This window comes from Gilliamella sp. B14384G10, assembly GCF_016101685.1.
Classification (GTDB): Bacteria; Pseudomonadota; Gammaproteobacteria; order Enterobacterales; family Orbaceae; genus Gilliamella; species Gilliamella apis_A.
This window is the reverse complement of the sequence record NZ_JACFQA010000007.1, coordinates 1-57,671: the sequence shown is the minus strand read 5'-3', so window position 1 is coordinate 57,671 and position 57,671 is coordinate 1. Positions and strand designations below refer to the sequence as shown.

At 35.3% G+C, this 57,671-nt stretch carries 55 protein-coding genes, 1 tRNA gene and 1 other RNA gene (1 of these 57 running past the window's edge); 21 read left to right on the top strand and 36 right to left on the bottom strand.

The window, feature by feature from the left end:
* A protein-coding gene (deoR, locus tag H3T54_RS11320) for a DNA-binding transcriptional repressor DeoR (protein WP_198222580.1) crosses the window boundary here: on the top strand, window positions 1-530 show its 3' portion. 232 nt of this gene lie to the left of the window's left edge; only the last 530 of its 762 coding nucleotides appear in the window; its start codon lies off the left edge, out of view; the stop codon is at window positions 528-530.
* A 1-nt stretch (window position 531) separates the two neighbouring features.
* Window positions 532-1,710 carry a 1-deoxy-D-xylulose-5-phosphate reductoisomerase gene (gene ispC, locus H3T54_RS11315; protein ID WP_198222578.1) on the top strand — a complete coding sequence of 393 codons (1,179 nt, stop codon included), beginning with the start codon at window positions 532-534 and terminating at the stop codon, window positions 1,708-1,710.
* Window positions 1,711-1,754: 44 nt separating this feature from the next.
* Here the strand turns inward: ispC and bioB are convergent, their stop codons facing one another.
* From bioB to H3T54_RS11300, 3 genes are all read right to left on the bottom strand, one after another.
* Window positions 1,755-2,798 carry a biotin synthase BioB gene (bioB, locus tag H3T54_RS11310; RefSeq protein ID WP_198222576.1) on the bottom strand — a complete coding sequence of 348 codons (1,044 nt, stop codon included), beginning with the start codon at window positions 2,796-2,798 and terminating at the stop codon, window positions 1,755-1,757.
* Between the two features lie 298 nt (window positions 2,799-3,096).
* On the bottom strand, window positions 3,097-3,660 hold the full coding sequence (locus H3T54_RS11305) for a sugar O-acetyltransferase (RefSeq protein ID WP_370527385.1): 564 nt from the start codon (window positions 3,658-3,660) through the stop codon (window positions 3,097-3,099).
* A complete protein-coding gene (locus H3T54_RS11300; protein ID WP_198222572.1) occupies window positions 3,661-4,620 on the bottom strand; it encodes an aminoimidazole riboside kinase in 960 nt (319 codons plus the stop codon). It abuts the gene before it with no gap.
* A gap of 291 nt (window positions 4,621-4,911) precedes the next feature.
* On the opposite strand from H3T54_RS11300, the gene H3T54_RS11295 reads away from it, so the two are divergent.
* Entirely contained in the window at window positions 4,912-6,381 is a 1,470-nt protein-coding gene (locus H3T54_RS11295; RefSeq protein WP_198222571.1) for a glycoside hydrolase family 32 protein, read from the top strand.
* Window positions 6,382-6,421: 40 nt separating this feature from the next.
* On the opposite strand, the gene H3T54_RS11290 is transcribed toward H3T54_RS11295, so the two are convergent.
* Window positions 6,422-7,426 carry a LacI family DNA-binding transcriptional regulator gene (locus H3T54_RS11290; RefSeq protein ID WP_110448728.1) on the bottom strand — a complete coding sequence of 335 codons (1,005 nt, stop codon included), beginning with the start codon at window positions 7,424-7,426 and terminating at the stop codon, window positions 6,422-6,424.
* 204 nt (window positions 7,427-7,630) lie between these two features.
* Between H3T54_RS11290 and H3T54_RS11285 the strand changes: the two genes are divergently transcribed.
* Together H3T54_RS11285 and cysE are read left to right on the top strand one after the other, a co-directional pair.
* Complete coding sequence (locus tag H3T54_RS11285) at window positions 7,631-8,863, top strand: oligosaccharide MFS transporter (protein ID WP_198223332.1); 1,233 nt, start codon at window positions 7,631-7,633, stop codon at window positions 8,861-8,863.
* 183 nt (window positions 8,864-9,046) lie between these two features.
* Window positions 9,047-9,808, top strand: coding sequence for a serine O-acetyltransferase (cysE, locus tag H3T54_RS11280; protein ID WP_065579143.1), 762 nt, complete (start codon window positions 9,047-9,049; stop codon window positions 9,806-9,808).
* A gap of 58 nt (window positions 9,809-9,866) precedes the next feature.
* Here cysE and H3T54_RS11275 read toward each other — a convergent pair whose 3' ends face one another.
* The 6 genes from H3T54_RS11275 to H3T54_RS11250 all read right to left on the bottom strand — a co-directional run bounded on the left by H3T54_RS11275 (window position 9,867) and on the right by H3T54_RS11250 (window position 16,385).
* On the bottom strand, window positions 9,867-10,703 hold the full coding sequence (locus H3T54_RS11275) for a mechanosensitive ion channel domain-containing protein (protein WP_198222569.1): 837 nt from the start codon (window positions 10,701-10,703) through the stop codon (window positions 9,867-9,869).
* Between the two features lie 60 nt (window positions 10,704-10,763).
* Complete coding sequence (slmA, locus tag H3T54_RS11270) at window positions 10,764-11,351, bottom strand: nucleoid occlusion factor SlmA (protein ID WP_258334384.1); 588 nt, start codon at window positions 11,349-11,351, stop codon at window positions 10,764-10,766.
* 2 nt (window positions 11,352-11,353) lie between these two features.
* Window positions 11,354-11,812 (bottom strand): dUTP diphosphatase, encoded by a 459-nt coding sequence (dut, locus tag H3T54_RS11265; protein ID WP_198201580.1) that lies wholly within the window; start codon window positions 11,810-11,812, stop codon window positions 11,354-11,356.
* Window positions 11,796-13,025, bottom strand: coding sequence for a bifunctional phosphopantothenoylcysteine decarboxylase/phosphopantothenate--cysteine ligase CoaBC (coaBC, locus tag H3T54_RS11260; protein WP_110448733.1), 1,230 nt, complete (start codon window positions 13,023-13,025; stop codon window positions 11,796-11,798). Before coaBC ends, dut begins: the two co-directional genes overlap by 17 nt.
* 50 nt (window positions 13,026-13,075) lie before the next feature.
* Window positions 13,076-14,737 (bottom strand): DNA repair protein RecN, encoded by a 1,662-nt coding sequence (gene recN / locus H3T54_RS11255; RefSeq protein ID WP_110448734.1) that lies wholly within the window; start codon window positions 14,735-14,737, stop codon window positions 13,076-13,078.
* Window positions 14,738-15,032: 295 nt separating this feature from the next.
* Complete coding sequence (locus H3T54_RS11250; RefSeq protein ID WP_110448735.1) at window positions 15,033-16,385, bottom strand: Nramp family divalent metal transporter; 1,353 nt, start codon at window positions 16,383-16,385, stop codon at window positions 15,033-15,035.
* 356 nt (window positions 16,386-16,741) lie between these two features.
* Between H3T54_RS11250 and H3T54_RS11245 the strand changes: the two genes are divergently transcribed.
* Window positions 16,742-17,293, top strand: a complete 552-nt coding sequence (locus tag H3T54_RS11245) for a DUF1440 domain-containing protein (protein WP_198222567.1) — start codon at window positions 16,742-16,744, stop codon at window positions 17,291-17,293.
* A 74-nt stretch (window positions 17,294-17,367) separates the two neighbouring features.
* On the opposite strand, the gene H3T54_RS11240 is transcribed toward H3T54_RS11245, so the two are convergent.
* Complete coding sequence (locus tag H3T54_RS11240) at window positions 17,368-17,724, bottom strand: hypothetical protein (protein ID WP_198201577.1); 357 nt, start codon at window positions 17,722-17,724, stop codon at window positions 17,368-17,370.
* Window positions 17,725-17,939: 215 nt separating this feature from the next.
* Between H3T54_RS11240 and metE the strand changes: the two genes are divergently transcribed.
* Window positions 17,940-20,213, top strand: a complete 2,274-nt coding sequence (gene metE, locus H3T54_RS11235; protein ID WP_198222565.1) for a 5-methyltetrahydropteroyltriglutamate--homocysteine S-methyltransferase — start codon at window positions 17,940-17,942, stop codon at window positions 20,211-20,213.
* A 109-nt stretch (window positions 20,214-20,322) separates the two neighbouring features.
* The gene (gene metF / locus H3T54_RS11230) at window positions 20,323-21,198 is read left to right on the top strand and encodes a methylenetetrahydrofolate reductase [NAD(P)H] (RefSeq protein ID WP_065579112.1); all 876 of its coding nucleotides are present in this window, start codon (window positions 20,323-20,325) and stop codon (window positions 21,196-21,198) included.
* A gap of 41 nt (window positions 21,199-21,239) precedes the next feature.
* Here the strand turns inward: metF and H3T54_RS11225 are convergent.
* Window positions 21,240-21,316 (bottom strand) — tRNA-Met (locus tag H3T54_RS11225).
* A gap of 219 nt (window positions 21,317-21,535) precedes the next feature.
* Between H3T54_RS11225 and H3T54_RS11220 the strand changes: the two genes are divergently transcribed.
* Window positions 21,536-21,955, top strand: coding sequence for a GFA family protein (locus H3T54_RS11220; RefSeq protein ID WP_025316813.1), 420 nt, complete (start codon window positions 21,536-21,538; stop codon window positions 21,953-21,955).
* Window positions 21,956-22,015: 60 nt separating this feature from the next.
* On the opposite strand, the gene carB is transcribed toward H3T54_RS11220, so the two are convergent.
* The gene (gene carB, locus H3T54_RS11215; protein ID WP_198222563.1) at window positions 22,016-25,231 is read right to left on the bottom strand and encodes a carbamoyl-phosphate synthase large subunit; all 3,216 of its coding nucleotides are present in this window, start codon (window positions 25,229-25,231) and stop codon (window positions 22,016-22,018) included.
* Window position 25,232: 1 nt separating this feature from the next.
* Window positions 25,233-26,393 (bottom strand): glutamine-hydrolyzing carbamoyl-phosphate synthase small subunit, encoded by a 1,161-nt coding sequence (gene carA, locus H3T54_RS11210; RefSeq protein ID WP_198222560.1) that lies wholly within the window; start codon window positions 26,391-26,393, stop codon window positions 25,233-25,235.
* A gap of 269 nt (window positions 26,394-26,662) precedes the next feature.
* Here carA and argF point away from each other — a divergent pair, with 269 nt between their 5' ends.
* Both argF and H3T54_RS11200 read left to right on the top strand, forming a co-directional pair.
* Window positions 26,663-27,670, top strand: coding sequence for an ornithine carbamoyltransferase (gene argF / locus H3T54_RS11205; protein WP_086363536.1), 1,008 nt, complete (start codon window positions 26,663-26,665; stop codon window positions 27,668-27,670).
* A gap of 102 nt (window positions 27,671-27,772) precedes the next feature.
* Complete coding sequence (locus tag H3T54_RS11200) at window positions 27,773-28,270, top strand: phosphatidylglycerophosphatase A (protein WP_198201571.1); 498 nt, start codon at window positions 27,773-27,775, stop codon at window positions 28,268-28,270.
* Window positions 28,271-28,334: 64 nt separating this feature from the next.
* Here the strand turns inward: H3T54_RS11200 and nadK are convergent, their stop codons facing one another.
* Window positions 28,335-29,213: an NAD(+) kinase gene (gene nadK, locus H3T54_RS11195; protein WP_086358329.1), complete on the bottom strand. Its 879-nt coding sequence runs from the start codon at window positions 29,211-29,213 to the stop codon at window positions 28,335-28,337.
* A gap of 154 nt (window positions 29,214-29,367) precedes the next feature.
* On the opposite strand from nadK, the gene grpE reads away from it, so the two are divergent.
* On the top strand, window positions 29,368-29,952 hold the full coding sequence (gene grpE, locus H3T54_RS11190) for a nucleotide exchange factor GrpE (protein WP_086363534.1): 585 nt from the start codon (window positions 29,368-29,370) through the stop codon (window positions 29,950-29,952).
* A gap of 47 nt (window positions 29,953-29,999) precedes the next feature.
* Here grpE and def read toward each other — a convergent pair whose 3' ends face one another.
* On the bottom strand, window positions 30,000-30,512 hold the full coding sequence (gene def, locus H3T54_RS11185; RefSeq protein WP_110448742.1) for a peptide deformylase: 513 nt from the start codon (window positions 30,510-30,512) through the stop codon (window positions 30,000-30,002).
* A gap of 158 nt (window positions 30,513-30,670) precedes the next feature.
* Here def and dprA point away from each other — a divergent pair, with 158 nt between their 5' ends.
* Window positions 30,671-31,771, top strand: a complete 1,101-nt coding sequence (dprA, locus tag H3T54_RS11180; protein ID WP_198222558.1) for a DNA-processing protein DprA — start codon at window positions 30,671-30,673, stop codon at window positions 31,769-31,771.
* A 98-nt stretch (window positions 31,772-31,869) separates the two neighbouring features.
* Here dprA and rraA read toward each other — a convergent pair whose 3' ends face one another.
* From rraA to H3T54_RS11155, 5 genes are all read right to left on the bottom strand, one after another.
* Window positions 31,870-32,361 (bottom strand): ribonuclease E activity regulator RraA, encoded by a 492-nt coding sequence (rraA, locus tag H3T54_RS11175; protein WP_086358333.1) that lies wholly within the window; start codon window positions 32,359-32,361, stop codon window positions 31,870-31,872.
* A gap of 89 nt (window positions 32,362-32,450) precedes the next feature.
* The gene (locus H3T54_RS11170) at window positions 32,451-33,353 is read right to left on the bottom strand and encodes a 1,4-dihydroxy-2-naphthoate polyprenyltransferase (RefSeq protein ID WP_198222556.1); all 903 of its coding nucleotides are present in this window, start codon (window positions 33,351-33,353) and stop codon (window positions 32,451-32,453) included.
* Window positions 33,354-33,425: 72 nt separating this feature from the next.
* The gene (locus H3T54_RS11165; protein ID WP_198222554.1) at window positions 33,426-34,613 is read right to left on the bottom strand and encodes an ABC transporter permease; all 1,188 of its coding nucleotides are present in this window, start codon (window positions 34,611-34,613) and stop codon (window positions 33,426-33,428) included.
* A gap of 14 nt (window positions 34,614-34,627) precedes the next feature.
* Window positions 34,628-35,767: an ABC transporter permease gene (locus H3T54_RS11160; RefSeq protein WP_198222552.1), complete on the bottom strand. Its 1,140-nt coding sequence runs from the start codon at window positions 35,765-35,767 to the stop codon at window positions 34,628-34,630.
* Window positions 35,749-36,720 (bottom strand): HlyD family secretion protein, encoded by a 972-nt coding sequence (locus H3T54_RS11155; RefSeq protein ID WP_065579101.1) that lies wholly within the window; start codon window positions 36,718-36,720, stop codon window positions 35,749-35,751. The genes H3T54_RS11160 and H3T54_RS11155 overlap by 19 nt, the downstream gene beginning before the upstream one ends.
* Before the next feature lie 335 nt (window positions 36,721-37,055).
* Here H3T54_RS11155 and H3T54_RS11150 point away from each other — a divergent pair, with 335 nt between their 5' ends.
* Together H3T54_RS11150 and H3T54_RS11145 are read left to right on the top strand one after the other, a co-directional pair.
* On the top strand, window positions 37,056-38,345 hold the full coding sequence (locus H3T54_RS11150) for an NAD(P)/FAD-dependent oxidoreductase (protein ID WP_198222550.1): 1,290 nt from the start codon (window positions 37,056-37,058) through the stop codon (window positions 38,343-38,345).
* Window positions 38,346-38,441: 96 nt separating this feature from the next.
* Window positions 38,442-39,041 (top strand): YiiX family permuted papain-like enzyme, encoded by a 600-nt coding sequence (locus tag H3T54_RS11145; protein ID WP_370527384.1) that lies wholly within the window; start codon window positions 38,442-38,444, stop codon window positions 39,039-39,041.
* Here H3T54_RS11145 and rnhB read toward each other — a convergent pair.
* Genes rnhB through fabZ form a run of 4 tightly spaced genes read right to left on the bottom strand, consistent with a single transcriptional unit; the run spans window position 39,038 to window position 42,042 of the window.
* Window positions 39,038-39,628 (bottom strand): ribonuclease HII, encoded by a 591-nt coding sequence (gene rnhB, locus H3T54_RS11140; RefSeq protein WP_110448749.1) that lies wholly within the window; start codon window positions 39,626-39,628, stop codon window positions 39,038-39,040. The two genes, H3T54_RS11145 and rnhB, sit on opposite strands and share 4 nt — an antisense overlap.
* Window positions 39,622-40,776: a lipid-A-disaccharide synthase gene (lpxB, locus tag H3T54_RS11135; protein WP_110448750.1), complete on the bottom strand. Its 1,155-nt coding sequence runs from the start codon at window positions 40,774-40,776 to the stop codon at window positions 39,622-39,624. Before lpxB ends, rnhB begins: the two co-directional genes overlap by 7 nt.
* Complete coding sequence (lpxA, locus tag H3T54_RS11130; protein WP_110448751.1) at window positions 40,776-41,555, bottom strand: acyl-ACP--UDP-N-acetylglucosamine O-acyltransferase; 780 nt, start codon at window positions 41,553-41,555, stop codon at window positions 40,776-40,778. The genes lpxB and lpxA overlap by 1 nt, the downstream gene beginning before the upstream one ends.
* 40 nt (window positions 41,556-41,595) lie before the next feature.
* A complete protein-coding gene (gene fabZ / locus H3T54_RS11125; RefSeq protein WP_110448752.1) occupies window positions 41,596-42,042 on the bottom strand; it encodes a 3-hydroxyacyl-ACP dehydratase FabZ in 447 nt (148 codons plus the stop codon).
* A gap of 231 nt (window positions 42,043-42,273) precedes the next feature.
* Between fabZ and fkpA the strand changes: the two genes are divergently transcribed.
* From fkpA to tusC, 3 genes are read left to right on the top strand one after another with little or no spacing between them, the layout of a single operon-like run.
* A complete protein-coding gene (gene fkpA / locus H3T54_RS11120) occupies window positions 42,274-43,164 on the top strand; it encodes an FKBP-type peptidyl-prolyl cis-trans isomerase (RefSeq protein ID WP_198222548.1) in 891 nt (296 codons plus the stop codon).
* Between the two features lie 24 nt (window positions 43,165-43,188).
* Window positions 43,189-43,554, top strand: coding sequence for a sulfurtransferase complex subunit TusD (tusD, locus tag H3T54_RS11115; protein ID WP_198201565.1), 366 nt, complete (start codon window positions 43,189-43,191; stop codon window positions 43,552-43,554).
* A 16-nt stretch (window positions 43,555-43,570) separates the two neighbouring features.
* Window positions 43,571-43,924 (top strand): sulfurtransferase complex subunit TusC, encoded by a 354-nt coding sequence (gene tusC / locus H3T54_RS11110; RefSeq protein WP_198222546.1) that lies wholly within the window; start codon window positions 43,571-43,573, stop codon window positions 43,922-43,924.
* A gap of 171 nt (window positions 43,925-44,095) precedes the next feature.
* On the opposite strand, the gene nagE is transcribed toward tusC, so the two are convergent.
* Window positions 44,096-45,601: an N-acetylglucosamine-specific PTS transporter subunit IIBC gene (nagE, locus tag H3T54_RS11105; RefSeq protein WP_110448756.1), complete on the bottom strand. Its 1,506-nt coding sequence runs from the start codon at window positions 45,599-45,601 to the stop codon at window positions 44,096-44,098.
* Between the two features lie 246 nt (window positions 45,602-45,847).
* Here nagE and nagB point away from each other — a divergent pair, with 246 nt between their 5' ends.
* Genes nagB through H3T54_RS11090 form a run of 3 tightly spaced genes read left to right on the top strand, consistent with a single transcriptional unit; the run spans window position 45,848 to window position 49,068 of the window.
* A complete protein-coding gene (gene nagB / locus H3T54_RS11100; protein ID WP_110448757.1) occupies window positions 45,848-46,654 on the top strand; it encodes a glucosamine-6-phosphate deaminase in 807 nt (268 codons plus the stop codon).
* 11 nt (window positions 46,655-46,665) lie between these two features.
* On the top strand, window positions 46,666-47,808 hold the full coding sequence (gene nagA / locus H3T54_RS11095) for an N-acetylglucosamine-6-phosphate deacetylase (RefSeq protein ID WP_034903256.1): 1,143 nt from the start codon (window positions 46,666-46,668) through the stop codon (window positions 47,806-47,808).
* A 36-nt stretch (window positions 47,809-47,844) separates the two neighbouring features.
* Complete coding sequence (locus H3T54_RS11090) at window positions 47,845-49,068, top strand: ROK family protein (RefSeq protein ID WP_110448758.1); 1,224 nt, start codon at window positions 47,845-47,847, stop codon at window positions 49,066-49,068.
* A gap of 56 nt (window positions 49,069-49,124) precedes the next feature.
* Here the strand turns inward: H3T54_RS11090 and asd are convergent, their stop codons facing one another.
* The 10 genes from asd to H3T54_RS11040 all read right to left on the bottom strand — a co-directional run bounded on the left by asd (window position 49,125) and on the right by H3T54_RS11040 (window position 57,574).
* A complete protein-coding gene (asd, locus tag H3T54_RS11085) occupies window positions 49,125-50,228 on the bottom strand; it encodes an aspartate-semialdehyde dehydrogenase (RefSeq protein ID WP_110448759.1) in 1,104 nt (367 codons plus the stop codon).
* Window positions 50,229-50,885: 657 nt separating this feature from the next.
* Window positions 50,886-51,317, bottom strand: a complete 432-nt coding sequence (locus H3T54_RS11080) for a PTS sugar transporter subunit IIA (RefSeq protein ID WP_198222544.1) — start codon at window positions 51,315-51,317, stop codon at window positions 50,886-50,888.
* A gap of 17 nt (window positions 51,318-51,334) precedes the next feature.
* Window positions 51,335-52,333 (bottom strand): SIS domain-containing protein, encoded by a 999-nt coding sequence (locus H3T54_RS11075; RefSeq protein ID WP_065613650.1) that lies wholly within the window; start codon window positions 52,331-52,333, stop codon window positions 51,335-51,337.
* A gap of 2 nt (window positions 52,334-52,335) precedes the next feature.
* On the bottom strand, window positions 52,336-53,415 hold the full coding sequence (locus H3T54_RS11070; RefSeq protein ID WP_198222542.1) for an SIS domain-containing protein: 1,080 nt from the start codon (window positions 53,413-53,415) through the stop codon (window positions 52,336-52,338).
* Between the two features lie 16 nt (window positions 53,416-53,431).
* The gene (locus H3T54_RS11065; protein ID WP_034903235.1) at window positions 53,432-54,253 is read right to left on the bottom strand and encodes a PTS system mannose/fructose/sorbose family transporter subunit IID; all 822 of its coding nucleotides are present in this window, start codon (window positions 54,251-54,253) and stop codon (window positions 53,432-53,434) included.
* Complete coding sequence (locus H3T54_RS11060; protein ID WP_034903231.1) at window positions 54,234-55,067, bottom strand: PTS sugar transporter subunit IIC; 834 nt, start codon at window positions 55,065-55,067, stop codon at window positions 54,234-54,236. The genes H3T54_RS11065 and H3T54_RS11060 overlap by 20 nt, the downstream gene beginning before the upstream one ends.
* A 17-nt stretch (window positions 55,068-55,084) precedes the next feature.
* Window positions 55,085-55,552 (bottom strand): PTS sugar transporter subunit IIB, encoded by a 468-nt coding sequence (locus H3T54_RS11055; RefSeq protein WP_065613642.1) that lies wholly within the window; start codon window positions 55,550-55,552, stop codon window positions 55,085-55,087.
* Between the two features lie 14 nt (window positions 55,553-55,566).
* On the bottom strand, window positions 55,567-56,250 hold the full coding sequence (locus H3T54_RS11050; RefSeq protein ID WP_034903862.1) for a GntR family transcriptional regulator: 684 nt from the start codon (window positions 56,248-56,250) through the stop codon (window positions 55,567-55,569).
* The gene (locus H3T54_RS11045) at window positions 56,247-56,969 is read right to left on the bottom strand and encodes a GntR family transcriptional regulator (RefSeq protein ID WP_146208350.1); all 723 of its coding nucleotides are present in this window, start codon (window positions 56,967-56,969) and stop codon (window positions 56,247-56,249) included. The genes H3T54_RS11050 and H3T54_RS11045 overlap by 4 nt, the downstream gene beginning before the upstream one ends.
* 474 nt (window positions 56,970-57,443) lie before the next feature.
* Window positions 57,444-57,574, bottom strand: a non-coding RNA gene (locus H3T54_RS11040) — RtT sRNA.
* Between the last annotated feature and the right edge of the window lie 97 nt (window positions 57,575-57,671).

Here is a 57,671-nt window from a genome sequence, read left to right as displayed (position 1 = left end):
AAGAAAAAGCTTATATTGCAAAACTTGTTAGTCAATTTATCAATGAAAACGATACAATATTTTTTGATTGTGGTACCACCATGCCTTTTATCATTAACGCAATAGATAATGATATTGCATTTACTGCTATCTGTTATTCATTAAATAGTTTATTGGCACTACAACATAAACCTAAATGTAAGATCATTTTATGCGGTGGTCAATTCCAACCAAATAACGCTATCTTTACAAGTTTACATCAATCCAACCAGTTAAATTCTATCTGTCCGAATAAAGCCTTTATTTCAGCAGCAGGTATTGATTTGCAACAAGGGGTAACTTGTTATCATTTTGAAGAATTAGAGATGAAGCAACAAGCAATGAAAAAATCAGCGCAAAAAATCTTGATTGCCGATCATACTAAATTTAATCAAATAAAGCCGGCATTTATTAGTGAATTAACTTTGTTCGATCAGATAATTACTGATAAACTGCCCGATGAGCAATTTATCTCTTTTTTTAATGAAAATAACATAAGTTTAATTTACTAATATGAAAAATATCACAATTTTAGGCTCAACTGGTTCAATAGGTTGCAGCACTTTGGCCGTTATTCGACAAAATCGAGATTTATTTAAAGCATTTGCTTTAACTGGTGGGCAGAATGTTGGCAAAATGACGGAACAATGTTTAGAATTTAGACCAAATTATGTCGCAATGGCTGATGAACAAGCGGCACAGCAACTTAAAAAAAATCTGCTTGAGCTAAAATTAAATATTGAAGTATTACATGGTCAACAAGCTATATGCGATTTAGCAGAGCTTACCGAAGTAGATATGGTAATGGCAGCTATAGTCGGGGCAGCAGGATTAAAACCAACACTTGCCGCCATAAAGAAAGGTAAACGAATTTTATTAGCAAATAAAGAATCTTTGGTAACTTGTGGTCATTTATTTATGCAGGCAGTCAAACAGTATGGTGCACAGCTATTACCTGTTGATAGTGAACACAATGCAATCTTTCAGAGCCTACCAACAACAGTCCAACAAAATTTAGGATTTGCTAATTTAACCGATTATGGTATCACTAAAATTGTCTTAACGGGTTCTGGAGGGCCATTTAGAGATTTACCACTCAATCAATTATCTAGTGTCACACCCGAACAAGCTATTGCTCATCCTAACTGGTCAATGGGTAAGAAAATTTCTATCGATTCGGCCACCATGATGAATAAAGGACTAGAATATATTGAAGCCCGTTGGCTATTTAATGCTAGTGCTGACGAGATGGAAATTATAATTCATCCACAATCAATAATACATTCAATGGTTCGTTACCAAGATGGTAGCGTAATTGCCGAGCTCGGAATGCCTGATATGTGTACACCAATAGCCTATGCTATGTCATATCCAGATAGAATTTCCTCAACGGTCCCAGCATTAGATTTTACTAAAATTTCATCGATCACTTTTACTCAACCTGATTTTAATCGCTATCCTTGTTTAAAATTAGCGATTGATGCATTTAATCAAGGACAAGCCGCGACTACGGCACTTAATGCGGCTAATGAAATTGCTGTAGAGGCATTTCTTCAAAACAAAATCGGCTTTATGGATATTGCTAAACAGGTATCAACAGTTTTAGAAGCACTTGATTTTCCTGAACCAACCACGATTGAAGACGTATTTGCTATCGATCTATGGGCAAGACAAACCTGCGCAAAATTATAGCAATACGGCCAAAAAGTTAAGATTAATGTTCTTATATTTAAATCTTAAGAATTATCGCTAGATTGATTATTTTGCACTTGCTCACTAATTGCCTGCACAATAGCTGCCTTATGTACCTCATCGCTATAATCTTGGATCTTTTCTGGACTAATTCCTAATTTAAAAAATAAAGCATTATCTTTATCGACTTGCGGATTAGATGTAGTTAATAACTTATCACCATAAAATATTGAATTAGCACCGGCTAAAAAAGCCAGTGCTTGCATTTGCTCATTCATTTGTTCTCTTCCTGCTGACAAGCGTATATAAGATTTAGGCATCATAATACGAGCGACAGCTAGCATTCTAATAAAATCAAATGGTTCAATATCTTTTTCATTTGCTAACGGAGTACCTTTAACCTTGACTAAATTATTAATGGGAACACTTTCTGGGTGTTCGTCTAAATTGGCAAGTTGTATCAATAAATTGGCTCGATCTCTTAAAGTTTCCCCCATACCCAAAATACCACCCGAGCAAATTTTAATACCAGCTTCTCTTACATAAGCCAATGTTTGTAAACGCTCACTGTATGTACGAGTAGTAATTATTTGCTGATAAAACTCAGGTGATGTATCTAAATTATGATTATAAAAATCTAAACCAGCATCGGCTAATGCGTAAGCCTGTAGCTGGGATAATTGCCCCAGAGTCATGCAGGTTTCCATTCCCAGAGCTTTAACACCTTTTACCATCTCCAAGAGATAAGGCATATCGCGATTTGTTGGATGCTTCCAAGCAGCGCCCATACAAAAACGTGTAGCCCCAATAGTTTTGGCTGTTTTAGCTTCTTCTACTACTCTTTGTACTTCAAGTAATTTTTCTTTTTCTAAGCCAGTATCATGATGGATAGACTGAGGACAATATTTACAATCTTCAGGACAAGCACCGGTCTTTATTGATAACAGGGTAGAAACCTGTACTGTATTTGCATCAAAATATTGTCGATGTATGGTTTGTGCTTTGAAAATAAGATCATTGAAAGGTAATTGAAAAGTATCCATTACTTCAGACAATACCCAGTCATGACGAATGCCATTTAATGACATAGAAAATCCTTTTAACAATCAACATAAATCTGCATGCATCATAATACATAACCCTACATTGTCAACTATTTCAATATAAAATAGTTGACATTAAAAGAGCTATTTTGCTATACAAAAGTTTATTGAACTGAAAACAGATATCTTGCACATAAAGTTATTCATTCGCGAGTAAATTGATACAAGGCTCGAGCAACAAACTAGCTAATATTTTCTCATTTTATTAGCCATTTGTTTAGCGTATAAAGCAGGATTATCGCTTATAAATGATTGCAAAAATGCACGCTATCATTTAGTGCAATTAATGCTCTTTTAATGTTTTATGTACACGACAAGGGGTGCCCATAGCAATAACATTGCTAGGTATATCACGATCAACAATGCTTCCGGCAGCAATAACACTATTATCACCAATTGTTACACCTGGTAATACAATAACATTACCGCCAATCCAAACATTATTACCAACCGTAATCGGTTTAGCAAACTCCAATCCACTACTCCTTGTTTGGCTATCAAGTGGATGACCTGAAGTATAAAAACCACAATTGGGCGCGACAAGGACATTATCACCAAATGTTACTTTAGCTGCGTCTAATATAATACAGTTAAAATTAGCAAAAAAATCCTCGCCGATTTCAATATTATAGCCGTAATCACACTGAAAACAGGGCATTATGGTAAATTTCTGTTTCGTTTTTCCTAATAATGTCTTGAATAATCGTTGCCGTTTATCAATAGCACTTGGCGATAATTGATTTAACTGAAAACAGATATCTTGAGCATAAAGTCGTTCATTTTCAAGTTCATCGATACTAGGATCATAAAGTAGTCCTGTTAGCATTTTTTGTTTTTCTGTCATTATTTAAACCATTTGTTTAGCCATTAGCGCTGGGTTATCACTAATAAAGGATTGTAAAAATGCACTATCCGGTAATGCTGTTAATGCGCCTTTTTTAGTAGTCGCCAATGCCCCACAAGCGCTGGCTATCGTCATCATACTTTCTAACATTAATTTATCTTCCGGCATTCCCGATGAGGCAATACTACTAAGTAATCCAGCAACAAACGCATCGCCTGCGCCTGTTGTATCAAGACTATTAACATGGAAAGAGTCGAAACTAAACGTTTTACCTTGCCATAACACAATACTACCGTCTTTACCTTTAGTAATTAATTTAAGTGGTGCATTATAATGTTGTTGCAGTTTATTAAGTGCTACATGCCAATCTTGACTTTCCGTTAACCAGAATAGCTCTTCATCTGAAAGTTTAAGAATATCTGCATCGTGACAAAATTGGGTAATAATAGTACGCATTTCATTTTTATCCTGCCACATTTGTTCGCGCAAATTAATATCAAAGCTAATTAAGCCATTCTTGGCTGTCAGTTTTTCAATGGCTGTTTTTAATGTTTGTCGACAGGTTGTGCCAACTAACGCCAAAGAACAAAAATGTAAAATGTCCTGATTAAAATCCGGCAATGCTTGTTCAGATAAAAATTGATCAGCTGAAGGCGAAACAAGAAAAGTGAAACTGCGTTCGCCATTATCTCCTAAATCAACTACCACAGTACTCGTTCTATGCTCATCGTCCTTTTCAAGACTTTGACAATCAACATGATGTTCACAAAAAGTTTTTTCCATAAATTGGCCAAATGGATCATTACCGACTCGACCAATAAAAGCCGATGGTAGCCCTAACTTAGCTATCGCAATGGCAACATTCGCTGGAGCACCGCCAGCACAGGCTCGATAGTTCATTTCACCAAATGGCAATAAGTCAATAACGGCATCACCAAGAGACCATACTTTTGTATTTTTCATTTTGTCACTCATATTATTGTTAAAAAGGATTGAATGTATGTAACACGATTAATGTTATTGCACTATACTTTTCGATTAAATTAGTTAATTAATGACTAATTAATTGATATGCTGATAATCAATATTAATAATAAACTAAATCATTGATAAAAAAAATCATTGTTAACGTTAAAAATATGTGACTAGTATCACATAAATTAACGTTTATTTTATTAAAAGTTAACGTTAACAACTATTTTGAGGTAGTATGTAATTATATTAACTTAACTCAATTTGAACGAAGGTAATGTTATGAATACTGCAATTGATAAAGCAAACCAAGCTGTAGAAAAACTAGAACAACAAATAAATAAACAGTATTACCCTCATTTTCATTTAGCACCACCAGCTGGCTGGATGAACGATCCCAATGGATTAGTTTATTATAAAGGGCAATATCATGCCTTTTATCAACATCATCCTTATGATGAAAATTGGGGGCCTATGCATTGGGGTCATGCGGTAAGTGATGATCTGATTACATGGCGAAGATTACCTATTGCTATTGCACCCGATCATGATTATGACCAAAGCGGTTGTTTCTCTGGTTCAGCCGTAGATAATAATGGTGAACTGTGTTTAATTTACACTGGTCATATCTGGCTAAATGGTCAAGGTAATGATGAACATATTCGTGAAACCCAATGTCTTGCTACCAGTAAAGATGGTATTCATTTTGAAAAACATGGTACTGTGCTGACACCAAAAGAAGGGATTATGCATTTTCGTGATCCTAAAGTTTGGCAACAACAAGGAAAATGGTGGATGGTGGTTGGGCAACGAGAAGCCAATGACATTGGGCAAGTATTGCTTTATCGTTCTACTGACTTAAAAGATTGGATATTTGATCAAGTACTTATCAGTGATATTGATCCTAATGTTTATATGCTTGAATGTCCTGACTTTTTCCCATTGGGTGATAAATGGATCTTGATGTTTTCACCGCAAGGCATGCACGCTAAAGGTTATCAATATCGTAATCGATTCCAATCGGGTTATATTGTTGGCGATTGGCAACCTGGTAAACCATTTACCGTCATTAAATCATTCCAAGAGATGGATTTTGGTCATGATTTTTATGCACCACAATCATTTCTTGCCGCTGATGGTCGCCGAATTGTATTTGCATGGATGGATATGTGGGAGTCAAAAATGCCAAGTAAACACGATAAATGGATGGGGGCATTTACTTTACCACGTGAATTAATCCTCGATCGCCAAAACAAAGTTCGTAACCGACCAGTGAAAGAACTTGAAGCTTTACGAGAAAAACCGCAATCATTAACCAATATCACATTAAATAATGAATTAAAAAATACCAATATAGAGTCAATTAGTTGTGAACTTAATGTTGAAATTGATTTAGCCAATAGTAATGCCGAACGTTTTGGCTTACAACTCGCTGCCACCCCAGATGGTAAACAAGCTACATTATTGTATATTGACTTGCAATCTAATCGACTGGTTCTTGATCGAAGCCTTTCTGGACTCGATTTAAAAGGTTATCGCAGCGTGGCATTACCAAGAAACAAAAAAGTAACATTGCATATTTTTGTGGATGCATCATCAGTCGAGGTTTTCGTCAACAAAGATTTATATAGTCTTTCAAGTCGTATTTATCCAAAATTACCTGCTACACGCTTAATTAATTTATTTGCTGAAAATGGACAAGCAAGAATTAGCAAATTAGAAAGCTGGCAACTAAAATCTATTTATCAGTAATCGCTAATAAAAACCACCATAATATGGTGGTTTTTTTTCTCTAGACAGATTCTCGTGCTAAATAAGGCGATGGGATATGCGTGACATTTTTTTCGCTTAGGCCATTAATGATATGTAAGGCAGCAGCTTGTCCTATTTCGTAATGAGGTAATTGCACGGTAGTCAGTGCAGGATAAAAAAGCTCACCAGTGCCAACCATATTATCATACCCAAGAACGGCGATATCCTTTGGTATATGAAACCCTTTGCTAAGTAAAAATTGATATGCAACAAAAGCGATGCGGTCATTACCGCAGATCAATACATCAAAATCAGGTTTTTTAATACAATGTTTTGCTAAGATCTCTACCGTCATCATATACTCTAACGCAAGATTATCAGGGGATATAGACGTATGATAGCTTTTGATATCCGCTAAATCATTACCTGCATCTAGCCATGCTTGTTCAACCGCTTTACGTCTAATTTTACCGGCTAAGGTATTTTCTGATAAATAAATGCAGAGTGGTTTTTTATAGCCTTTGTTGATCACGTTTTGCATGGCTTGATACTGACCAGAATAATCATCAGGAATGTAACAAGCAAGTTGTTCTGAATCACTAATACAATTGGCTAACACTAGATTCTTACCTAATAGTTTTTCAGGTAGTTGAACTTTTCTTAATCCCATTGTGGTATAAATAATACCATTAGGCCGATAAGATAAAAGCGTATTAATCGCATGATCTGCATCTTTATCATCAAATAAATTGACGATAAATGTATTCCAACCATGTTGCTGTGCCGTTTTTTCTATTGCTTGAAGTAATTCAACTGAAAATGGTGTCGTTGCCGTTTCTAAGGCCAACACGCCAATAGCATGTGGTCCTGAATTATCACCTCGAATTTTACGTGCCGATAAGTCAGGCACATAATTTAATTCTTCAATAGCTTTCTTCACTTTTTTATAAGTTTGTTTATTTAATTTTTCAGGATTATTGATCGCTCGAGACACTGTCATTAATGAAACAGATGCCAGTTTAGCCACATCCTTTAGTGAAGCCATAGTTGGATCCTTTTACTCAGCATAAAAACAATTAATATTTAGTTAGTGTGATGATACCACAAATAAAAATGATAAAAAGTGTGAGGAAAGTAACATTTATGAAATCTGATTGTATCTATTTTATTTCAATTATGGCCATAATGTTAACATTAACATGTTAACGTTAAACCACCCAATAGAAGAGAATGAAAAATGAATATAGATATGATAAAAAATAAAAATTATTGGTTCTCATCAGGCTATCTTATTACCTTTTATGCTGCATGGTCGCTTTGGTGGTCTTTTTATGCGATTTGGCTTAAAAGCAAAATTGGATTATCCGGTGAACAACTAGGGGTTGTGTATGCAGCTAATTCGGCTGCAGCCATGTTTTTTATGATCTTTTACGGTATCATTCAAGATAAATTACAGATAGGAAAGGCGGTTGTTACTTTTCAAAGTATCATGATGATACTAATTGGCCCTTTTTTGATTTATGTTTATGAACCCCTATTAAGGCAGGATTTTATATTAGGTGTTTGTATCGGCGCACCGGTATTAAGTGCGGGCTTTATATCGGGCAGTGCTTTAATTGATTCATTTATCGAGCGGATAAGTCGTTTATGTAACTTTGAATTTGGCCCAGCAAGATTTTGGGGCTCATTTGGCTATGCTGCTGCGACTTTTGTTGCCGGTATTTCATTTGGCATTGATCCACATATTAACTTTTGGCTCGCTTCTGGCGTCGCAGCTATCTATTTCATCATTAATTTATTTTTTAAACCTACACAAAAATTATCGGTAAGCAATAACACACAGCAAATAATAGTACCGAAGCCTAACATTCCAACAATCAGTGAAATATTTTCACTTTTTGCTCTTCGTAAATTTTGGCTATTTGTTGTCTTTATTATCGGTACTTTCAGTTTTTATACCATTTATGATCAGCAGCTATTCCCGAATTTTTACACCAGCTTTTTCGAAAAAGAGGAAACCGGTTATAAAATTTATGGTTATTTAAATTCATTCCAAGTTTTTCTTGAAGCAAGTTGTATGATTATTGCACCTTATTTTATTAATAAATTGGGAGCTAAAAAATCACTATTAGTGGCGGCATTAGTGATGATTTGTCGAATAGGTTTATCAGCAAGCTTAGATAATGTCTACCTAGTCTCTTTGGTCAAACTATTTCATGCAATTGAAATTCCACTGTTTATTTTAGCTATGTTCAAATATATTGTAGCTAATTTTGATGCTAGACTTTCAGCAACACTTTATTTGGTTGGTTTTAATATTTCGTCAAATTTAGGGGTTATTGTGTTGTCAAAACCTGTGGGTAAATTATTTGATAATCATGGCTATTCATCCACTTTTTATATACTTGCTAGTATCGTGCTAATCATTTCATGCATCGCGATATTTACTTTAAGTGATAATAAACAAGCAAATAATCAATAACAATTCAATAATCGAATAAAAAAATGGGAACCGTTGGTTCCCATTTCACAAATTATCAGCGGTTTGTCTATTAAAGCTTGCGTCTATCCATTGTTTGCGAAACAATACCAAATATCATAACTAATGTTTAAATCTATATAGGTATTTGGCGTGAATACAAGCAAAAAAATTGTTAAACCAGCTATGTTGTGGCAAACAATTCGACAAGAAGCATCGAAACTGGTTGAAAGTGAACCAATGTTAGCGAGTTATTTCCATGCAACATTACTTAATCATGAAAATCTAGGTAGTGCCTTAAGTTACATTTTAGCCAATAAACTTGCCACCCAAGTTGTACCTGCAATTGAAATCCGCGAGATAGCCAGACAAGCTTATCAGGCTGATGATAATATTATCCATGCCGCCATTACCGATATTCTAGCTGTGTACGTTCGTGACCCCGCCACGAATTACTATTCAACGCCATTGCTCTATTATAAAGGTTTCCTCTCATTACAAGCTTATCGAATTGCACACTGGCTTTGGAAACAAGATCGTAAATCATTAGCAACCTTCTTACAGAGCCAAATTGCCATTGTTTTTGGTGTTGATATTCATCCGGCAGCCCAAATAGGTTGTGGTGTTATGTTTGACCATGCAACAGGTATTGTCATTGGTGAAACGGTAGTGATTGAAAATGATGTCTCTATCCTACAATCAGTTACTTTAGGAGGCACCGGTAAAGAAAATGGCGATCGTCATCCGAAAATTCGTGAAGGCGTCATGATTGGTGCCCATTCGACAATATTAGGGAATATTGAAATTGGCAAAGGCGCTAAAATTGGTGCCGGTTCAGTAGTTCTAGAGCCTGTACCAGAACATACTACGGTGGCAGGTGTGCCAGCTAAAATCGTTGGTTGTCCTGACTGTGATAAACCAGCATTAAATATGGATCAAGATATCTAACTGCAAAAAGAAATGTTGTATTCCGTTGCTAACCAACAACGGATACAATAGTTGAAAATTATGATTGAGAGTTTACATTTACATCCATAGTTGGATATGGAATGTTGATACCATTTTCAGTTAAGCCATTTTTAATATTTTCAAGTAGTTCAGCCTTTACTGGCCCATAATTGGCATTGAGAGTCCAAACTAAAACATTAAAATTCATCGATGAAGCATCCAATAAATCCAAACGGATAATTGAATCTTTACTTGTTAAGATATTATTCGTTTTATTCACTGCTTGATTTAAAACTTGATAAACCTTTTGAATATCTGAATCATAACCAACATTAACGACTAAATCTAAACGTCTTTCTGGCAAACGAGTATAGTTAATAATATTAGCACTAACCACTTGCCCATTTGGAATGACAACAACTTCATTAGTTGGTGTAACAATAGTCGTTGAAAAAATTTGAATAGAATCAATCACCCCTCTTTGGTTATTAATAACCACGGTCTCACCGACTTTGAAAGGACGAAAAATAATTAAAATCACGCCAGCAGCAAAATTTGACAAAGATCCCTGTAAGGCTAAACCGACAGCTAATCCGGCGGCACCTATCACGGCAACAATTGATGCTGTTTGGACACCTAATTGTCCCAGTACAGCAACTAAAGTCATTACAATAATGGCGTAATAGGATAAAGAACTGACAAATTTAACTACAGTTGGATCAACGTGACGATTGGTTAATATTCTTCTTAGCTGACGAGCAACAAATTTAGCAATTGTTCGGCCAATAATAAAAATAATAATAGCAAAACAAAAATGTGCTACATAACTTAATACTACCCCATCATATTTTTCTATAAAAAATAGAATCTGATTGGTTATATTTTCAAAATTCATGAAATTATCCTCTGTAATAATAACAGAAATAGTTAGAACAATAATTGTTAGTAAGTCGAGTTAAACTAACTGTTTTGCTAATAAAGCCCAACGGGTTTCAAAGTTTGTTGTAGGTAGATACTTAAAACCTGAACGAGAATAACGTGCCATCATTCCTTCGCAAAATGCAAGCAATTGACTAGCTAAAATACGTTCATCAGTAATAAAAGCAATACCTTCGCGAATTTTTCTTTCTCGTATGACTTGCTTTATCTGAGTTTCGATTCGTTCAAATAATTGACTAATTCGATCTTGTAATTGTTCTTGTTCAAACATTAAGGCATGCCCAGTCATGATACGAGTCAGGCCGGGATTTTTTTCAGAAAAGCCAAGTATTAAGGCTAAAATAAGTTGCAGTCGAGCAAAGGTATTTGGTTCATCTTGCATAATCACATTAATACGAGAAAGCAAAATATCTTCAATATAAACAATTAAGCTCTCAAACATTTTCGTCTTACTAGGAAAATGTCGATACAATGCTGCTTCAGAAACACCAACCGTTGCGGCTAACTTAGCTGTTGTTATTCGTTGCGTACCTTCATTAGATTCAAGCATAGCTGCCAATGCTTGCAGGATATCTTCTTTACGATTTTTATTTTTGCTACTCACGATTATTTCTTACCTGAATGCCCAAATCCACCTTCACCGCGTGTTGATTCAACAAATTCATCAACAATATTAAATTCTGCTTGTACCACAGGCACAATAATTAATTGCGCAATACGATCACCAGCTTCAATAATAAATGGAGTTTGGCTACGGTTCCAAACTGGTACAAATAGTTGACCTTGATAATCAGAATCGATTAAACCAACTAAATTACCAAGAACTATACCATTTTTTGAACCAAGTCCTGAACGAGGTAACACTAATGCAGCTAAGCTAGGATCAGCAATATGCATAGATAAACCAGTTGGAGTTAAAATCGTTTCGCCTGGTTTGATTTCGGTAGTTTTATCAAACATTGCTCTTAAATCGATACCTGCTGAACCTTCGGTTGCATAAGTTGGCAGTGGAAACTCATTACCTAAACGTCTATCTAATACTTTAATATCAATTTTTCTTTTCATCATGACTCGCTTTATATCGTGTTATAACTGCTTGAAGTAACTGTTTTGCTAATTGTTGTTTACTGCTTAATGGTAACGTTTGTTCGCCATTTTGCCAATAAAGGGTTAATGCATTTTGATCAGAGTTAAAACCTATATTATGGTCCGATACATCATTAGCACAAATCAGATCTAAATTTTTTGTAGTTAATTTTTTAAGGGCATAGGTCTTTACATCATTCGTTTCAGCGGCAAAACCAACGACAAATGGACGGTGTTCTTTTAATCCAGCTATACTGGCAACAATATCCGGATTTTTAACTAATTTAATCACAAGTTCATTGCTATCATCAGTTTTTTTAATTTTATTTTTAGCAATAGTCTCTGCTCGATAATCGGCAACAGCCGCACAAGAGATAAAAATTGCAGATTTTTCTGCCAAAACCAATGCTTCATCATACATCTGTTTAGCACTTTTTACATTAATGCGATTAACATTGTTAGGTGTTGTTAAATTAACTGGACCACTAATTAAGTTTACTGTTGCCCCCATTTCGGCCGCCGCTTTTGCAATGGCAAAACCCATTTTACCAGAACTATAATTACTGATATAACGGACTGGATCAAGCTCTTCAATGGTAGGACCAGCTGTGACGGTAATGGTGGTTCCCGCGAGTTCAGAATTAGCTAAAAAATAGTTATTAATATTTTCAACGATAGTTGTCGGTTCAACCATGCGGCCAGGACCAATGTCACCACACGCTTGAAAACCCTCATCTGGACCTAAAACTAATGTATTGCGTGATTCTAATGTCGCTAAATTTTGCTGCGTTGCGGCAGCTTTATACATCTGTTGATTCATCGCTGGTGCGATGACAATTTTGGCTGGCGTTGCAAGGCAAATCGTCGATAGCAGGTCATCGGCAATACCATTTGCCATTTTAGCAATGATATTCGCTGTAGCCGGAGCAATTAATACTAAATCAGCCCATTTAGCTAATTCAATATGGCTCATTGAGAGTTCAGCAGTAGGATCGAATAACTCTTTTGAAACTGCATTACCAGACACCGCTTGTAAAGTCATTGGTGCGACAAAATGGCTAGCGGACTCAGTCAACACAACTCGTACTTGTGCACCAGCCTTTTTTAAATGGCGGACAAGATCTGGACATTTATAAGCAGCAATGCCACCCGTTATGCCTAATAAAATATTTTTACCAGATAAGCTCATAATTCTAGCTATCCTCAGTCCAAAATTAAAGTCGTTATATTACCATAATTAAATTAGATAATAAGTAACTCTTTCGCATTGGCTAATGTCGCATCTGTAATTTTATCGCCGCCCAATAACCTAGCTAACTCATTTAAGCGACCATTTTTATCTAATCTTTGCATATCAGTCGCTGTCTGTTTGCCATTTGTTTGTTTACTTACAAAGTAATGTTGATTAGCTTGACCCGCTACTTGTGGCAAATGTGTCACAGTAATAACTTGAGTTGATTCACCTAGTTGTCTTAATAACTGTCCCACCTTAGCGGCAGTAGGTCCGCTAATACCAACATCAATTTCATCAAAAATCAGTGCCGGTGTATCCATTTTTTGTGCTGTTAAAACTTGTATAGCCAAAGCAATACGAGATAATTCACCGCCAGATGCGACTTTTCCTAGAGGTTGTGCAATTTGTCCTGCATTGGTACTAACTAAAAAGGACACCTGATCTGCACCATCTTCATTCAAGCGGTTTTCATCGAATGTTATATCAATACTGAAATCACCATTTGGCATAGATAGTTCATGCATAGTAGCCGATACTTTTTTAGCTAGTGTTTTGCTAGCTGTTAAGCGTTTTTGGTGTAATTTAGTTGCTAATTCTACAGCAATTTGTTGATATTTTTTGATCTGCTCTTTTAATTGCTCACCTTGTTCATCTTGCTGATTAATCTGTTTAAATTCATTAAGTAAACTCTGATGTAATTCAGGTAACGCTTCCGGTGACACATGGTGCTTACGTGCCAAAGCAATCTGTTTTGATAAGCGTTGTTCAAGTTGCATCACTCTTGCCGGATCCAACTCTAAACTTTCACTATAATGACGTAATTCATAGCAAGCTTCTTTAATTTGGATAGTGGCTTCTTCTAGCATTGCCGAAACATTATTTAAGGATGGATCTAATGCAGCTAAATCATTAATAATATGTTTAACACTATTAAGCATATTACTTACATTGTACTCATCAGCTTCGTCGAGTAACATTATCGATTGTTGACTAAGGTTAATTAGCTGTTCACTATTGGCTAACTTCTTATATTCCTCATCAATTTGTTGATATTCCCCTTCAATCGGCGAAAATTCATTTAATTCTTTTAACTGATATTGCAATAATTGAACATGTGCATCACGTTCTTGTTTTGAGGATTGATATTGTTGATAAGCTTGGCTAGCCGTTTTCCATTGCTTATAGGCCTGTTGCATTTGCGATAATAAGTTCGGTTCATGCATATAGTGATTAAGTAATATTTGTTGATAATCACTTTTTAACAAACGCTGATGTTCATGTTGGCCATGAATTTGAATTAGCATTTGTCCTAAATCTTTTAATTGTGAAATTGGTACAGCTCGCCCATTAATAAATGCTTTAGAACGCCCATCTTGATTGATGACTCGTCGTAAAATACAGTCATTACCTTCATCAAGTTGATTTTCAGTTAACCATGCATATGCCGCTGGTGTGTCATCAAGGATAAAACTAGCTGAAATATCTACTCGTTCTGCACCATTACGAATGGCAGAGGCATCTGAACGATTACCTAAACATAGTCCTAAAGCATCAATCGCAATCGATTTACCGGCCCCAGTTTCCCCTGTAATTGCGGTCATCCCTGTTGTAAAATCAACTAACAACTGATCGACAATAGCAAAATTATTAATAGTAAGTTGAGTTATCATAATAATTAAATAAACACATGCAGCTGATTAAAATTAGTACGAGTATACCAACAAAAATACTGTAAATAAATACAGCTTTTTAAATAAAATTACGATTTAATTTTATTATTTTAACTAGAATTACGTTGCTATCTTGATTTTACCTTACTTGCAAAACTGATTCTTTCGCTTAATAATTAAGCAAATCGATAAAAGGGGGTCGTCAATTGATAAGAAAAAAATAAACCATTGATAACAACTGAATCAATGGTTTTGACCAATCATTAGTTTATATATAAGTTGATGTTATAGTTAGTTAATATAATGAACTAATCACTTCATAAATTAGTTGTAAATTTAATATCACTAACGAAATAGTTGCTATCCAGCCTAAAATAGTAGTTAACTTACGGTTAACAAACTCCTGCATAATTTTTTTATTTGAAGTGACCCAAATTAAAGGCACCATGGATATCGGTAAAGCGATGCTCAAAAATACTTGAGTATAAATTAATAAATTTTCGACAATATTTTCTCTATCTCCCCAAATATAAATACATAAAATAACCGGAGTCACCGCCAATCCACGACTAATTATTCGTCTTGCCCAAAGAGGAATCGATAAATTGATAAATCCCTCCATAACGATTTGCCCTGTCAATGTACCCGTAATTGTTGCATTTTGACCGGATGCCAGTAATGCCACAGCAAATAAAGTAGCCATAACTGAACTCGCTACTGGCCCCACCATATGTGGGTCTTTCAAAGCATCATATAGCTGTGTAAATCGACCAAGATCATCGGGATTATTGCCATAAAAAAGGGCAGCACCAAGAATCAATAATAGACAATTGATGATGAACGAAAAAGATAACTGTATATTGGAATCAATGGTGGCATATTTAATTGCATCTTTTAGACTAGTTCGATTCTTTCTGTCATATTTTCTGGTTTGAACGATAGAAGAGTGTAGATATAAATTATGTGGCATAACAGTTGCACCAACAATGCCCAGCGCAATAACCAATGCTGAATCATGGCCTTTGATTGAGGCAGTAAAAATATCTGTTCGAGGAATAAAACCATTTATAATGTCACTGAATTCTGGAGATGCCCTTAACACTTCATAAGTGAAGATAATAAATATTGTCGCAATTAAACAAAAAACGATAGCTTCTATTTTTCTAAAACCAAACCGCATTAGAATTAACAAAATAACCACATCAAATACCGTTAATAAAACCCCAATTAATAATGGAATATCAAATAATAGGTTTAAGGCAACAGCACTACCAATTACTTCGGCAATTTCTGTGGCAATAATAGCTAATTCAGTGGATATCCATAAACAAAAAGCCACTTTTCTACCAACCATCGATTTAGTTGCTTGAGCAAGATCCATGCCTGTAACGATGCCTATTTTTACACACATCGCTTGTAACAACATGGCTATCAGGCTAGAAATTAATATTACTGATAGTAGTAAATAACTATAAAGAGCCCCACCTTGAATTGAGGTTATCCAATTCCCAGGATCCATATAACCAACAGCAACTAAAGCCCCTGGTCCAGAAAAAGCCCACAGTTTGCGAAAAAAACCAGCATTAGGGTTGGGAATATGAACCGTATTATTAATCTCTTCAAGACTTACTGTAGATATTTTTAACATAATTAAAACCTCTAAATGGATATATCGGCATTATAAATGATAATGAGAATCATTATCAATTAATAACAACTCATTTATGGTTATTTTTAAAAATTATGATGATAATATGTATTATTTATATTTAAGCGTGTATATTATTTATTCAAGATTAGTTTATATAGGTATGGCTATGCCTATTATGACTGATTAAAGATACAGAAGTCCATCCCAAATCATTATCAAAAAACTAAACAATATCGTTTTAGGTAACCGATTATTTTATAAAACAATCAGCAGTGTTAAGTGGCAGTAAACTGATCTAAATTATTGTCTATTCTCGTTTGAAAATCTATTTAATATAGTAAGGAATAAGTCACATGTTTGGAAATAAAACAAATCGTCAAATTATCATCTGGACAACAATTATTGGTGGTTTTATAAGTTCATTAGTAAAGTGGGGATCTGAAGTTAATATGCCCCCTCGAGTTTCTGGCGAAATTTCGCCACCAGCGGCACATATTGATGCTTGGCTTGGTTGGTTAGGCATCAATTCTCACTCGCTTGATTATATTTATCAAGGAACCAATGTTTTGGGTGCAGTCACTCTTTATCACTGGTTATTCAGTTTCGCTTTTGCTTTTGTTTATGTATTTATTGCTTATTTTTGGAATAAAATCCGCCTTTGGTATGGGGCGTTTTATGGTCTAATTATTACCGTTGTCATGCACGGATTTTTAATTCCTTTATTAGGTTTCCGCCATCCTGCTTACGCACCAGAAGGAACAATTGGTTGGTTGTGGAATTTAAATGGCTATGAATTATGGAGTGAAATTCTAGGCCATATTTATTGGGGTGTTTCTATCGAGATCTGTATGATTGCAGTTCTAGCGCACTTTTCCAGACCAATCCGAGGCGAATGGCAAAAATAAATATTGTTTGCTCCCCTTCTATCCCAATCAAGATAGGAGGGTTTTGAATCTTAACTATATAAATTAATTATTAATCATATTTGTAAAATATTTAGATTAATCTTCTCTACTCTTTCCGCCTTTATATCACTAAGTTGTCGCTCAAGCCAGTGTGATTGACGAGCTTCCTTTGTCTTTTCCACCATGAAATTGTTTACCGGAATAAAAATAATAACCGCATACAATAAGCCAACCGCAAGATAATCAAACCAATGTTTACGTGACTTAAATAGGCAATACAGAATATTGACATTACAGTTAAAAAAGAAAAAAACGATAATAAAAAAGTTCAAAATCGACTGAGCAGTCACAACACCAAGATGGTCATTACCTAATGATGGACAGATCAATGTAAGTTCAAGAAAGTAAATTAAATAAAGAATAATACACATAGTAACTATTATTGATCATGTTCTAAAATTTATTATTATCTTATATGCCGTTATTAAATAAATATATCTAATTTTAATTTAGATAAAAATGCTAGATTATTTTGTTATAGTTAAAAACTATATCAATCCATAAAAAACTATAATTATTCAATAACAATTTTTTTTGTTATCTTTTTATCTACTAAAGAACTGCGATGAAATGAAAGGAAAATAAAATGAATACTGCTGTTATTGGATATCCACGTGTTGGTAAGCTTCGTGAATTAAAATTTGCTACCGAAGCTTATTTTAAAGGAAACAAAACTCAAGCTGAACTATTAAGTGAAGCAAAAGCGCTACGTGCAGAACATTTAAATCAACAAGCTGCTCAAAAAATAGCATTTATATCATCAAATGACTTCTCATTTTATGATGCAGTTCTCGACACAGCATGTTTACTAAATGTTGTACCAAAACGTTATCAAGATTTAGGTTTACCTGAACTCGATCGTTATTTTGCTATGGCTCGTGGTTATCAAGGCGATAAAGGTGATGTTCGCGCATTAGCTATGAAAAAATGGTTCAATACCAATTATCACTATCTTGTTCCTGAAATCGAAGATTCACTAGAAATAAAAATTGCCAGTAGCAAACCATTTGATGAATACCAAGAAGCAAAAGAACTCGGCATTCAAACTAAACCTGTTGTCATTGGTGCTTTAACCTTTTTCAAATTAGCTCAATACTTAGGTAGTAAGCAATTAGTTGATTTTAAAGCTGATATTATTAAAGCTTATCAAGAAATCATTCAAAAATTCACTGATCTTGGCGCTGATTGGATTCAAATTGACGAACCAATTTTAGTGACAGATCTTACTCAACAAGATATCGAGTTATTTAACGAAATTTATCAAGCTATTTTATCTGTTAAAGGTAAAACTAAAGTCGTATTACAAACTTATTTTGGTGATGTACGTGACTGTTATAAAGAACTTGTTGCATTACCTTTTGATGGTGTTGGTCTTGATTTTGTTGAAGGTAAACAAACTTTAGCCTTACTTAAAAATAATGGCTTCCCTGCTGAAAAAGTATTATTTGCAGGTGTCGTTAATGGTAAAAATATTTGGAAAAATGATTACAAAAAAACTTTAACTTTATTAGCTAAAATTAAACAAAAAGCTGCAAACGTTGTGGTGAATACTTCATGCTCATTATTGCATGTACCTTATACATTACAAAATGAGACTAAATTAACTATTCAACAACGTGCTTATTTTGCTTTCGCTCAGGAAAAACTACAAGAGCTTGCTGAATTAGGCCAATTACTTAATGAAGCAAATCCAGATAATAATGCCGCTTATAAAGCGAACCAAACACTCTTTACCCGTGAGCGTGAAGGAGCTAACCAAGTAGTTCGTCAAAAAGTAGCAGCATTAAAAGAGTCTGATTTTACTCGTTTACCTGAGTTTTCAGTGCGTGAAGCTGAGCAGAAAAAAGCCTTTAATCTGCCATTATTACCGACTACAACTATTGGTTCATTTCCACAAACCCCAGATGTTCGTTTAAATCGGGCTAAATTTAAAAAGGGTGAAATTTGTTTAAATGAATATACCGAATTTAATAAACAAAAAATTGCTGAATGTATCAAACTGCAAGAAGAGATCGGTATTGATGTATTAGTTCACGGTGAATTTGAACGTAATGACATGGTGGAATACTTCGGTGAAAGCTTAAACGGATTCGTATTTACTGAAAAAGCGTGGGTACAATCTTATGGTACACGTTGCGTTAAGCCACCAATTGTTTGGGGTGATATTTCACGTTCAAAACCAATTACTGTTGAATATTCAAAATATGCACAAAGTTTAACTGATAAACCAGTTAAAGGCATGTTAACCGGCCCTGTGACTATCTTAAACTGGTCATTCCCTCGTGAAGATATCTCACAAAAAGAATCGGTATTCCAAATTGGTTTAGCGATCAGTGATGAAGTATTAGATCTTGAAGCGGCTGGTATCAAAGTCATTCAAATTGATGAAGCAGCATTAAAAGAAAAATTACCATTACGTAAAGCTGATTGGAATAGTGAATATCTAGATTGGGCAATTCCAGCGTTTAGATTGGTTCACAGCAAAGTACAAGCTGATACACAAATTCATACTCATATGTGTTATAGCGAATTTGCTGACATCATTAAAGATATCGATGCGATGGATGCTGATGTTATTTCATTTGAAGCATCACGCTCAAATCTACAATTAATTGATGTGCTTAAAGCTAATAACTTTAAAACAGAAGTGGGACCTGGTGTGTATGACATCCACTCACCACGCGTACCACCAGTAGCTGAAATCAAAGCAACTATTGAAAAATTATTAGCCAAAATTGATAACCAAAAATTGTGGATTAATCCAGACTGTGGTTTAAAAACTCGCGGTGAAAAAGAAGTAGTTGAAAGCTTAGAACACCTAGTTCAAGCAACCTTAGAAGTGAGAAAGACACTTAATTAACACTGTTTTTTATAAAGTTAATTAGCTTTGTCTGTCTTAATTACCGCCGCCTTTATAGGCGGCGGTAATGTCAGTAGAGTAAAAAAGATAGCAAGAATGGATGGTACCAATGAAAACAAATTTATTATTTAACCAAAAAACAGTATTTTCCTTTGAGGTTTTTCCACCTAAAAAAACGTCACCATTAGAGACAATTTATAGCACATTACGCGAATTAGGTTATTTTAAACCTGACTTTATTAGTGTCACTTATGGTGCTGGTGGTAGCTTAAATGGCCAAACTACAATTGATATTGCACATTCGGTTAAACATACTTATGGTATTGAAAGTGTCGCCCATTTACCAGGGATCAACTTCGACAAAGCCGAAATGCTAAAAATTCTTCACGACCTCAAATGTGCCGGAATTGATAATGTATTAGCATTACGTGGTGATATCAGTCCCAATGTACCACCAAAAGATGATTTTCGTTTTGCTAGCGAATTAGTTACCTTTATTAAAGAAAATGGTGATTTTAATGTTATTGGCGCATGCTATCCAGAAGGGCATCTTGAAGCAACGACGCTTAAACAAGATTTAATTCATCTAAAAGAAAAAGTAAATGCCGGTACCGATCAGCTAATTTCACAACTATTTTTTGATAATGATTATTTTTATGCTTTTTTAGATAAAGCACATGACATGGATATTAATGTACCAATTGAAGCAGGTATTATGCCCGTTACCAATAAAAATCAGATTGAACGCATGGTTTCAATGTGTGGCGTAAATTTACCTAAAAAGTTCAAACAGATGATGGAAAAATATGAACATCACCCTGATGCATTTCGTGATGCTGGTATTGCTTATGCTATCGACCAGATTGTTGATTTAGTCTCACAAAATGTTGATGGCATCCATTTATACACAATGAACAATAGTTACATTGCTAGACGTATTAGCGAAGCAGTATCAACATTACTTGCTGTGCCAAAATCTGCATAATGATTAGTAATAAATAAAAGTGGGGAAAGATTTGGAGAAATTGGTTGCGGGGGCTGGATTTGAACCAACGACCTTCGGGTTATGAGCCCGACGAGCTACCAAGCTGCTCCACCCCGCGTCAAAGAGGTGGCTATATTATATCAATAAAATAATAAAGCAATACCTTACTAGTCTAACTGTCCTTTTTTTACACATTCCTTAACAAATAAAGACAATTTATATACCAAACGGTATACACTCCTCAATATTTTTTACAACTAAACTTATTCTAGTTGATTATCCATTATGCTAATATTTAACCAATTAGCAAAATCATTAATTGGAAAAAGGAAAAAATATGTCAACTCAATATCATGGATCTTGTTTATGCGGTAAAGTTAAATTATCTGTGCCGTTTGCTAATACGGATTTTAGTGCATGCCATTGCCAAACTTGTCGTAAATGGAGTGCTGGACCTTTAATGACTTTAGCGCACAGTGGTGATTTAACGATAGAAGGACAAGAGAACGTTACCCATTTTAATTCATCACAATGGGCGGAAAGAGCATTTTGTAAAGAGTGTGGCTCTCATCTTTATTATCATTTAAAAGGTACGCAAAATTATTATATTGCTGCTTGGATCTTTGACGATATTAAGGATTTAAAATTCACGGCTGAAGTCTTTATTGATAAAAAACCAACTTGCTATGCGTTTGCTAATCAGACTCACAAATTAACTGAAGCAGATATTTTAGCAATGGCTGAAGGAAAGGCTTAAAAAATAAATTATAATTTAATCTATTTATAAAAAAAGACGAGCTATAGCTCGTCTTTTTGTTTATTGATAAAGTGCCTGTAACGGTATCACACTATCAGCAGGATCGTAATCCAAAGCTGCTGTCGTAGCATAAGCTGCATTCATAGTCGTATCATAATGAACCTTATATTGGATAGCACTACGGCGTAGGATTTTAGATGCTTCAATAGCCGCACGACCTGAAGTTGTGTTAAGAATATAACTGTACTCGCCATTTTTAATATGATCATGAATATTTGGCCGACCTTCATTCTCTTTTTTAACGATTTGGCAGCTGATACCTGCTTGTTGTAACAGTTTGGCCGTACCCAAGGTTGCATCAATCGTAAAACCATGCGCAATTAAACATTTAGCTACTTCTAATAGTCTTGATTTATCTTGTTCACGAACTGAAAGTAATGCTTTACCCGATTTTTTCATGTTAGATAAACTACCAAGTTGTGCTTTAGCAAAAGCTTCGGCAAACGTTTTACCAATTCCCATGACTTCACCGGTTGAGCGCATTTCTGGACCTAAAATAGGATCGACACCGCTAAACTTATTAAATGGTAATACCACTTCTTTAACAGAGTAATAAGGAGGCAGCACTTCTTTAGTCACATTCTGTTGTGCCAGCGATTTTCCTGTCATCACCCGAGCTGCAATTTTGGCCAATGGTAACCCTGTAGCTTTCGAGACAAAAGGTACCGTTCGTGCAGCCCGAGGATTAATTTCAATCAGATAAACTTGATTATCTTTTACTGCAAACTGTCCATTCATTAAACCTTTTACGTTTAGCTCGAATGCTAACTGTTTAGCTTGTTTACGCAGTTCAGCTAGAATTTCAGGACTTAATGTATAGGTTGGTAGCGAACAAGCAGAATCACCAGAGTGAATACCCGCTTGTTCAATATGTTCCATAATGCCACCAATAATAATTTGTTCACCATCAGCAATGACATCAATATCCACCTCGATTGCATCATCTAAAAAGTGATCAAGTAGTACAGGCGCATTATTTGACTCACTCACCGCTGTTTTAAAATAACGGCGTAAATCTTGTTCATTGTAAACAATTTCCATTGCTCGTCCGCCTAATACGTAAGAAGGACGAACCACTAATGGATAACCAATTTGCTCAGCTTTAATCACTGCTTCATCGAGATCAGTGACAGTAGCATTTACGGGTTGTTTTAACTGCAACTTATCAACGATAGCTTGGAAACGTTTGCGATCTTCTGCTTTATCAATGGCATCAGGCGAAGTACCAATAATCGGTACGCCTGCTTGTTCAAGTGCTCGGGCAAGTTTAAGCGGCGTTTGACCTCCATACTGCACAATTACCCCATCAGGTTTTTCAACATGAGCAATTTCAAGTACATCCTCAAGAGTGACTGGCTCAAAATACAGACGATCCGAAGTATCGTAATCGGTTGAAACAGTTTCTGGATTACAATTTACCATAATGGTTTCAAAACCATCTTCACGTAAAGCCAATGCAGCATGCACACAGCAATAATCAAATTCAATGCCTTGACCAATTCGATTAGGCCCACCGCCCAAAATCATAATCTTTTTACGATTAAATTGTGGTTGTGCTTCACACTCTTGCTCATATGTTGAGTAAAGATAGGCTGTATCGGTTGAAAATTCAGCAGCACAAGTATCCACTCGTTTATAAACTGAGTGAATATCATATTGCCAACGTAGATCTCGCACTATTTGTTCTTGGCAACCTAGGAGTTTGGCGATACGAAGATCGGAAAATCCTTTGCGCTTAAGCTGCCATAATGCCTCTTGATCAAGATCTTCAATCGTTTGCTGTTTTAAGCGATTTTCTATTTGGACTAACTCTTCAATTTGCACTAAGAACCAACGATCAATATGGGTTAATAAAAAGATTTCATCCAGCGTGAAACCAGCACGAAACGCATCAGCTAGATACCAAATACGCTCACTACCAGCTTCCTGTAATTCATAACGAATTTTAGTTAGATTCTTTTCATCACTATAATCATCGATTTTTTCGTCCAACCCACTGGCACCAACTTCTAGACCTCGAAGTGCTTTTTGCATGGATTCTTGGAATGTTCGGCCAATGGCCATCACTTCACCAACTGATTTCATTTGAGTAGTTAAGCGATCATTACAGCCAGCAAATTTTTCAAAATTAAACCGTGGGATCTTAGTAACGACATAATCAATAGTAGGTTCGAAAGAAGCAGGTGTTTTTCCACCAGTAATATCATTGCAGAGTTCATCAAGTGTATAGCCAACCGCTAATTTAGCCGCGATCTTAGCAATAGGAAAACCAGTTGCTTTAGATGCTAATGCTGAAGAACGCGATACCCGAGGATTCATTTCTATCACAATTAATCGACCTGTTTTTGGGTCAACCGAAAATTGAACATTTGAACCACCAGTTTCAACGCCTATCTCACGTAATACCGCAATTGAGGCATTACGCATAATTTGATACTCTTTATCTGTTAAGGTTTGTGCCGGTGCAACCGTGATTGAGTCGCCAGTGTGGATCCCCATAGGATCGAAATTTTCAATCGAACAAACAATAATACAATTGTCATTTTTATCCCGCACGACCTCCATTTCATACTCTTTCCATCCAATCAATGATTCATCAATAAGTAATTCATTAGTCGGTGATAAATCAAGTCCTCGAGTACATATTTCCTCAAATTCTTCTTGATTGTAAGCTATACCGCCACCGGTTCCCCCCATTGTAAAAGAAGGACGAATAATACAAGGAAAGCCGACTTGTTCTAATACCGCATAAGCTTCTGTTAATGAGTGAGCAATACCAGAACGAGCTGTATCAAGACCAATTTTTTTCATCGCCTGATCAAAGCGTTTGCGATCTTCCGCTTTATCAATCGCATCGGCAGTAGCACCAATCATTTCAACATTAAACTCTTTTAATACTCCCTGTTTTTCAAGCTCTAATGCACAATTTAATGCCGTTTGCCCCCCCATTGTCGGTAAAATGGCATCAGGTCGCTCTTTCTCGATAATTTTGCGCACACATGTCCAGTGGATAGGCTCAATATAGGTAGCATCAGCCATTTCTGAATCGGTCATAATGGTTGCGGGATTTGAGTTAACTAAAATGACTCGATAGCCCTCTTCACGTAATGCTTTACATGCCTGAGCACCGGAATAATCAAATTCACAAGCTTGACCGATAACGATTGGCCCTGCGCCAATAATTAGAATACTTTTAATATCTGTTCGCTTAGCCATGTTATTGCTCCTGCTTATAAATTTTAATTAATTCAATAAAGTGATCGAAAAGTGGCGCAGCATCATGAGGCCCCGGACTTGCCTCTGGATGCCCCTGAAAACTAAATGCTGGTTTTTGATTGTGATGAATACCTTGTAATGAACCATCGAATAACGATTTATGTGTAGCTCGTAAATGATTAGGTAAGGTATTTTCATCGACAGCAAAGCCATGATTTTGCGCAGTAATCATTACCCTATTATTTTCCAGATCTTTAACTGGATGGTTACCACCATGGTGACCAAATTTCATTTTGATCGTTTTAGCACCACAGGCTAGCGCTAACAATTGGTGTCCCAAACAGATACCAAAAACAGGAATATCGGTAGTCAGAAACTGCTTAATCGCGTCAATAGCATAAGTACAAGGCGCCGGATCTCCTGGGCCATTTGATAAAAAGATACCATCCGGATTTAAGGCCAGTACTTCATCTGCTGGCGTTTTAGCGGGAACAACAGTTAACTTACATCCACGCGCAACTAACATCCGTAAAATATTTTGTTTAACACCAAAGTCATAAGCAACAACATGGTAAGGGAGTTCACTTTCTGTTTTTGGGATTGGATACTCTTGTTGAATTGTCCATATACTGCTGGTCCATGTATAACTTTTACTGCACGTCACATCTTGAGCCAGATCTAAACCACTTAACCCCTTATAATCTACTGCCTGCTGTTTGGCATTTTCTGCTTTATCAAGTAAGGTCTGTTTATCATTTGCGGTAATAATCACGCCATGTTGTGCCCCTTTTTCACGTAAAATACGTGTTAAACGACGTGTATCAATTTCAGCAATCGCAATCACATTATGTTTTTTTAAATAACTTGAAAGATCCATTTCGCTACGATAATTACTTGCGATTAATGGTAAATCTCGAATAATCAATCCTTTTGCATAAACTCGTGTTGATTCGGCATCAGCACTATTGGTACCAACATTACCAATATGCGGATACGTTAATGTCACTATTTGTTCACAATATGAAGGATCAGTAAGAATTTCTTGATACCCTGTCATAGAAGTATTAAATACAACTTCACCAACAGTTTGGCCATCAGCACCAATTGATTTACCAATAAATTGTGAACCATCTTGTAAAATAAGGAGGGCATAAGTTTGCATGATTAAACGACCTTTTGATTAAATAATCAATAATTATGAATAAAAATTCAATTAATTGTTTTCTAAAGAGACAATATTTGGCCATTTTATTACAATTTTTTAAACAAAAAAAGCGATATTATAAAAAATAATTAAACAATAAAGTCTAATTTTTTAGACTATTCCATAATTTAACACCAATATCACATAAATATGAAATGTTTAACTTGAAATTGCATAATTATTCAAATAAAATCTTAATAATTTTTTACGGCTATTAGGAGCTCTGTATGCACGGTTTTTATCAACGTCATTTTTTACGTTTACTTGACTTTACTCCAGCAGAAATCAATCAATTGATTAATCTAGCTATTGAATTAAAAAAGGCCAAAAAACAAGGTACCGAAAAACAACATTTAGTCGGTAAAAATATTGCGCTTATTTTTGAAAAAGACTCAACTCGCACTCGCTGTGCATTTGAAGTTGGTGCATTTGATCAAGGTGCACAAGTTACCTATCTAGGGCCAAGTGGCAGCCAAATTGGACACAAAGAATCAATTGCTGACACAGCTCGAGTATTAGGCAGAATGTATGATGGCATTGAATACCGTGGCTATGGGCAAGAAATTGTTGAAACCTTAGCTAAATATTCTGGTGTTCCGGTTTGGAATGGTTTAACCACTGAAGCACATCCAACTCAAATTTTAGCTGATTTTATGACCATGCAAGAACATATTGGTGAGCGAGCATTAAGCAGTGTTAAATTTGCTTATTTAGGTGATGCCCGTAATAACATGGGTAACTCATTAATGGAAGGTGCTGCACTTATGGGCATGGAAATTCGTTTGGTGGCCCCTAAAGCTTGTCAGCCAGAAGCAGAATTGGTACAAAAATGCCAAGAAATAGCTAAAACGACTGGCGCAAAAATCATTTTAACGCAAGACGTTGCTGATGGTGTTAAAGATGTGGATTTTCTATATACCGATGTTTGGGTATCGATGGGCGAACCAAAAGAAGTTTGGGACGAAAGAGTCAAATTATTAACGCCATATCAAGTAAATCAGGATGTCATCAATTTAACTGGTAATCCAGAAGTCAAATTTATGCACTGTTTACCAGCATTTCATGATATGAATACCACTGTTGGTAAACAAATGGCAGCTCAGTATGGTTTAAAAAATGGTTTAGAAGTCACAGATGAAGTCTTTGAATCTAAACATAGCATCGTTTTTGATGAAGCTGAAAACCGCTTGCATACGATTAAAGCAGTAATGGTTGCAACGTTAGCTAAAGACTAATAATATATTTGATTATCATCATTGCTTGCTTAGCTTAACTTGGCTAAGAAACTTTTTGCCGACCTAATGTCGGCATAATTTTATCAAAAGATTTTTATCATAATGACTAAAAAACAGCGCAATAAAGATTTTAGAAAGTACCTTAAACTAACTAATCCCATTCACTTTTTGGCTGTTGGCTTAGGTAGTGGTTTATCGCCAATCATGCCGGGTACTATGGGATCATTAATGGCGATCCCATTATGGCTGTTATTCTACGGTTTAACGCCAACGTTATATTGGGTGTTTATTTTAGTAACCTTTATTTTTGGTTGTTTTGTTTGCCAAAAAACTTCAGATGATACTCATACTCATGATTCAGGCCATATTGTCTGGGATGAATTTGTCGGTATGTGGATAACTTTATTTTTTATTCCACAGATTTCGATTTTATGGGTAACGATTGCTTTTGTTGCATTTAGAATCTTTGATATGGCCAAACCTTGGCCAATCCGTTGGTTTGATAAACGCGTACCAGGGGGATTTGGCATTATGGTTGATGATGTGATCGCGGCAATCTTTTCATCATTATCGGTTTATCTTTTAACCTTTATCATTTAAAGATAAATCTATCTTTAAATGATAATTTCAATATGAAAATAAGGGTTACTTAGCATAGCAACCCTTAAAACATTTTTTGTGACCATCCTAACTTACTCGATAAATTATTAAAATAATCATAGTCTTTAGTATGGATTAAATTAAATTCATAATTGGAGCGACGGATTATCACATCTTGGGTTGGCCTAACCGGTAAAATAATTTGGCTATCACAAGCTATATTAAGATCCAAAGCGGTAGTTGGAAATTTAAGATGAATAGGATCATCACTCTTAATCACTAAAGGTCTAACTGCCAAAGAGTGTGGAAACATTGGCGTAATAATTAACGCATCTAAATGTGGCGCCAGTATTGGCCCGCCAGCAGAAAGTGAATAAGCGGTCGAACCAGTCGGCGTGGCAATAATTAAACCATCAGCACGTTGTGAGAAAGCATTACGCTCATTGATATACACATCATAATCAATCATATGCGCAACAGTATTGGGGGTAACCACAATTTCGTTTACCGCAAAACCAGAATTAATCAATTGACCATCACTATAGATAGATACTTCTAGTAAAAATCGTGAATCTTCGTCATATTCACCTTTAATAACCGGTGTTAATTGTTCGATGACATGGTCGTGAGAAATATCGGTTAAAAAACCCAAATTACCTCGATTCACCCCAATTACTTTGATTTTATAGTGTGATAAGTGACGAGCGGAACGTAACATATTACCGTCACCACCCACCACAATGGCTAAATCTGCTTGTTCACCAATAGTATCGAGAGATGCATAGACATTGCTAGGTAATTTAATATATTGAGCTAATCGATCTTCTACTAAAACTTCAATACCTAAGTTAACTAGCCAGTCATAAAGTACCTGATGAGTTTCTATCGCCTCTAACTTACGTGGAATCCCAACCAAACCAATACATTTAAATGGTCTACCCATAAAATATCCTTGTTCATTTTTGACTTAAGTATCATTATTTTTTAGTTATCAATTAAAAAACACGATATCATCTTATCGTTAAACTTGTAATAATAAAATTTGTCCCCATAATAACTGTTATTCACTAAGTTTTCGACTAAATTTGGAGTACCGTATGACAGAACAAGAGAACAATATGTCAGAAAATGAAACAAACATTGAAACCCCAGCTGAGCAAAGTACTGAAGAGCAAACCCCATCACAACCAAGTGTTGAAGATCAGTTAAAGGCCAAAGATGCTCGCATTAGCGAACTTGAACAAGCACTGCAACTTGCTAAGAAAAACGAGAGTGAAGCAATGATTCGTGCTCGTGCTGAAATCGATAATGTACGCAAACGTGTTGAACAAGATGTTGATAAAGCACGTAAATTTGCTCTTGAAAAATTCTCAAATGAACTTTTACCGGTGATTGATAATCTTGAACGGGCATTAGAATCTACCGATAAAAATAATCCTGAACATAAAGCAACGGTAGAAGGATTAGAGTTAACACTTAAATCATTTTTAGATACGGTCAAAAAATTTGGTATTGAAGTTATCAATACAGCTGATTCACAGCTAAATCCTGATCTGCATCAAGCAATTAGTATGGTTGAATCACCAGAACATCAATCAGGACAAATTGTTAATACTATTCAAAAAGGCTATACACTTAATGGCCGATTAATTCGACCAGCAATGGTAATTGTAGCTAAATAAAGTTAGGCTATATAGTAAAAAACCGCCAAAATAGCTGGCGGTTTTTTTTATCGATTTTTCTGCTCCTCACGAGTCAGTTTTCTCATCTTTTGTTCAATACGTTGTCGCTTTAATGGCGAGAGATAATCAACAAACAGTTTACCTTTTAAATGATCCATTTCATGCTGTATACAGATGGCTAACAATTCATCAGCATCGATTTCGTAAGGATTACCATTACGATCTAACGCTTTAATCTTGATTTTTTCCGATCTAGGCACAAATCCACGGCAGTCAGGTATCGATAAGCATCCTTCTTCAATGCCTGTTTCACCCTCTTGACTAATCACTTCTGGATTAATAATCACATAAAGTTGGCTTTTATCTTCTGACACGTCAATGACAATAATTTGCTCATGCACATCAACTTGCGTTGCGGCAAGCCCAATGCCATGTTCAGCGTACATGGTTTCAACCATATTATCGATAATTTCTTGTAGCTCAGGTGTAAAATTAGAGACAGGCTTAGCGACTGTGCGAAGTCGTTCGTCTGGGAAACGTAATACCGGTAAAATAGCCATAAATTCTTCGATCTACTCCTCAATTTGGTGTTTTCTCAATTTCGTATACATTGTAAACATTTATTATGCCCATGAATAGCCTTAGTTGGCTATTGGTAAAATATATCTAATCAATTCTAGATATGGTTCAAGCTAACGATGTATATAAAAGGACTGTAATGAGTAAATATGAATTTTTATTGCGAATTTCAATGCTTGGCCATAAAAGAATAAGATATTTTGAAAAAATAGGTCTATATTTTAGTGCTGGTCTACCTAATAAAATAAATAATGTACCACTATTATTGGAAAAGATAGGCGTTTGTAAAACTCTTCAAAGTCGTTTTTTTGCCATTTCCTATCTTCATTTTGAACCCATCCTTGATTGGTTAGCTACTGCTAACCCAGCTAAACATTTGATTGCTTATTGTGACTCAGATTATCCAACATTACTTAAACAAATCAGTTCACCACCATTATTGCTATTCGTTATGGGTAATAAACAACTATTACATTCTCCACAAATTGCAATGGTGGGCAGCCGTGAATTTAGTGAATATGGCGCACAGTGGGGGCGCTATTTTGCTAGCGAATTAGCCATTAATGGTTTAACTGTTACTAGTGGGCTCGCTCTCGGTTTAGATGCCATTTGTCATCGTGGTGCACTAGAAGTATCCGGCAATACCATTGCTGTATTAGGTAGCGGTTTAGCGGAAATTACACCACGCGCCAATCTAAGATTGGCAAATGATATTTTAGCTCAAAATGGAGCGCTCATTTCAGAATTTAGCCCATTTGAAAAAGCAAGAGCAGTATACTTTCCTCGTCGAAATCGAATTATTAGTGGATTGAGCTTAGGGACATTTGTGCTTGAAGCTTCTGAGCAAAGTGGTTCACTTATTACCGCACGTTATGCTCTTGAGCAGAATCGTGATGTTTTTGCTTTACCTGGTGATATTGATAATCCAAATAGCCATGGTAGCCATTATTTAATCCAACAAGGCGCTTATCTGGTTACTAAACCAACCGATATTTTAGAACATTATAGTGGCTTTTTATCATCACTTAATCGACAGAATAATCATGAAATCAAAGAGGGTAATACCGTTTTATATCCAGAAATTTTTGCTGTTATTCATCATCAGCCTATTGCTGTTGATACAATCGCTACGCTAGTTGATTTACCCATTCCTGAGTTAACCATTAAATTATTAGATATGGAAATAGCTGGCTTAATTATCACCGTCACTGGAGGCTATATTCGTAACCGCACGATATAAAATTATCGAAAAAATTGAGGAACGGGGTTTTTCAACATAAAAAACCGCTGTAAAAATACTGCGGTTTATTTTAAAAATAATAACGAAGAAGAACCAAGTTATTTATCGTCTACTTCAAGTGCAATTTCAGATAAGATAATGCCAGTATTATCAGCATAAACAAAATCACCCGAGAAGAAAGTTACACCGCCAAAATTGACACGAATATCAACTTCGCCAACACCTTGATCTTCTGCACCAACAGGAATTGCAGCTAGTGCTTGAATACCAATTTCAGCATCAGCAAGATAATCTACTTGGCGCACTGCACCATAAACAATAATGCCTTCCCATTGGTTTTGTAGGGCAATATCAATTAATTCGGCATCTATCAATGCTCGACGCACCGAACCACCGCCATCAATAACCAATACTTTCCCTGCACCATTGGATTGTAACACTTCGTACAAAATGCCGTTATCTTCAAAACATTTCACGGTGACAACTTGGCCAGAAAATGAAGCCACACCACCAAAGTTACTAAATATCGGTTCGACAACGTTCACATCTTCTGGGTAGTAATCGCAAAGAATTGATGTATCAAATTCCATGGTCGAGTCTCCTTATACGGTAATATCTATTCGGTTCTAGTATAACGCTAACATGAAGTAAAACGATATAAATTTGGAATAAACGTGAGCTAGCTCAAAATAATACCTAAACAATAAAGTAAATTAGTCAATAAAGCAAGTTTGACCATTTGTACTAATAGTGGCACTGCGTCTTCATTTGTATTAAATTTAAACACCATGTACATATGTTTGAGATACAACGGCAGTGTTAATAAAAAGATACCACTGCAATAAGTGTGTAACTGTTGATAAGCAAATAAACCCAAAAAACATAATGATACAATTAACAAAACTAACTGATAACAACAACCATAAGTTTTGCCAATCAACACAATCAAAGTCCGTTTATGATGTTGTTTATCACTTTCATAATCACGCAAATTATTAATATTTAGCACTCCCACTGCCAACAAACCACTGGCTATTGCAGGAAAAACGATTGATGCCGATAAAGTTTTAGTCTGTAAATAATAACTGCCCATCACACCAACTAAGCCAAAGAAGATTAACACCGATAGATCACCTAAGCCAATATAGCCATAAGGTTTTTTACCAACGGTATAAGTAATTGCTGCGATGATTGAAGATAAACCTAATAAGATAAAAATTAATAATTGATAACCGTTATTACAGGCTAACCAAAGTAGAGTCAATCCAGAGCAAACACACAATATAATGGTGATCCAGATAGCTATTTTTAACTGATTAAGAGTGATTAGACCTAGCTGTAAACCACGTTGATGGCCGATTAAATTGTGTTTATCGCCACCTTTAACCGCATCACCATAATCGTTGGCTAAATTTGATAAAATTTGTAACAACGCTGCAGTAATCATTGCTAACAACATAATAATTAGATCAAAAGAATGTTGCCAATAGGCAAGCGCATTGCCCAACAAAATAGCAGAAAACGATAAAGCTAATGTTTTCGGACGTAAACTAATAATCCATGGATAACATTTATTGGCCATATAACTGTTTTTTTTGCGAAAAAATCAATCATTCATCATATCAGTAATTGATAGTATATTCATCCATTAGCACTAACTAATAGATGGTTTATTATCAATTTTTTTATTATTGGAATGCATAAATTTCTTTATTTTTCTGATGTATCCTCTGATTTTACCCTCTCGCAATGCTGCAATAAAAAAGCCTAACGAACCATAAATTGCACCAAGAAATAGAATCATAAAGATATTAAATAAATTATCTGACAAACCTAATCCCATCTGATTTACTCCAGCAATCATATTGGTTGCCCAAGTTGATGGTAACATCCGTGATACCGTTTGTACCCATAACGGCATGGCATCAAGTGGCCATATGGTACCGGATAGATAAAATACCGGTGTTGTCAAAAAAGCTAAAGTTAAGTAAATCATCTCGGTTCGATGTAAACATTCAGTCAGTAATTTACTTAAGCCTAATACGCCTAATAATAGCGGAAATGTCATCACCAAAATAGCTGGAATGCTAGCTAATTGCCGATAACCAAGCACCCATGGCCATAATCCAAATAGGACTAAAGACAAAAATAGCCATATCGGAATAAGACCACACAAGCTACCAAATATGACAATTTTTGGTGGTTTTCCTTGTGGCAGTGAATGCAAAGTTAGATTAGTTCGTGTTGTTGCTATTAAAAAGGTATGTTGCAATAACATGACTAACAAGCCAGGAAACGTTATCGCTGCAAAACTGATACCAGCATTATAAAGCGGCATAGTTTGCCCTTTAATTGGTGATAATATGATATTAATTTGTGGATCAGAAAAACCACTATTCCGCATCACACGGGTATTATATTCGGTCAATATTTGTTGATATATTCCTCTAATATCCACCTGTATCAGACCATTTGCTAAACGGCTGGAGGCATCACCATAAGCAGCGATTGTTACATCTTCACCATTCAATAGTCGCTTTTCAAAATCCCGCGGAATGGTGAACACCGCAAATAACTTACGGCTGTTAATATCATCATAGGCTTGCAATGAATTTTCATAAGTAAGCACATCAATTTTGGAACTGGTATTTAAAGAACGAATCAGACTTCGACTGGTGGTAGTATGATCTTGATCAACAATCGCAACCGGCAAATTGGTGATGGTACCATTCACATAGACTAAACTCATTAACGAGACAGATACTAATAGCAACAGCCACATTGGTCGCATTAGCATATAAAAAAACATTTTTACTGCTGAAGATAGAAATAGCTTAAGCATGCCAATATAGCCTCTTACTGTGAATGTAAACGTTTGACTAAACGTTTTCTTACTAATACTGTAATAATTATTGGATAGATCATTAAAATAGCGCAGGTTTTCAATACCGATATATAGCTAGAATGCCGTAAAAATAGATCGAATAATTTATTAAGCGCATAGGTTAAAGGTTCAAGGGACGAAATAAATCTCGCTATCCATGGCATTGACAATTCTGGCACAACTACCCCCGAATAAGTTAATGCCAATCCAACTAACACCCCAATATAGGTATAAGCATCTAATACATTTTTGGTAAACGAATAAAGTAAAATACCGATACTTTGTGCTGCAATTACATAAAAAAACACCACTAGCATCATGGCGAATGGAGAACCTGATACCCTAGCATCAGAAAATAACACTAACATTGCTATTTCAAACATTAACAACATAGTATACCAAATGGTATAAGGTGCTAATTTACCCAAAACAAACGGATAATTAGGCCGAGTTCGCTTAGGCAAGCGAGATAAAATATAAATAGTTGTTGTTACAACAAATAATTGTAATAAATGTACAACTGCAGAAAACTGCTGAAAGTACATTGAGTTACCACTGGCATTAAATAGCCCATCATAATTGAAATTAACTTGTGCAAGTTTCGGTACCGGCAAACCAATACTTGTTGCCATTGTGGTACGATATTGAGTGTTTAATGAGGCTATTAAACCTGAATAATCCATTATAGAATAGAGGCCAGCACTATAGTATAAAGCATTATAATAGAGCATCGGTGTTGGTTGACGTCCTGCTAACACATCAGCTTCAAAATTAGGCGGAATATACAAAATAGCGTAGATTTTTGCTTTTTCTAAATCGCGTTCTGCGCTCTTAAGCTGATTATCATAATTGAATAAATTTGCATGCGCACCAGCATTAAGATCGCGAACAATTTCACGAGATAAAGTACTTTTATCTTGATCGACATAGCCTACTGGCAGATCAAATAACACACCTCGGTAAAATATACTACTGATGATCACAAAGATAATCAGCGGTAAAATCCACATTAACCAGTGGAAAGTAAAGCGCTTAAATATATCTGGGATTTCATCTTTAAATGCGTCTTTAAAGCGATGCCAGAAGTCTAAAATTAGTCGTCGATTTTCCATAATGTACTCATACCTGCACGTAAGCCTTCTACAGGTTTAGTTGGATAAAGTCTAATTTCAAACGTTTTTAAATCAAAATCACCCGTCGCTCGCGTTGCCCGTTTAGTCGCATAATCTCCCATTGGTGCAATAAAACGAATTTCAGCTTCAATTTCTTTATTACCAAGCGCAGGAACTTCCAGCTTAACATGATCACCTTTGTGAATATTAGGCATAATATTTTCACGCAGATTAAACACAAAATAAGCTTGCGGTAAGCGAATAACCGTTAATAGTGGACTATTAGGATTAAATAGCTCGCCAACTTCAGCAGGAATTGAACCTACCTCCCCATCTACTGGCGCTTTAACTTGCAAATCATCATATTGGATCTGTAGTTGTTTAAGCTGCTCTTCAGCCTCTTTTAATTTAGCATTATAGATTTCACGTTGTTCAACCCGATCGCCATTTTTGGCTTGATCTAAATTAGCTTGAGCTGACAACACTTGTTGATAAGCCGCATCGCGAGTTTTTAGCGCACTATCTAATATTGATTGCGAGACAAAGCCTTTGGCCGAAATCGCTTTGTTACGATTGTATTCTTTAGAAGCATTATCGTAAGCAACTTTAGCTTGTTCAAGTAATGCTTCATAATAACGAATACTCTCTTCACGAGTACCATTTTGAGAAAGTTGCACTTGTGCTTGCGCTTGCTCTCTAGCTGCTTCAGCGGCTTTAACTTGCGCTAACAATTCAGGACTATCGAGTGTAATTAAGATGTCATTTTGCTTAACATCATCACCTCGATTGACATGAATAGTCTGCACTCGCCCCTTTGCTTTTGAGGAAATGCTAACATTAGGTGCATCCACTTCACCTTGCAAAATTAGCTGGCTACTATGAGCACGAATTAAAATCGTCATTGAAATTAAAATAACAATCAATGCAACTACAATAAAAATTTTTTTATTCATATATTTTTTAGATTAATAAGTATCAGATAAGACCTAAACAACTAGGGTAATTGTATGTAATAAAGAATTAGCATACTTCAATTACAAATATTATATCATGGGATATCGTGCTGAATTTAAACAATCAAAGCTATATTTTATGCTCAAATAACAATTAGAAGGAATTATTTACAACTATATTACAGATTATTCTATTTTAGCCTTAGATAAATTTCAATAATTGTAAACCATCATTTTAATAGATTTTATTTATAAATGTTATCAGTCAAAAGAAATAGATAAAAACCTACTTATTTAGTATGATATTTTTTAATTGAAATAATAAGGCTTAAAATATGCAAAAAATAATTATTATTGGCGGTGGTGCTGGCGGTTTAGAGCTTGCTACCGACCTAGGCGATAAATTAGGCAAAACGGATAAAGCTCAAATTACCTTAATTGATAAAAACAGTTATCATCTATGGAAACCACTATTACATGAAGTAGCAACTGGTGTACTTGATGAGCAAGTTGATAATATTTATTATGCATCGCAAGGACAACAGCATAATTTCGAATTTACTCAAGGTACCTTCACCAACCTTGATCGCAACCAAAAGCAAATTAGCATTATCAATCATAACGATGAAACTGTTCTTGTTGATTATGATATTTTAGTTATTGCTATTGGTAGCACTTCTAATGACTTTGGTACCCCTGGTGTGAAAGAACATTGTATCTTCTTAGATGACCAAAATGCCGCTATTCGCCTACGTGAAACCTTAATTAATAAATTTACTGGTTTTTGTTCGATCATTGATGACGATCAAATCACAAAAGAAGATAAAATTCATATTGCTATCGTTGGCGGTGGGGCGACTGGAGTCGAATTAGCTTCTGAACTACCTCATATGGTGGAAACATTTGGTGCTTGCGGTCGTAATAAAATGTGTTCCGATCTATTAGATGTTTCAGTCATTGAAGCAACCGATCGTATTTTACCGGCTTTACCAGAAAAAACCGCAGCTAGTATTACTAAAACACTTAAAAAACAAGGGATTCATGTATTAACCAATACTATGATTACTAAAGCGGAAAGCGATGGATTTTATCCGAAAGAAGGTGAAACCATTAAAGCCGATATGATGATTTGGACTGCTGGCGTTAAAGCGCCTGATTATTTAAAAGAGATCGCAGGTCTAGAATCAAGCCGATCAAATCAATTAGTAGTAAAACCAACATTACAAACATCTCGTGATGACAGTATTTTTGTTATTGGTGATTGCGCATACGCAATGCAAGACAATGGTCATGCTTCACCACCTACCGCTCAAGCAGCTCATCAAATGGCAAAAGTTTGCTATGAAAATATCGTTAGATTATTAAACAACCAATCATTAAAAACATTTAAATATACTGATAAAGGTACTGTGATTTCATTACATGATACCGCTGAAGGTGTAGTCAAATTAATTGGTAATAGTGAAATGGGAGTGAGAGGATTTTTTGCTTTAATGATCCACAAACTACTCTATCGTATGCATCAAGCAAGCTTACTTGGTATTTTTAAAACTATTCGTTTTGCCAGTGCTAGCAAATTTATGTATAAAACCAAATCAACTTCGATTTTTAGTAATCGTGATTAATTGCTAAAAAATATTTAACAGCTACTGAAAAATTTTGTTAAGTAGCTGTTTTCGCTTATACTATTATCTTAATTACAACTATATAGATAATAGATGATGCGTTTTATTTTCATTTTTAGTTTACTTTTCGCTAGTTACACAGCTATAGCAAATTATCAGCCACACGATGGCGATATTATTTTCCAATCTTCTCAATCAAACCAAAGTAAAGCCATTGAGCAAGCAACAAATTCACCTTATAGTCATGTAGGAATAATTTTTATTAAAAATGGCAAACCTTATGTTTTTGAAGCCGCAAGTAAAGTTATTTATACCCCGTTAGATAAATGGATAAATCGTGGCAAAAATAAAACATATGTGATTAAACGATTAAAAAATCATCCATTATCTCAGCAAGAAATTACCAGTTTAAAACAAGTCGCCCATAAATTTGAAAATAAACCTTACGATATTTGGTTTGGTTGGGATGACAAATATATTTATTGTTCAGAATTAGTGTGGAAAATTTATAATCGAGCGCTTAAATTAAAAATTGGTCAATTACAAACAATTAAAGATTTTAATTTATCATCGCCGGCGGTTAAACAAAAACTAAAAGAACGTTATGGTAATAACATTCCATATCAAGAAACAGTGATATCACCGGTTGCGATATTTAATTCACCACTACTTAGCACAGTTGATAAGCGCGATTAAATTAGTAATAATCTTTTTATTGGTGCAAAGCTTTTACGATATAGATGATTCACGCCATGTTGTTCAATGGCGTTTAAATGATCTTTGGTTGGATAGCCTTTATGTTTGGCTAAACCATATTGAGGGTATAACTTATCAAGCTCAACCATTTCACGATCACGCGTCACTTTGGCTAAAATCGATGCAGCACTAATTTCAGCCACTAACAGATCGCCTTTAACCACTGCTTGGGTTCGAATACCAAAATTAGGGCAACGATTACCATCAACTAATACATAATTTGGTTTAATGTTTAAGCCTGACACCGCTCGTTGCATCGCCAGCATAGTAGCATGTAGGATATTGAGTTCATCAATCTCATCTACAGATGCCCTAGCCACACACCATGCTAATGCATTTTTTTTAATAACATCGAAGAGCGCTTCACGTTTTTTTTCTGACAATTTTTTCGAATCAGTTAATCCAACAATGGGGTTATTTGGATCTAAAATAACAGCAGCAGTAACAACATCACCACAAAGTGGACCACGACCGACTTCATCAACACCAGCAATTAACGTTGCATCTGGATAAGTAAATTTTAACAATTAGAGGGATCCTTTAATACATCTAACACCGCTTGCGCAGCTTGTTCATCAGCATTACAACGAATTTGTTTATGCAAAGCCAAAAATGTTGCTTTTAATTCGCTATTATCACTTTTTAACAAGGGAACAATATGGTTAGCAATATTTTCTGGCGTACAATCATGCTGTAGTAATTCCGGAACAATTTCCTTGCCAGCAAGAATATTCGGTAATGAAACATAAGGTGTTTTAATTAGTTTTTTCGCCAACCAAAAGGTGAAAGCCTTCATTTTATAGCCAACAACCATTGGGCATTTAGCCAGCATACACTCAAGTGCCACTGTTCCCGAAGCTAAAATTGCAGCATTACTGGCAATCATCGCTTCCCGAGCATGACCATCTAATAATTGCAGATTAAGTTTTGGTGCAATCTCTGCCTTTATTTGTTCAAATTCCGCTCTTCTTTTACCATTTACTAACGGAACTACAATATGCAGATCAGGAAATTTATCACGTAACAATTGCGCTGCTTTTAAAAAAGGTTCAGATAATAACGTTACTTCGGCATGACGACTACCGGGCAATAAGGCTAAGCATTGGCAATCAACAGGAATACCTAACTGTTGACGCATAGCTGTTTGATCGGGTTCGAGAGGAATATCATCGGCCATTTTATGACCAATAAATCGACAAGGTACATCAAATTTATCATAAAAGGCTTTTTCGAAAGGAAGAAAAGCTAAAATCAAATTAGTATTGCGTTTAATCTTAAATACCCGCTTTTGCTTCCACGCCCAAACAGAAGGACTGACATAATGAATCGTTTTAATACTAGCTTGTTTAAGCTTACCTTCTAAAGAGAGATTAAAATCCGGTGCATCAATACCAATAAAGACATCGGGTTTGAGATCAATCAAACGTTTAGTAATATCACGACGAATAGCTAAAATACGCCGTAGCCGACCTAATACCTCGACAATCCCCATCACTGATAGCTCTTCCATTTCATACCAAGCTTGGCAACCTTCAGCTTGCATTCGTGGACCAGCAATACCGACAAATTTAATATTAGGATGATGTTTTTTAAGAGTACGAATTAAACCAGCACCGAGAATATCGCCAGATGTTTCACCGGCGACCAGAGCAATTGTTAACTGCTTATCTGTCATTAACGGATAATGCCTCGGGTTGAACGATCAAAAAAGTCAATAAACAGCTGCACTTCTGGGTGCTGTTTAGCAAGCGTTGCAATTTCAACTTTAGCATCGTCAAGCGTTAACCCATTTCGATATAGAATTTTGTATGTGTTGCGGATGGCTTGTAGTGCTTCTTTACTAAAGCCTCGACGTTTCAAGCCTTCATAATTGACGCCATGTGGTGTTGCGTGATTTCCTTGAGCAATAACATAAGGAGGTACATCTTGAGCAACGCCAGAACAACCGCCAACCATAACGTGAGAACCGATTACACAAAATTGGTGTACTGCTGTCATACCGCCAATAATCACATGATTATCTAACTGAACATGACCACCAAGTGTGGCATTATTAGCTAAAATACAACGATCACCAATAATACAGTCATGCGCAACATGGGCATTAATCATCAATAAATTATCACTGCCTATACGGGTTAATTCACCTCCTTGAACGGTACCACGATGAATCGTCACACTTTCACGAATCATATTGCGATCACCTATTTCGGTGCGAGTTGGTTCACCACGATATTTCAGATCTTGGTTAACTTCACCAATTGAAGCAAATTGATAGATTTGATTATTTTGACCAATTTTGGTGTGTCCGTTAACCACTACATGTGATTTTAAAAAGGTACCATCACCTATTTCAACATTTTCACCAATATAACAAAAAGGCCCAATTTTGACATTATCACCAATCTTTGCCCCCTTTTCTACTACTGAACTTGGGTGTATTTCCGTTGCCATAGCAATTCCTTAATACGTTTGGGATATTTCAAAATCAAAATTATTTACGAGCACACATCATCTCTGCTTCGCAAACTAATTTGCCATCGACGGTTGCAACACCATGGAACAATGCAATGCCTCGACGCTCTTTAATATATTCAACATCAAGCATAATTTGATCACCTGGTACCACCGGTCGTTTAAAGCGAGCTTTATCAATTGAAGCAAAATAATAAAGTTGACCTGGTGACAATTCTTCAATACTTTTAAACGCTAAAATTCCAGTTGCTTGCGCCATCGCTTCTAAAATCAATACGCCAGGAAAAATAGGTTTATTCGGGAAGTGACCTTGGAAGAATGGTTCATTTACAGTTACATTTTTAATGGCTTTTAATGTTTTACCTTTCTCATAACTAATTACGCGATCAACCATCAAAAACGGATAACGGTGTGGAAGTAAACTGATAATTTCTTCAATATCAAGGGTGTTAAGTTCGGTAGTCAAAATAGCTATCCTTATACATTATTTTCTATAAATTTTTTCTATTATAACTGAGGATACCACTTTCACTCAAGGAGTGATTTAAACTGCAGATTTTAAAATTTGTGCTGACTAAAAAATCAAATAAATGCAATAAATTATCTAAATGATATGTAAATACTATTTTATACTATATTAGATCATATATAATAAGTTTAATATTTAGCTAAAAAGATGTTTAACCTGGAGAGTAGAATGAAATCATTTATAAAAATGACATTAGTAAGTAGTGCTATCGTATTAGCATTAGCTGGCTGTGATGACAAAAAGACCACCGAAGAAAACAAAGCACCAGCAACAACCACTGCAACGGCAAATAGTGCTGAAAATACCAATGCGACAGAAAGCAAAACTGAAGCAGCTACTGCACAAAACTCAGCAGATAAAGCGACAATTTCAACTGATGCGCAAAAAGAAGCTTATGCATTAGGTTCTTCATTTGCTAACTATATGAAATCAAATTTAGAACAAAATGAAGTAACTGCTGATCAAGAATACCTAATCAGTGGCTTTAATGAAACCATGCGTGGTGCCTCACAACTTAACCAAGATGAAGTTAAAAATGTATTAGATGCATTTGGTAAACGAATTCAAGAAGAAAGCCAAGCTCGTTTTGAAAAACAAAAAACTGAAAATACTGCTGCTGGTGAAAAATACCGTGAGGATTTTGCTAAGCAAGAAGGTGTAATTAAAACTAAATCTGGTTTAATGTATAAAGTTCTTAATGAAGGAACTGGTCGTCATCCAACAGCAGAAGATACTGTTATTGTCCATTATGTTGGCACATTAACAGATGGTCGTACATTTGACAGTTCTTATGATCATAATGAACCAGCAACTTTCCCACTTAATGGGGTAATTAAAGGTTGGACAGAAGGTATCCAATTAGTCGGTGTCGGTGGTAAAATTAAACTAGTTGTGCCACCTGAATTAGCATATGGTGACCAAAGTTTCCCAGCTCAAGGTGATAAAGCGAGAATTACACCTGCATCAACTTTAGTTTTTGAAGTTGAGCTACTTGGTATTGATAACGATAAAGAAGATATTCCAGCATCAGCTCCTGCTGAAGCAGAACAAGCTAAATAAAATAACTAGCAGAAAACTAATTTGATGAAACCATTAGATTATACACTGGTTATTATGGGTCCCGCTTATGGGACCCAATCTGCTTATTGTGCCTTTCAATTTGCTCAAACATTACTTTCAAGTAGCAACCATTCGATTGCTAACATATTTTTCTATGCTGATGGCGTTTATAATGCTAACTGTTATAGTGATCCAGCCAATGATGAATTTGATTTAGTCAAAGCTTGGCAGAGCTTAGCAAAACAATATTCGTTAAAACTAACTGTTTGTGTCGCTGCCGCGCAAAGACGTGGTATCGGTGTAAATAATCTTGCCGAACATTTTGAATTAACCGGCCTTGGCGAGTTAAGTGAAGCTGTAGCAAGTTCAGATCGAGTTCTACAATTTTAAATAATAGGCAGATAACATGAAAAAAGTAGCAATCATTATTAGCTCAGCACCACATGGCTGTGCCAAAGGCCGAGAAGCATTAGATACCGCTTTAGCCCTTTCAACATTCAATCATATATCTGTCTTTTTTATCGGCGATGGTGTATTTCATCTCTTAGCTAATCAACATCCAGAATTGATATTGATGCGTGATTACATTGCTACTTTTAATATGTTGGAACTTTATGACATTGAAGATGTTTATGTCTGTAAAGCATCATTAGATGAACGAAACTTAAAGCAAACTCCTCTCAATATTGCAAACCAACTAATTGATAATAAACAGTTAACTCAACTATTGACCAATCAAGATGCAGTTTTACGCTTCTAAAACCTGCTAAAAACCCCTCTCCTCAAAATTTTTATATAATCTTATCGATAATTTAGTGACCAGAAAATAGATTAATCACTTTTAAAACGATATAAAAATCCCCATGACTTTTATCATTACTGATTAAGTCACGGGGATAATTTTACTAAAAATTGCTAGATAAAATTTCGATTAAACGAGTTTTTTCATTTGATCTGCAATCTTTTCAGCTTGTTGACCAACCACGATTTGCACGCCTGTTTTACCTAATTTTATGACAGCCATTGCACCTAGCGCTTTAGCTGCTTGTTCATCAATTAGATCGGTATCATGAACATTCAAACGTAAACGAGTAATACATGAATCAATATTAGTTAAGTTATCTTTACCACCAATAACTACTAAATATTGTTCAGCAAGTTTAGATAAATCAACACCAGCTGGTGCATTTTCTTGTGCTAATGTTTCTTCAGTAACTACAGTTGCATTAGCAATATCATCTTCACGACCTGGCGTTTTAAGATTGAATTTCACAATTACAAAGCGGAATACGATATAGTAAACAAAGAAGAATACGATACCTTGTAGAATTAACATATACCAATGTACTGCTAATGGGTTACGAGATTGTAACAACATATCGATTAGACCTGCACTGAATGCAAATCCAGATATCCATTGCATTGTTGCAGCAATAAATAGTGAGATACCGGTTAAAACAGCATGAATTACATATAACACAGGCGCAACAAACATAAACGCAAACTCTAATGGTTCAGTAATACCAGTAAAGAAAGCCGCAAAAGACGCCGCTAACATGATTGAAGCTGTTTTATCTTTATTACCTTTTTTAGCAGTATGATAAATTGCCAATGCCGCACCAGGTAAACCAAACATCATAATAGGGAAGAAACCTGCTTGATAACGACCAGTTATACCTGCAATCGCTTTACCAGAATCAATAGAACCTTGTCCGCCTAAGAAGTTAGGAATATCATTAACACCAGCAACGTCAAACCAAAATACTGAGTTTAAAGCGTGGTGTAGACCAACAGGAATTAATAACCGGTTAAAGAAACCATAAATACCTGCACCTATTGAACCTAAATTTTTAATCCATTCACCAAAAGAAACTAATGCGCTAAATACCATAGGCCAAATAAAATATAGCACTACTGAAACAAGTAACATAACAATAGAAACAATGATAGGAACTAGACGTTTACCACTGAAAAAAGCTAAGGTTTTATGTAGTTCAACAGAACTAAAGCGGTTATATAGTTCAGCAGAAATAATTCCAACTAAAATACCGATAAATTGGTTATTTATCTTACTAAAAGCTGGTGATATTTGTGCATTCCAACCGTCCACACTGGTATCAACCCCTTCAAATAGAGCAATAGTATTTGGTGATAATAGTGTAGTAATGATTAAAAAGCCTACCAATCCAGATAATGCTGCTGCACCATCTTTATCTTTAGACATACCATACGCAACACCAATTGCGAAAAGGATTGGCATATTATCGATGATAGCACCGCCGGATTTAATCAAAAATGCCGCAGCAATATTGTTGGTTCCCCAACCATTTGGATCAATCCAATAACCAATACCTAAAAGTATTGCAGCAGCAGGTAATACTGCCACAGGCACCATTAGCGAGCGCCCAATTCGTTGTAAATAAGCTAAAATTCCCATAGTTTTGCCTCATATTATCATTCGGGAGTTACTTAAAAATAATAAAATCTCACATCATTAAGTAAAAGAAGTAAGTCAAATACATTTGACATTATATTATTTTACTTCGCAAATTAAATGTTTGTCTTTTGTGATTTATATCACGCTTTTTTTTTGCTTAATTAGTTTAATATAGTAAAATAACTACAACATTTTTTACTTTAAAAAAAAAGATTTATTCAATTATATCAGAAGAGATTATATTTTATGAGACTTATTCCTTTAAAAAATGCGCAAGAAGTTGGCGCGTGGGTTGCTCAGCGCATCGTAAACAAAATTAATCAATTTAATCCAACTGCAGATCGTCCTTTTTTATTAGGTTTACCAACGGGAAGTTCACCATTAGTAATGTATCAACAACTAATTAAACAGTACCAAGCGGGTAAAGTAAGTTTTAAACATGTCGTAACATTTAATATGGACGAGTATGTCGGTATTCCAGAAGATCATCCACAAAGTTATCACACTTTTATGTATGAAAATTTCTTCAACCATATTGATATTGATAAAAACAACATCCATATATTAAATGGTAATGCAGCTGATATCGAAAAAGAATGTCAAGAATATGAAGAAAAAATCAAATCCTACGGCAAAATCAATATTTTCCTTGGTGGCGTAGGCCAAGATGGACATATTGCATTTAATGAGCCAGGTTCTTCACTTTGTTCACGAACTCGTATCAAAACCTTAACTGAAGATACCATTATTGCCAACTCACGCTTTTTTGATAATGATATCAAACAAGTGCCAAAACATGCATTAACCATTGGCGTTGCAACATTAATGGATGCCGAAGAGGTAATTTTATTAGTTTGTGGACACAACAAAAGTTTAGCATTACAAGCAGCGGTAGAAGGAAGTGTTAACCATTTATGGACTGTTTCCGCATTACAAATGCATCCAAAATCAATTATTGTTTGTGATGAGACAAGCACTGATGATCTAAAGGTAAAAACATTAAAATATTTTAAACAAATGGAAGCAGATAATCTTCAAGTAACCATTTTATAAAGGATAACTCAATGTACGCATTAACCAATTGTCGTATTTACACTGGTTATGAAATTCTTGATAATCACGCTGTTATTATTGACGGTGATAAAATTGCAAAAATTTGTAAACAAGAACAATTACCAGCTGATATCACCATTAAAGATTTACAAGGTGCAAATGTTGCACCAGGCTTGATTGATATTCAAGTCAATGGCTGTGGTGGTGTGCAATTTAATGAAACTCTTGATGCACTAAGTATTGAAACCTTAGAAGCTATGCAGGCAACTAACCTCGTGTATGGTTGTACTAGCTATTTACCAACCTTAATCACTTCAACTGATGAGTTTATGATCAAAGCAGTAAACGTGATGCGTGAATATTTAGCTAAGCACCCTAACCAAGCATTAGGTTTACATCTTGAAGGGCCTTATATTAATCCTGAGAAGAAAGGTATTCATAATATAAATTACATTCGTCAACCTTCACAGGAGATGATCGACTTTCTTTGTGCAAACGCCGATGTAATCAAAATCATTACCCTAGCTCCAGAAAAAGTTGATGCCAAACATATTAAACAACTATGTGATGCCGGAATTCATGTTTCAGTTGGACATTCTAACGGCCACTATGATGATTGCCGTCGTGGTTTCAATGCTGGTATCCGCCTAGGTACGCATCTATTTAATGCTATGCCTTATATTACTGGTCGCGAACCAGGTGTTGTTGGCGCAATTTATGATGAACCAGAAGTGTATGTCGGTATCATTGCTGATGGCCAGCATGTAAGTTGGGCGAACATTCGTAATAGCCACAAAATTAAACAAGATCATTTAATTTTGATTACTGATGCGATGTTATTAGCTGGCTCTAATTTAACTTCTGGTGTATTTGCTGATAAAACTATCTATTATAAAGATGGCCGTTGTGTTGATGAAAATGGCACATTAGGTGGATCAGCATTAACCATGATTGAAGCAGTAAAAAATGCAGTAGAGTATGTTGGTATTGCTTTAGATGAAGCATTAAGAATGGCAACACTTTACCCAGCCAAAGCGATTGGTGTTGATAAACAACTTGGTACAATTAGTGAAAGCAAAATTGCCAACTTAGTTATTTTTAATCGTGACTTTTCAAATGTGAAAACTATTGTTAATGGAGAGATGAGCCGTTAGAATGTCGGATAGTTAATGAAAATATTGAGATAAAATATGACCTTTAATTATCTACATCTAGTCGGCAATGCTGAACTAATCAAGCAATTAAATTATGCAATGATTTATCGTTTGATTGTTCAGCAAGCGCCCATTTCACGTATTCAACTCGCCGAAATTAGTCAATTAGCACCCGCTAGTATCACCAAAATAACTCGCCAACTCCTCAAAAAGAATATGATCAAAGAAGTTGATGCCCAACAATCAACGGGGGGACGACCTGCGGTTTCAATACAAGCAAAATTTGGTTACTATCAGACAATTGCCATACAATTGAGCCGTTCGCATGTCACGATTGAACTTTATGATTTAGGTGCCAATAGTCTAGCATTTGAAGTTTATCCACTTACTACTTTTACGGAACAGTTAGCACAAGAATATTTAATTGCACTAATTAAACAGTTCATCGAAAAAAATAATAAAAAAGTTAAACATCTTGTTGCGATCTCAGTGGTTTTACCCGGTTTAATTGATTCAGTGCGAGGGATCATTCGTTATACCCCACATATTCAAGTTAAGGCATGGCCTTTAGCGGATGTATTACGTGATCAATTTAATGTTTCGATTTTTATTGGTAATGATATTCAAAGTTTGGCATTAGCTGAGAGTTATTTCGGTTCAACTCAAGATGTCGATGATTCAATTTTAATTCGTGTACATCGTGGTGTTGGTTCAGGGGTTATCATTAATCAACAATTACTCACTAACCATAACCAAACCGCTTGTGAAGTTGGACACATCCAAATTGATGCATTAGGTGAACGTTGTCATTGTGGAAATTTTGGCTGTTTAGAAAATCGAGTAGTTCACAAGGCCATTGAAGCACGAGCAAAACAGATGATAGAGCAAGGTTATCCAACTAAATTAAGTTTAGATAACATAAATATCAGCAATATTTGCAAATATGCCAATCAAGGAGATGAGTTAGCGCTTAAGTTAGTTAAAGATGCCGGTGAAAATCTGGGTAGAGCTGTCGCGATAATGGTGAATATTTTTAACCCACAACGGATTGTATTAGCTGGTGAATTAACAAAATCACCCGATGTATTATTAAATGCAGTAACTAGTGCGTTAAATGCTCAAAGTTTAGAAGAGTTAAGAAACAATCTAACTATCAATTGTTCAACACTTAATGACCGTTCAGCAATTGGTGCATTTGCCTTAGTACAACAAGCGTTATTTAACGGTTCACTGTTAATGACCTTGTTAGAAACAATCTAATAAATTGCTTTACAATAAAAATAAAAGCCCATAAACAGGGCTTTTTTTATTCATCATTAAGCTAAGATGCGTAGCATTCTTCGTAATGGTTCAGCAGCACCCCATAATAACTGATCGCCAACCGTAAAGGCTGATAGATACTCTTTACCCATATTCAATTTACGTAAACGTCCAACTGGTGTACTTAAGGTACCTGTAACCGCAGCTGGAGTAAGTTCTCGCATAGAAAGTTCACGATCATTTGGTACAACTTTAACCCAATCATTATGAGCAGCAAGTAGTTTTTCAATCTCAGGAATGCTGATATCTTTCTTCAATTTAATCGTGAATGATTGACTATGGCAACGTAATGCCCCAACTCGTACACAAAGTCCATCGACTGGAATAATCTGACTCGTTCCTAGAATTTTATTGGTTTCCGCTTGGCCTTTCCACTCTTCACGACTTTGGCCGTTATCAAGAGCTTTATCAATCCATGGGATTAAGCTACCCGCTAAAGGCACGCCAAAATTATCAGTCGGTAAACTACCATCACGCATTTTTTGCGTCACTTTGCGTTCAATATCTAAAATAGAAGAGTTAGGATCTTGTAGTTCTTTAGCAACTTCAGCGTTTAACATTCCCATTTGGGTCAGTAATTCACGCATATGACGTGCACCACCACCAGAAGCCGCTTGATAAGTTGAAACAGAAACCCAATCGATTAAGTTTTCAGCAAATAATCCACCAAGTGACATCAACATTAAACTTACTGTACAGTTACCACCAACAAAAGTTTTAATGCCTCTATCTAAGGCTGATTGAATGTTAGCTTTATTCACTGGATCAAGAACAATAATTGCATCATCTTCCATACGTAAAGTTGACGCAGCATCAATCCAGTAGCCTTGCCAACCGGTTGCACGCAATTTTGCATAAATTTCAGAGGTATAATCACCACCTTGGCAGGTGACAATAATATCTAATGCTTTTAAAGCATCAATATCATCGGCACTTTGTAATATTCCTGTTTTTCCGCCAAAAGAAGGAGCTGCTTGACCAGCTTGAGAAGTAGAAAAGAAAACAGGATTGATATAATCAAAATCATGCTCTTCAACCATACGTTGCATAAGAACAGAGCCCACCATTCCTCGCCAACCGACAAAACCAACATTTTTCATAGTTTATTTCCAAAAGTAGATGTTATATAAAGAAATATTCATTTACTATTAAAGCAAAAAATCACCATAAAACAAGTCAGATAAGAATTATTTTTCTAGTCAAGCAGATAATAACGTGGTGTTATATATAATTTTATAGGCAAAACTGAATATTATGCTAAAACTAGCACTTCATAAACTAGTCAGTAATATTCGTTTTCCACATAAAAAACACCACCATATTGACAAAATTATTAATAAAATGGCCATCTTCTTGGTTAGCTACAATAAAGACGTTTTCATTTTGAGAACTATTTATCTCACCGAGTCGGTTAGATCCTTTTCTGTTTCCATCCAACCATAACTGTCAACTAATGAATAAGAGTGGTTAGATACACAACTAATGCAATTCACTAATGATAAAAAGGTAATAATGATAAAAAAAATTTTTTTAACCAGAACATTATTGATCTCCTTTTATCATGCTCTATAAAAAATAAAACTAGAATAATTATCTAGTTCTATCACTTATATCTTAATGTATCAAATGATTATTATTCATTCGTTTTGGCCCACTCTTCGTCTCAAATATAGATTATTATTGCAATTTAGATAATTGGTTTTTGATAAAAAAAGCCCGAATTATCGGGCTTATTTTAGTTTTGTGCGTTGTCAATTTTAGAAATCTTCATCACTTGGTTCATCTGCAGCCATTGCTGCAATATTATACCGCTCAATCCCTTGAGTTCCGGCTTGTATAATATCTGGTAACAATGTTACTAGATTTGCGTCAGAGCGTTGCATAAAGGTTTCTAACAACATAGGGACATTTACACCAGTGACTATTTCTATATTAGGAAAATCAGCCATCAATCTAACTAAAGTATTAAATGGTGTTCCACCTTTTAAATCAACAAAACATACAATTTCTGAGCCAAAATGCTTTAACTCTTCTAGCTTTTGTTGCAGTTGTTGTTGAAAATCATCTGTTGACTGCCCCATTGCAAACGAAACCGCTTCACACTGAGATTGTTTACCACAAATCATTTCAGTCGTTTCAATTAAGCTTTTCGCTGTTGAACCATGTGTACTGACTAATACAGAAATCATCGATTTAAGTTCCTATTTTAGTAATCTAAACAACGATAGTAACGACGAATTGACATTGGATGACGATTTAAATGTTCAACATAAGCATCGATACGATTATTAATAGCACGGAAAACAAATGGTGAAAGATTTCCACGATATTTTTCTGATATACCCGGTAATTCATAATCTTTGGTATCAATAATAGTATAATTACCACAAATTTGCGGTAAGAACTTAGCGACTCTTTCACTTAATGGGCGTTGAGTATCTTCACCAACATAAACGGTTACCGCAGTATCACGATCAATAACTTCTAATGTACCATGGAAAAATTCCGCTGACTCAATTGATTTTGAACGTAACCAATGTTGTTCTTCCCAATAACACATAGCATGAGAATAAGTTGCCCCCCATTGATTACCTGCGCCAACAAAATAGTGCATTGGATCATTATGATGTTTTTCAGCAACTTCTTGACCAAATTTATCGGCTTTTTTCGCAACGGCAACAATATTTTTAGCAAAATGTTGATCCATTTGTTGGTAGAACTCGTCATAATCAGGGAATTCTCCAGCTAAAAACATTAAACGATCAGCAGTCATAAAGAATTTTAATTGTTCATTCATTGGATAAACAACTACATGATCAGCCATATTTCCTAATGGAGTATCGGCTTTATCCATGAAAGCAAATACAGTTGAACCAACTTCTTTTTGGATTTTTTCAATAGCAGCAACCACTTCTTGTGTTGTGCCAGTTACAGATGAAATAATGATAAGCGTATCTTTAGTAATACGTTTGTTACCAGTTACTAAATATTCAGCAGCGTGTTGCACAAAAGTCTCAATCGCTGTTTTTTCTTTCATATGTACAACTGCTTGCATTGATGATGCATAAGTACCACCAATACCTAACCAACAAACGTTGCTATAACCACGCGCGTGGATTTTATCAATAAATTCATTAATTTGTGGTCTTAATGCTAATGCACCATTCATGCTGTCTAATTCTTTCTTTTCGTCATATTTTCTCATTTTTAAATCCTCTTAATTTTTGAGCTAGTTATTTCATCAAATTCTGGATAGGTTGATTTTTCAAGGTTATGACCTTTTAATCGTGAAACTTGGTAACTTAATAGATGAATTGGTATTGTCATAAATAATGATGCGTACAGTTCATCTATATCAATATTAAGACACAAATCGTCTTGTTTAACGTTGCTACTGTTATTGGCGTAAATCGTAGAAATATTTTTAACATGTTTAGTTAAAAATACTTTTAACAATTCAGCACGGTTAGATAACACGCCATGCGGCTCAAGAAAAACGATATTATCATTCTCATGTAAACCTAAATATGGGCCATGCATATACTCCTCGAGTTCTTTACCGAAAGCATTATTACGTATAGTTTCGGTGAATTTTGTTTCGCCTTCTCGAGCAATACCATAGGTTGCACCGTAGCCAATAAATATGACTCGTTGAGAATGATAAAATTTGTGTTGATATTGATTTACCCAAGCTTGGGATTGTTCGATAACTTTAGGTAGCAAACCTGCAACTTTTCTAAGTTGATCGAAATAACTGGCAAATTGTTGATCATCCATGCTGCCATTTTTTTGTGCAATAACTAAAGCAATTAATATCAAATCAAGTATCGTAACGCTATAACCAGCACTGACATAAGGCATTTCCTCAATAGGAATGCCCATAGATAATACATTATTGCTAATTTTATATAATGGGCTATCAGGATTACTGGTAAGCGTATAGATAGTTTGATTATTCTTGATAAACTCTTCAACTAAATGAATCGTTGAATAGCTTTCTCCCCCTTGCGAAATAGCAAAATAGAGGGTATTAGGATCGCTGTAATGTAAATAATTAGCAGCGATTGAAGGATCTTCAATATAAACGGGAACCTTTAAGATTTTACTCATTAAAGGTCTCGCCCCATAAGCTGCGTTAGAACTTGAACCTGTAGCAAAGATAACAATTGAGTTAAATTGTTTAACTTTACTTAAATCAATAGTATCAACAAACAATGTTTGATAATTGTCTAAAATGCTTTGATAGTATTCAGGTTCTAATGCTACATAATCAGCAATACTTTTCATTACATCTTCCTTTTTATTAACCTAGTAATCCACTCCAAGCACCAAAGACACCAATACCTGCAATCATTAATAAGATCCAATGTGCTTTTAGTCCTTTTCTGTCTAATAAAAAGATAAATAAAGTAAATAATAACGGCAATATTTGCGGAACAATACCATCGAAAATATCCTGTAATGACGTAGCATCAGAGCCTGAGCCAATGGTTAGTGGCATATTTAATGTCACCATCGTCGCCACCATGGCCCCTACAACCGAGAGCCCCAAGATAGATGCGCCATAAGACAATTTATCCATCAAGCCAGTTTTTTGTACTTTTTCAATAAAAGATGCACCAATGTTATAACCAATAAATAGACCAAAATAACGAGCAATAATGGCTGGAATATTAAAAATTAATAAAAATAGCAGTGGCCCTAAGATATTACCTTGCATCGCCAGTGAAGTACCAATCCCTGTTGCAATAACCCGTAATGTTCCCCAGAAGAATGAATCTCCCAAACCACTTAGAGGTCCCATTAATGCAATTTTGACGTCATTTATTGAACTTTCATCAAAATTTTCATTTACGGCATTTTGCTCTTCCATAGCAATAGAAATACCTAATGGGAAAGTAATTAACCATGGCGTAACATTATAAAACTCTAAATGTCGTTGATAAGCAGTAGTTAATTGTTCTGGTTTTTGGCTATAAATTTTTTCTAAAGCAGGACGAATCGCAAAAGAATAACCTAGATTCATTTGTCGTTCATAGTTCCATGACCACTCAGCAGTGAAAGAGCGCCAAAATGTTCGCATTAAATCCTTTTTAGTAATTAAATTAGAATTCTTCATCTTCATAATTGATCTCCTGTCCTACTAAAGCATTGCCTGATTGATTATTAACTTCTTGATTGTCTGAGGTGGTAAGTTTTTTGCCGGTAAATGAAGAGTAACCGGTAAGAATTAACGCCATACAAGCGCCAAAAACGGCAACACCAGTGACAGGTACTTTCATATATACTGCTACAGCAAAACCAAGAATAAAGAATGTTGCATTGGTTTTTTTGATCATAATCTTCATTAACATAGCAAAACCAAATGCAGGTAATAAGCCTGTTGCAATTCCTAAACCGTTAATGACAAACTCAGGGATCACATCAAGTAAGCCTTTTATTGCTTCACTTCCAAATAAGTAAGAAAAACCAACGACTAAGCCAATTGGTAGGTTGATAGAAAAGAAACCGCCGAAAATATTCATGCGATCAACGCCTTTACCATTACCTTCACTAGCATACTTATCTGCTTTATGTACAAAGTAAGGTAAAATGAACAAGAAACATAAGTTTTTAACCACTAAAACCAAAGAAGCAATTGGAATCCCTAAAGTTAAGGCAACTGCCGTACTTTTACCGGCACCAATCGCAAACGCGGTTCCTAATACACTACCTGAAATAATTTCTGGAGGGATAGATGCACCAATAGAAAAAGAACCAACAAACGCCAACTCTAATGTCGCACCGATAATAATTCCTTGTGTAACATCCCCCATTACTAGCCCAGCTAAGGTACAAGTAACTAAAGGTCTTGATAACATAGATGAACCTAAAAAGTATTCACCATTGGCTAACATAGCAATCAAGGCCAAAATAATTGCTGTAATAACAATACTCATTTTGTATTCCTTTTTGTCTATTTTTCAAATTTTTGCTTAGATTCACTTGGGATCTGTTGTATATACACTTCAACACCATCTTGTTGTAATCCAGCTAATAAGTCTGCTTCTAACTCTGTCAAATTAATTGTTTTAGAATAATTTTTGGTTCCTTCACGAGGTTTAGTTCCTCCTAAATTAAGACTAGTTATTTGTCCCTGAGTTCCGCGGATGAGTTTTTCTGCATCTTCTACCGATTCCACCACAATTAACATCTGATATTTATCTGTTACACCAGAATTAATAGCGCCAATACTGTCATCAATTGACTTCATGACTAGTTTGGCATTTTCAGGTTTAGCTAATCGAATCGCTGATTTACGAAATTCATCATTAGCAACAGCATCGTTGGCAACTAAAATAGTATTAGCTCCAACATTATCGAACCATGAAACAACAACCTGACCATGCAATAAGCGGTGATCGACACGTAACAATTTAATCATTGGTTTTCTTCCTCCTAGGTGAAATCCACCACATATTTGGTATTACTAGCGAATTTGTATTCAATCGCAATCGGTTCGCTATTTATATCAAAATAGTGATTAGACACTTTAAATAATGGTTCATCAATTTGGCAGCGTAATTGTTTAGCCAATTCAGCATTGGCAACAATTAGCTGTAAATCTTGTTCTAATTTATCGACTTTTTTCTTACCCGAATTAGTAATTTCAAGCGCTGATAGCACTTTTATTATTGAAACTTGGAAATCAGGAAAATAGTGAAGGGGTAAAAGAAAAATCTCTTTTACTACACTAGTTTTAGCAACTTCTAAAAAACTAATATAATAAATTAGTGCTGACGGTTTTATCTTTAATAACTGGCTATAGTAAGGGCCAGCTTTTCTTAAATAATTCTCTTTAAGAATTTTTTTATGATGTTGATAAGTGCCAGGTTTAATAATACCTGTCATCTCAAGAATATTTTGGGTAGACAGCATTGGCGCAACAAATAAACCAACCCCTTTTTTTCGTACAACCAAATTTTTTTCTACTAATAGGTCAATGGCTTTACGAACAGTAGTACGACTGACATCAAAATCTTTTTGTAATTGAACTTCTGGGGGGAGCTCCGCACCCACACCATATTGACCCGAGTTGATCTGTCCCATTAAATGATCGGCAATTTTTTCAAACAATTTCATAATTGTTTTTCTCCATAATTGAAGATATTTTTCGCCGATAAATGATATTTGAATCGTTTTCCTGCTAGATATTGCTCGGTATGCTCAAATGGTTGAAAGTTAATATCAAAGCTATTACTTGATACTTTATAAATCGGTGTTCCTTCAATAACCCCTAAGTATTTGGCTTTATCTTCGGTTGCTGACTCATAAGTAATTTCTTCACGACCGTGACTTGGCTTGAATGGATAATGCTCTTTCAAAAATTGATAAAGAGAAACATTATTCAAATCGACTTGTTCTAAACCTTTAAATCTATTAGATGGTAAATATGTTACTTCGTAGGAAAGCGGAGTTTTGTTTAATATCCTTTGCCGAACAATTCTAATCAATTTTTCATTCGAACCAAAAAAAGATCTCAATTCAGCTGGCATATTAATAATTTGATTGGTGAGAACTTTAATATTAAGGTCAATATCGTCTTCTTTTTTAACTTCTTCACTGAAAGAAGACATTTTTAACATATTAATCTCAAAAATTTTATGCGGTTCCACATCAGTATCGTTTTGGAATACATAACCTTCCATAGCTAAATCATTTAAAGCGTTTCTGATTGTTGTACGACTTACACCAAAATGTTCTGCTAGTGCTCGTTCTGTCAATTTCTTACTGACAATAGTCGGATTAGCTTTAATCTGTTCTTCAACATAAGTTTTTGAAGCTATTTCACGATATTCCAAAAAACACACTCCATTGATGGACTTTTTTATAAAATAGATATACGTTAAGATAACGTAAATATTATTAAAAAATAAACAAAAAAATACATGTTGTCAATTTTAAGTACCAAATTTGTTGTATAGATCACAGTTTTTATAATTATTTATAATTAAATCAATACGATATATTTAAAAATGTATCTGTTTATTTGATTTACAATAAAGGAAGATTTGAAGAAAACTCAATGTAAAAACGCAATTTTATCAAGTCATAAGAAGGAACGAAGTATAAAGTGTTTATAGAGTTAATTATAAAGAACATGGTAAAAATGCATAGTTACAGCTTAGATAATTTAGAAGGATAAAAATGTCTAGTCATTGCTAAAGCAACACTGTCTCGTGCTACTCGGCTCGAACCTCTTATCGGTTCGAATCAAATGCATCGTTGTAATAATAAAAAAGCCCACTCAAATGAGTAGGCTTTCTTATTAAATTGGTCGGCGAGAGAGGATTGACTCACATTTCATGCTCGCCCTACGGGTCGTTGCTAAAGCAACGCTGTCTCGTGCTACTCGGCTCGAACCTCTTATCGGTTCGAATCAAATGCATCGGTATAGTAATAAAAAAGCCCACTCATTTGAGCAGGCTTTTTTATTAAATTGGTCGGCGAGAGAGGATTCGAACCTCCGACCCACTGGTCCCAAACCAGTTGCGCTACCAAGC

Excerpts from the sequence above, each read along its gene's own strand:
- fkpA (WP_198222548.1), top strand. The coding sequence starts at position 42,274 with ATGAAATCATTTATAAAAATGACATTAGTAAGTAGTGCTATCGTATTA.
- def (WP_110448742.1), bottom strand. The coding sequence starts at position 30,512 with ATGGCTATTTTACCGGTATTACGTTTCCCAGACGAACGACTTCGCACA.
- H3T54_RS11055 (WP_065613642.1), bottom strand. The coding sequence starts at position 55,552 with ATGATTAAATTGTTACGTGTCGATCACCGCTTATTGCATGGTCAGGTT.
- H3T54_RS11070 (WP_198222542.1), bottom strand. The coding sequence starts at position 53,415 with ATGAAAAGTATTGCTGATTATGTAGCATTAGAACCTGAATACTATCAA.
- H3T54_RS11075 (WP_065613650.1), bottom strand. The coding sequence starts at position 52,333 with ATGAGAAAATATGACGAAAAGAAAGAATTAGACAGCATGAATGGTGCA.
- nadK (WP_086358329.1), bottom strand. The coding sequence starts at position 29,213 with ATGGGTAGACCATTTAAATGTATTGGTTTGGTTGGGATTCCACGTAAG.
- recN (WP_110448734.1), bottom strand. The coding sequence starts at position 14,737 with ATGATAACTCAACTTACTATTAATAATTTTGCTATTGTCGATCAGTTG.
- H3T54_RS11150 (WP_198222550.1), top strand. The coding sequence starts at position 37,056 with ATGCAAAAAATAATTATTATTGGCGGTGGTGCTGGCGGTTTAGAGCTT.
- lpxB (WP_110448750.1), bottom strand. The coding sequence starts at position 40,776 with ATGACAGATAAGCAGTTAACAATTGCTCTGGTCGCCGGTGAAACATCT.
- H3T54_RS11155 (WP_065579101.1), bottom strand. The coding sequence starts at position 36,720 with ATGAATAAAAAAATTTTTATTGTAGTTGCATTGATTGTTATTTTAATT.
- H3T54_RS11285 (WP_198223332.1), top strand. The coding sequence starts at position 7,631 with ATGATAAAAAATAAAAATTATTGGTTCTCATCAGGCTATCTTATTACC.
- lpxA (WP_110448751.1), bottom strand. The coding sequence starts at position 41,555 with ATGGCAACGGAAATACACCCAAGTTCAGTAGTAGAAAAGGGGGCAAAG.
- metE (WP_198222565.1), top strand. The coding sequence starts at position 17,940 with ATGAATACTGCTGTTATTGGATATCCACGTGTTGGTAAGCTTCGTGAA.
- nagE (WP_110448756.1), bottom strand. The coding sequence starts at position 45,601 with ATGGGAATTTTAGCTTATTTACAACGAATTGGGCGCTCGCTAATGGTG.
- argF (WP_086363536.1), top strand. The coding sequence starts at position 26,663 with ATGCACGGTTTTTATCAACGTCATTTTTTACGTTTACTTGACTTTACT.
- nagB (WP_110448757.1), top strand. The coding sequence starts at position 45,848 with ATGAGACTTATTCCTTTAAAAAATGCGCAAGAAGTTGGCGCGTGGGTT.
- bioB (WP_198222576.1), bottom strand. The coding sequence starts at position 2,798 with ATGTCATTAAATGGCATTCGTCATGACTGGGTATTGTCTGAAGTAATG.
- H3T54_RS11145 (WP_370527384.1), top strand. The coding sequence starts at position 38,442 with ATGCGTTTTATTTTCATTTTTAGTTTACTTTTCGCTAGTTACACAGCT.
- asd (WP_110448759.1), bottom strand. The coding sequence starts at position 50,228 with ATGAAAAATGTTGGTTTTGTCGGTTGGCGAGGAATGGTGGGCTCTGTT.
- H3T54_RS11090 (WP_110448758.1), top strand. The coding sequence starts at position 47,845 with ATGACCTTTAATTATCTACATCTAGTCGGCAATGCTGAACTAATCAAG.
- H3T54_RS11295 (WP_198222571.1), top strand. The coding sequence starts at position 4,912 with ATGAATACTGCAATTGATAAAGCAAACCAAGCTGTAGAAAAACTAGAA.
- H3T54_RS11220 (WP_025316813.1), top strand. The coding sequence starts at position 21,536 with ATGTCAACTCAATATCATGGATCTTGTTTATGCGGTAAAGTTAAATTA.
- H3T54_RS11165 (WP_198222554.1), bottom strand. The coding sequence starts at position 34,613 with ATGCTTAAGCTATTTCTATCTTCAGCAGTAAAAATGTTTTTTTATATG.
- cysE (WP_065579143.1), top strand. The coding sequence starts at position 9,047 with ATGTTGTGGCAAACAATTCGACAAGAAGCATCGAAACTGGTTGAAAGT.
- H3T54_RS11160 (WP_198222552.1), bottom strand. The coding sequence starts at position 35,767 with ATGGAAAATCGACGACTAATTTTAGACTTCTGGCATCGCTTTAAAGAC.
- grpE (WP_086363534.1), top strand. The coding sequence starts at position 29,368 with ATGACAGAACAAGAGAACAATATGTCAGAAAATGAAACAAACATTGAA.
- H3T54_RS11060 (WP_034903231.1), bottom strand. The coding sequence starts at position 55,067 with ATGAGTATTGTTATTACAGCAATTATTTTGGCCTTGATTGCTATGTTA.
- ispC (WP_198222578.1), top strand. The coding sequence starts at position 532 with ATGAAAAATATCACAATTTTAGGCTCAACTGGTTCAATAGGTTGCAGC.
- metF (WP_065579112.1), top strand. The coding sequence starts at position 20,323 with ATGAAAACAAATTTATTATTTAACCAAAAAACAGTATTTTCCTTTGAG.
- dut (WP_198201580.1), bottom strand. The coding sequence starts at position 11,812 with ATGAAAAGAAAAATTGATATTAAAGTATTAGATAGACGTTTAGGTAAT.
- H3T54_RS11250 (WP_110448735.1), bottom strand. The coding sequence starts at position 16,385 with ATGTTAAAAATATCTACAGTAAGTCTTGAAGAGATTAATAATACGGTT.
- H3T54_RS11290 (WP_110448728.1), bottom strand. The coding sequence starts at position 7,426 with ATGGCTTCACTAAAGGATGTGGCTAAACTGGCATCTGTTTCATTAATG.
- carA (WP_198222560.1), bottom strand. The coding sequence starts at position 26,393 with ATGCAAACTTATGCCCTCCTTATTTTACAAGATGGTTCACAATTTATT.
- dprA (WP_198222558.1), top strand. The coding sequence starts at position 30,671 with ATGAGTAAATATGAATTTTTATTGCGAATTTCAATGCTTGGCCATAAA.
- H3T54_RS11170 (WP_198222556.1), bottom strand. The coding sequence starts at position 33,353 with ATGGCCAATAAATGTTATCCATGGATTATTAGTTTACGTCCGAAAACA.
- H3T54_RS11300 (WP_198222572.1), bottom strand. The coding sequence starts at position 4,620 with ATGAAAAATACAAAAGTATGGTCTCTTGGTGATGCCGTTATTGACTTA.
- H3T54_RS11200 (WP_198201571.1), top strand. The coding sequence starts at position 27,773 with ATGACTAAAAAACAGCGCAATAAAGATTTTAGAAAGTACCTTAAACTA.
- H3T54_RS11245 (WP_198222567.1), top strand. The coding sequence starts at position 16,742 with ATGTTTGGAAATAAAACAAATCGTCAAATTATCATCTGGACAACAATT.
- H3T54_RS11050 (WP_034903862.1), bottom strand. The coding sequence starts at position 56,250 with ATGAAATTGTTTGAAAAAATTGCCGATCATTTAATGGGACAGATCAAC.
- H3T54_RS11275 (WP_198222569.1), bottom strand. The coding sequence starts at position 10,703 with ATGAATTTTGAAAATATAACCAATCAGATTCTATTTTTTATAGAAAAA.
- carB (WP_198222563.1), bottom strand. The coding sequence starts at position 25,231 with ATGGCTAAGCGAACAGATATTAAAAGTATTCTAATTATTGGCGCAGGG.
- H3T54_RS11080 (WP_198222544.1), bottom strand. The coding sequence starts at position 51,317 with ATGATTTCTGTATTAGTCAGTACACATGGTTCAACAGCGAAAAGCTTA.
- rraA (WP_086358333.1), bottom strand. The coding sequence starts at position 32,361 with ATGGAATTTGATACATCAATTCTTTGCGATTACTACCCAGAAGATGTG.
- H3T54_RS11065 (WP_034903235.1), bottom strand. The coding sequence starts at position 54,253 with ATGAAGATGAAGAATTCTAATTTAATTACTAAAAAGGATTTAATGCGA.
- H3T54_RS11240 (WP_198201577.1), bottom strand. The coding sequence starts at position 17,724 with ATGTGTATTATTCTTTATTTAATTTACTTTCTTGAACTTACATTGATC.
- tusC (WP_198222546.1), top strand. The coding sequence starts at position 43,571 with ATGAAAAAAGTAGCAATCATTATTAGCTCAGCACCACATGGCTGTGCC.
- tusD (WP_198201565.1), top strand. The coding sequence starts at position 43,189 with ATGAAACCATTAGATTATACACTGGTTATTATGGGTCCCGCTTATGGG.
- nagA (WP_034903256.1), top strand. The coding sequence starts at position 46,666 with ATGTACGCATTAACCAATTGTCGTATTTACACTGGTTATGAAATTCTT.